This window comes from Streptomyces sp. NPDC030809, assembly GCF_055572195.1.
The window spans coordinates 87,375-143,010 of record NZ_JBVIDV010000012.1; the positions used below are offsets into that span (position 1 = coordinate 87,375).

53 protein-coding genes (1 of these 53 running past the window's edge) are annotated in these 55,636 nt (G+C 72.7%); 26 read left to right on the top strand and 27 right to left on the bottom strand.

Annotated elements, in window-relative coordinates; translation table 11 throughout:
* Positions 1-134 precede the first annotated feature (134 nt).
* Entirely contained in the window at positions 135-650 is a 516-nt protein-coding gene (locus ACZ407_RS17750; protein WP_468129076.1) for a hypothetical protein, read from the top strand.
* 343 nt (positions 651-993) lie between these two features.
* Here the strand turns inward: ACZ407_RS17750 and ACZ407_RS17755 are convergent, their stop codons facing one another.
* Together ACZ407_RS17755 and ACZ407_RS17760 are read right to left on the bottom strand one after the other, a co-directional pair.
* Positions 994-2,175: a hypothetical protein gene (locus ACZ407_RS17755; protein WP_468129078.1), complete on the bottom strand. Its 1,182-nt coding sequence runs from the start codon at positions 2,173-2,175 to the stop codon at positions 994-996.
* A complete protein-coding gene (locus ACZ407_RS17760) occupies positions 2,172-3,092 on the bottom strand; it encodes an RNA polymerase sigma factor (protein WP_468129080.1) in 921 nt (306 codons plus the stop codon). The genes ACZ407_RS17755 and ACZ407_RS17760 overlap by 4 nt, the downstream gene beginning before the upstream one ends.
* A gap of 1,080 nt (positions 3,093-4,172) precedes the next feature.
* On the opposite strand from ACZ407_RS17760, the gene ACZ407_RS17765 reads away from it, so the two are divergent.
* The gene (locus ACZ407_RS17765; RefSeq protein ID WP_468129339.1) at positions 4,173-5,015 is read left to right on the top strand and encodes a S1 family peptidase; all 843 of its coding nucleotides are present in this window, start codon (positions 4,173-4,175) and stop codon (positions 5,013-5,015) included.
* A gap of 238 nt (positions 5,016-5,253) precedes the next feature.
* Complete coding sequence (locus tag ACZ407_RS17770; protein ID WP_468129082.1) at positions 5,254-5,835, top strand: hypothetical protein; 582 nt, start codon at positions 5,254-5,256, stop codon at positions 5,833-5,835.
* A gap of 269 nt (positions 5,836-6,104) precedes the next feature.
* Here ACZ407_RS17770 and ACZ407_RS17775 read toward each other — a convergent pair whose 3' ends face one another.
* Positions 6,105-7,631: an AMP-binding protein gene (locus tag ACZ407_RS17775; protein ID WP_468129084.1), complete on the bottom strand. Its 1,527-nt coding sequence runs from the start codon at positions 7,629-7,631 to the stop codon at positions 6,105-6,107.
* Between the two features lie 181 nt (positions 7,632-7,812).
* On the opposite strand from ACZ407_RS17775, the gene ACZ407_RS17780 reads away from it, so the two are divergent.
* The gene (locus ACZ407_RS17780) at positions 7,813-8,352 is read left to right on the top strand and encodes a GNAT family N-acetyltransferase (protein ID WP_468129086.1); all 540 of its coding nucleotides are present in this window, start codon (positions 7,813-7,815) and stop codon (positions 8,350-8,352) included.
* Here the strand turns inward: ACZ407_RS17780 and ACZ407_RS17785 are convergent.
* Positions 8,342-8,539, bottom strand: coding sequence for a hypothetical protein (locus ACZ407_RS17785; protein WP_468129088.1), 198 nt, complete (start codon positions 8,537-8,539; stop codon positions 8,342-8,344). The two genes, ACZ407_RS17780 and ACZ407_RS17785, sit on opposite strands and share 11 nt — an antisense overlap.
* Positions 8,540-8,549: 10 nt before the next feature.
* The gene (locus ACZ407_RS17790) at positions 8,550-9,398 is read right to left on the bottom strand and encodes a helix-turn-helix domain-containing protein (protein WP_468129090.1); all 849 of its coding nucleotides are present in this window, start codon (positions 9,396-9,398) and stop codon (positions 8,550-8,552) included.
* Between the two features lie 226 nt (positions 9,399-9,624).
* Here ACZ407_RS17790 and ACZ407_RS17795 point away from each other — a divergent pair, with 226 nt between their 5' ends.
* Positions 9,625-10,146, top strand: coding sequence for an ATP-binding protein (locus tag ACZ407_RS17795; protein ID WP_468129092.1), 522 nt, complete (start codon positions 9,625-9,627; stop codon positions 10,144-10,146).
* Between the two features lie 38 nt (positions 10,147-10,184).
* On the opposite strand, the gene ACZ407_RS17800 is transcribed toward ACZ407_RS17795, so the two are convergent.
* Positions 10,185-10,967 (bottom strand): hypothetical protein, encoded by a 783-nt coding sequence (locus tag ACZ407_RS17800; protein ID WP_468129094.1) that lies wholly within the window; start codon positions 10,965-10,967, stop codon positions 10,185-10,187.
* 609 nt (positions 10,968-11,576) lie between these two features.
* Here ACZ407_RS17800 and ACZ407_RS17805 point away from each other — a divergent pair.
* From ACZ407_RS17805 to ACZ407_RS17825, 5 genes are all read left to right on the top strand, one after another.
* Complete coding sequence (locus ACZ407_RS17805) at positions 11,577-12,134, top strand: hypothetical protein (protein ID WP_468129095.1); 558 nt, start codon at positions 11,577-11,579, stop codon at positions 12,132-12,134.
* Positions 12,135-12,190: 56 nt separating this feature from the next.
* The gene (locus ACZ407_RS17810; protein WP_468129097.1) at positions 12,191-12,517 is read left to right on the top strand and encodes a hypothetical protein; all 327 of its coding nucleotides are present in this window, start codon (positions 12,191-12,193) and stop codon (positions 12,515-12,517) included.
* A gap of 303 nt (positions 12,518-12,820) precedes the next feature.
* On the top strand, positions 12,821-13,246 hold the full coding sequence (locus ACZ407_RS17815; protein ID WP_468129099.1) for a hypothetical protein: 426 nt from the start codon (positions 12,821-12,823) through the stop codon (positions 13,244-13,246).
* Positions 13,247-13,490: 244 nt separating this feature from the next.
* Positions 13,491-14,318, top strand: coding sequence for a polysaccharide deacetylase family protein (locus ACZ407_RS17820; protein WP_468129101.1), 828 nt, complete (start codon positions 13,491-13,493; stop codon positions 14,316-14,318).
* 173 nt (positions 14,319-14,491) lie between these two features.
* Positions 14,492-14,821, top strand: coding sequence for a nuclear transport factor 2 family protein (locus ACZ407_RS17825; RefSeq protein ID WP_468129103.1), 330 nt, complete (start codon positions 14,492-14,494; stop codon positions 14,819-14,821).
* Between the two features lie 133 nt (positions 14,822-14,954).
* Here ACZ407_RS17825 and ACZ407_RS17830 read toward each other — a convergent pair whose 3' ends face one another.
* Positions 14,955-16,091 (bottom strand): serine hydrolase domain-containing protein, encoded by a 1,137-nt coding sequence (locus tag ACZ407_RS17830; protein WP_468129105.1) that lies wholly within the window; start codon positions 16,089-16,091, stop codon positions 14,955-14,957.
* A 158-nt stretch (positions 16,092-16,249) separates the two neighbouring features.
* Here ACZ407_RS17830 and ACZ407_RS17835 point away from each other — a divergent pair, with 158 nt between their 5' ends.
* The gene (locus tag ACZ407_RS17835) at positions 16,250-16,876 is read left to right on the top strand and encodes a hypothetical protein (RefSeq protein WP_468129107.1); all 627 of its coding nucleotides are present in this window, start codon (positions 16,250-16,252) and stop codon (positions 16,874-16,876) included.
* A 231-nt stretch (positions 16,877-17,107) separates the two neighbouring features.
* Here ACZ407_RS17835 and ACZ407_RS17840 read toward each other — a convergent pair whose 3' ends face one another.
* The 3 genes from ACZ407_RS17840 to ACZ407_RS17850 all read right to left on the bottom strand — a co-directional run bounded on the left by ACZ407_RS17840 (position 17,108) and on the right by ACZ407_RS17850 (position 19,726).
* Positions 17,108-18,388 carry an extracellular solute-binding protein gene (locus ACZ407_RS17840; RefSeq protein ID WP_468129109.1) on the bottom strand — a complete coding sequence of 427 codons (1,281 nt, stop codon included), beginning with the start codon at positions 18,386-18,388 and terminating at the stop codon, positions 17,108-17,110.
* Positions 18,389-18,657: 269 nt separating this feature from the next.
* Positions 18,658-19,275, bottom strand: coding sequence for an SMI1/KNR4 family protein (locus tag ACZ407_RS17845; protein WP_468129111.1), 618 nt, complete (start codon positions 19,273-19,275; stop codon positions 18,658-18,660).
* Positions 19,276-19,351: 76 nt separating this feature from the next.
* Positions 19,352-19,726 carry a DUF192 domain-containing protein gene (locus tag ACZ407_RS17850; RefSeq protein ID WP_468129113.1) on the bottom strand — a complete coding sequence of 125 codons (375 nt, stop codon included), beginning with the start codon at positions 19,724-19,726 and terminating at the stop codon, positions 19,352-19,354.
* Positions 19,727-19,818: 92 nt separating this feature from the next.
* On the opposite strand from ACZ407_RS17850, the gene ACZ407_RS17855 reads away from it, so the two are divergent.
* The gene (locus ACZ407_RS17855; protein ID WP_468129115.1) at positions 19,819-20,565 is read left to right on the top strand and encodes a prepilin peptidase; all 747 of its coding nucleotides are present in this window, start codon (positions 19,819-19,821) and stop codon (positions 20,563-20,565) included.
* A gap of 143 nt (positions 20,566-20,708) precedes the next feature.
* Here ACZ407_RS17855 and mgrA read toward each other — a convergent pair whose 3' ends face one another.
* Entirely contained in the window at positions 20,709-21,746 is a 1,038-nt protein-coding gene (mgrA, locus tag ACZ407_RS17860) for an L-glyceraldehyde 3-phosphate reductase (RefSeq protein ID WP_468129117.1), read from the bottom strand.
* A 128-nt stretch (positions 21,747-21,874) separates the two neighbouring features.
* Here mgrA and ACZ407_RS17865 point away from each other — a divergent pair, with 128 nt between their 5' ends.
* The 6 genes from ACZ407_RS17865 (at position 21,875) to ACZ407_RS17890 (ending at position 28,423) form a co-directional block, all read left to right on the top strand.
* On the top strand, positions 21,875-22,636 hold the full coding sequence (locus ACZ407_RS17865) for an isoprenyl transferase (protein ID WP_468129341.1): 762 nt from the start codon (positions 21,875-21,877) through the stop codon (positions 22,634-22,636).
* 351 nt (positions 22,637-22,987) lie between these two features.
* Positions 22,988-24,304: a PhoH family protein gene (locus tag ACZ407_RS17870; protein ID WP_468129119.1), complete on the top strand. Its 1,317-nt coding sequence runs from the start codon at positions 22,988-22,990 to the stop codon at positions 24,302-24,304.
* A gap of 432 nt (positions 24,305-24,736) precedes the next feature.
* On the top strand, positions 24,737-25,426 hold the full coding sequence (locus ACZ407_RS17875; RefSeq protein WP_468129121.1) for an aggregation-promoting factor C-terminal-like domain-containing protein: 690 nt from the start codon (positions 24,737-24,739) through the stop codon (positions 25,424-25,426).
* A 137-nt stretch (positions 25,427-25,563) separates the two neighbouring features.
* The gene (locus ACZ407_RS17880; RefSeq protein ID WP_468129123.1) at positions 25,564-26,898 is read left to right on the top strand and encodes an AI-2E family transporter; all 1,335 of its coding nucleotides are present in this window, start codon (positions 25,564-25,566) and stop codon (positions 26,896-26,898) included.
* A gap of 49 nt (positions 26,899-26,947) precedes the next feature.
* Positions 26,948-27,631 carry a hypothetical protein gene (locus ACZ407_RS17885; RefSeq protein ID WP_468129125.1) on the top strand — a complete coding sequence of 228 codons (684 nt, stop codon included), beginning with the start codon at positions 26,948-26,950 and terminating at the stop codon, positions 27,629-27,631.
* A gap of 24 nt (positions 27,632-27,655) precedes the next feature.
* A complete protein-coding gene (locus tag ACZ407_RS17890) occupies positions 27,656-28,423 on the top strand; it encodes a hypothetical protein (RefSeq protein ID WP_468129127.1) in 768 nt (255 codons plus the stop codon).
* A gap of 125 nt (positions 28,424-28,548) precedes the next feature.
* Here the strand turns inward: ACZ407_RS17890 and ACZ407_RS17895 are convergent, their stop codons facing one another.
* Together ACZ407_RS17895 and ACZ407_RS17900 are read right to left on the bottom strand one after the other, a co-directional pair.
* Positions 28,549-29,082, bottom strand: coding sequence for an alkyl hydroperoxide reductase (locus ACZ407_RS17895; protein ID WP_468129129.1), 534 nt, complete (start codon positions 29,080-29,082; stop codon positions 28,549-28,551).
* A gap of 3 nt (positions 29,083-29,085) precedes the next feature.
* A complete protein-coding gene (locus ACZ407_RS17900; protein WP_468129131.1) occupies positions 29,086-29,640 on the bottom strand; it encodes a peroxiredoxin in 555 nt (184 codons plus the stop codon).
* Between the two features lie 114 nt (positions 29,641-29,754).
* On the opposite strand from ACZ407_RS17900, the gene ACZ407_RS17905 reads away from it, so the two are divergent.
* Entirely contained in the window at positions 29,755-30,732 is a 978-nt protein-coding gene (locus ACZ407_RS17905; protein WP_468129133.1) for a LysR substrate-binding domain-containing protein, read from the top strand.
* A 36-nt stretch (positions 30,733-30,768) separates the two neighbouring features.
* On the opposite strand, the gene ACZ407_RS17910 is transcribed toward ACZ407_RS17905, so the two are convergent.
* The 5 genes from ACZ407_RS17910 to ACZ407_RS17930 all read right to left on the bottom strand — a co-directional run bounded on the left by ACZ407_RS17910 (position 30,769) and on the right by ACZ407_RS17930 (position 36,402).
* Entirely contained in the window at positions 30,769-33,117 is a 2,349-nt protein-coding gene (locus tag ACZ407_RS17910; RefSeq protein ID WP_468129135.1) for an ABC transporter permease, read from the bottom strand.
* On the bottom strand, positions 33,114-33,812 hold the full coding sequence (locus tag ACZ407_RS17915) for an ABC transporter ATP-binding protein (RefSeq protein ID WP_468129137.1): 699 nt from the start codon (positions 33,810-33,812) through the stop codon (positions 33,114-33,116). Before ACZ407_RS17915 ends, ACZ407_RS17910 begins: the two co-directional genes overlap by 4 nt.
* The gene (locus ACZ407_RS17920; RefSeq protein ID WP_468129139.1) at positions 33,809-34,333 is read right to left on the bottom strand and encodes a PadR family transcriptional regulator; all 525 of its coding nucleotides are present in this window, start codon (positions 34,331-34,333) and stop codon (positions 33,809-33,811) included. Before ACZ407_RS17920 ends, ACZ407_RS17915 begins: the two co-directional genes overlap by 4 nt.
* Positions 34,334-35,221: 888 nt before the next feature.
* Positions 35,222-35,443: a type II toxin-antitoxin system antitoxin gene (locus ACZ407_RS17925; protein ID WP_468129141.1), complete on the bottom strand. Its 222-nt coding sequence runs from the start codon at positions 35,441-35,443 to the stop codon at positions 35,222-35,224.
* A complete protein-coding gene (locus tag ACZ407_RS17930) occupies positions 35,440-36,402 on the bottom strand; it encodes an SPFH domain-containing protein (RefSeq protein ID WP_468129143.1) in 963 nt (320 codons plus the stop codon). The genes ACZ407_RS17925 and ACZ407_RS17930 overlap by 4 nt, the downstream gene beginning before the upstream one ends.
* A 241-nt stretch (positions 36,403-36,643) precedes the next feature.
* Between ACZ407_RS17930 and ACZ407_RS17935 the strand changes: the two genes are divergently transcribed.
* Entirely contained in the window at positions 36,644-38,878 is a 2,235-nt protein-coding gene (locus ACZ407_RS17935) for a transglycosylase domain-containing protein (RefSeq protein WP_468129145.1), read from the top strand.
* A 104-nt stretch (positions 38,879-38,982) separates the two neighbouring features.
* On the opposite strand, the gene ACZ407_RS17940 is transcribed toward ACZ407_RS17935, so the two are convergent.
* From ACZ407_RS17940 to ACZ407_RS17950, 3 genes are all read right to left on the bottom strand, one after another.
* Positions 38,983-40,938 (bottom strand): SpoIIE family protein phosphatase, encoded by a 1,956-nt coding sequence (locus ACZ407_RS17940; protein ID WP_468129343.1) that lies wholly within the window; start codon positions 40,936-40,938, stop codon positions 38,983-38,985.
* A gap of 759 nt (positions 40,939-41,697) precedes the next feature.
* Complete coding sequence (gene fomD / locus ACZ407_RS17945; protein WP_468129147.1) at positions 41,698-42,381, bottom strand: cytidylyl-2-hydroxypropylphosphonate hydrolase; 684 nt, start codon at positions 42,379-42,381, stop codon at positions 41,698-41,700.
* 100 nt (positions 42,382-42,481) lie between these two features.
* A complete protein-coding gene (locus ACZ407_RS17950) occupies positions 42,482-43,885 on the bottom strand; it encodes a class II fumarate hydratase (RefSeq protein ID WP_468129149.1) in 1,404 nt (467 codons plus the stop codon).
* Positions 43,886-44,001: 116 nt separating this feature from the next.
* Between ACZ407_RS17950 and ACZ407_RS17955 the strand changes: the two genes are divergently transcribed.
* On the top strand, positions 44,002-45,576 hold the full coding sequence (locus tag ACZ407_RS17955) for a ricin-type beta-trefoil lectin domain protein (RefSeq protein ID WP_468129151.1): 1,575 nt from the start codon (positions 44,002-44,004) through the stop codon (positions 45,574-45,576).
* Positions 45,577-46,073: 497 nt separating this feature from the next.
* A complete protein-coding gene (locus ACZ407_RS17960) occupies positions 46,074-46,406 on the top strand; it encodes an Imm53 family immunity protein (protein ID WP_468129153.1) in 333 nt (110 codons plus the stop codon).
* A gap of 136 nt (positions 46,407-46,542) precedes the next feature.
* Here ACZ407_RS17960 and ACZ407_RS17965 read toward each other — a convergent pair whose 3' ends face one another.
* Complete coding sequence (locus tag ACZ407_RS17965) at positions 46,543-47,337, bottom strand: arylamine N-acetyltransferase family protein (RefSeq protein ID WP_468129155.1); 795 nt, start codon at positions 47,335-47,337, stop codon at positions 46,543-46,545.
* Positions 47,338-47,658: 321 nt separating this feature from the next.
* Here ACZ407_RS17965 and ACZ407_RS17970 point away from each other — a divergent pair, with 321 nt between their 5' ends.
* Entirely contained in the window at positions 47,659-48,162 is a 504-nt protein-coding gene (locus ACZ407_RS17970; protein WP_468129157.1) for an allene oxide cyclase barrel-like domain-containing protein, read from the top strand.
* A 135-nt stretch (positions 48,163-48,297) separates the two neighbouring features.
* Here the strand turns inward: ACZ407_RS17970 and ACZ407_RS17975 are convergent, their stop codons facing one another.
* Positions 48,298-49,965, bottom strand: a complete 1,668-nt coding sequence (locus ACZ407_RS17975) for a fumarate hydratase (RefSeq protein ID WP_468129159.1) — start codon at positions 49,963-49,965, stop codon at positions 48,298-48,300.
* Positions 49,966-50,124: 159 nt separating this feature from the next.
* Between ACZ407_RS17975 and ACZ407_RS17980 the strand changes: the two genes are divergently transcribed.
* Together ACZ407_RS17980 and ACZ407_RS17985 are read left to right on the top strand one after the other, a co-directional pair.
* Positions 50,125-50,886, top strand: coding sequence for a DUF1707 SHOCT-like domain-containing protein (locus tag ACZ407_RS17980; protein ID WP_468129161.1), 762 nt, complete (start codon positions 50,125-50,127; stop codon positions 50,884-50,886).
* A gap of 182 nt (positions 50,887-51,068) precedes the next feature.
* Positions 51,069-51,455 carry a WhiB family transcriptional regulator gene (locus ACZ407_RS17985; protein WP_468129163.1) on the top strand — a complete coding sequence of 129 codons (387 nt, stop codon included), beginning with the start codon at positions 51,069-51,071 and terminating at the stop codon, positions 51,453-51,455.
* A gap of 201 nt (positions 51,456-51,656) precedes the next feature.
* Here the strand turns inward: ACZ407_RS17985 and glpX are convergent, their stop codons facing one another.
* The gene (gene glpX / locus ACZ407_RS17990; RefSeq protein WP_468129165.1) at positions 51,657-52,688 is read right to left on the bottom strand and encodes a class II fructose-bisphosphatase; all 1,032 of its coding nucleotides are present in this window, start codon (positions 52,686-52,688) and stop codon (positions 51,657-51,659) included.
* A 207-nt stretch (positions 52,689-52,895) separates the two neighbouring features.
* Here glpX and ACZ407_RS17995 point away from each other — a divergent pair, with 207 nt between their 5' ends.
* Entirely contained in the window at positions 52,896-53,450 is a 555-nt protein-coding gene (locus ACZ407_RS17995; RefSeq protein ID WP_468129167.1) for a DUF4245 domain-containing protein, read from the top strand.
* Between the two features lie 216 nt (positions 53,451-53,666).
* Here ACZ407_RS17995 and ACZ407_RS18000 read toward each other — a convergent pair whose 3' ends face one another.
* The 3 genes from ACZ407_RS18000 to xseA all read right to left on the bottom strand — a co-directional run.
* Positions 53,667-54,257, bottom strand: a complete 591-nt coding sequence (locus ACZ407_RS18000; RefSeq protein ID WP_468129169.1) for a malonic semialdehyde reductase — start codon at positions 54,255-54,257, stop codon at positions 53,667-53,669.
* Between the two features lie 147 nt (positions 54,258-54,404).
* Positions 54,405-54,677 (bottom strand): exodeoxyribonuclease VII small subunit, encoded by a 273-nt coding sequence (locus ACZ407_RS18005; protein ID WP_468129171.1) that lies wholly within the window; start codon positions 54,675-54,677, stop codon positions 54,405-54,407.
* A 78-nt stretch (positions 54,678-54,755) separates the two neighbouring features.
* Positions 54,756-55,636, bottom strand: the 3' portion of a protein-coding gene (gene xseA, locus ACZ407_RS18010; RefSeq protein WP_468129173.1) for an exodeoxyribonuclease VII large subunit. It continues 388 nt past the right edge of the window; only the last 881 of its 1,269 coding nucleotides appear in the window; its start codon lies beyond the right edge, outside the window; it ends in the stop codon at positions 54,756-54,758.

Genomic DNA, 55,636 nt, shown 5'->3' on the forward strand with positions numbered 1-55,636 from the left:
GCCGGATGGGTCCGGCGATTCCGAGCCCCGCCGGCGTTTGAGGCGCGGGGGTCGGGGGCGGAGCCCCGGGGGGCTAAGGGTGTGGTGTCGGCTTGCGGGCCTGCCCCGGCGGGGTCGCCGTACCCCGCCCCGGCTTGGTGGGACCGGCACTGGCGCTGGGGGAGGGCCGCACGCTGGGAGACGCACTCGCCGAGGGCCCCGCCGAAGCAGAAGCAGAAGCCGAGGCGGAGGCAGAAGCCGAGGCAGAGGCCGACGCGGTCGCGGAGGCGGTCACCACCCCCGCCGGACCGGGAACCCCGGGACCGCCACCCCGCTCCGCCCCCACCGGCTCCGCCACCGGCCGCACCCGCCCGGCCGGGGCACCGCCGCTCGGAGACGCCGTCGCGGCCGGCGTGTCCGGCCCGCCCGCGGGCACGGCGGCCTGCCCGTTCGCCTCCTTGGGCGCCGGCAGGAACGGCGCGTCGAAGCTGGGCCCGCCCAGCAGCGTGCTGACGAGTACGACGACGTACGCCGCGGCAGGCAGCACGAGCAGCCGCCCGATCCGCCGCGCAGCCCGCTGCCGCCGCCCGGACGCGTCCACGAACACCGGGCTCGCATCCGCCCCGCCCGCCGCAACCCGCCCCGACTCGCCGAAGGCCGTCAGCGCGTAGTCCGGGGCCGCCCCGCCCGAAGGCGGCGCGTACACCGGGGAGTCCACGGCCTGCGGCGGTACGGGGGAGGCGGCGGGGGGCGTGTCCGGTCCGGCGGGGACCCCCGGTATCGGCTGGGTGTCCGTGTCCGTGTCCGTGGCCGTCTCCGGGCGCGTGTGCGTGTGCGTGTCCGGATCCGGGTCGGCTAGGCGTGGCTGCATGGGTGGAGGCCTCTGCGTTCGTGGGCCGCGGCCGCGAGGCGGCCGGACCGGGGACCGGACCTCCCCTCAGGGATGGTCCGGACGTGTCGGGGATGCGGTACGGGGATCCGGCCGGGGGTGAGCGGTGCACCCGCGGCCGGTCCTCATCGGGCCGGGACCGGTAGGGGAACCGGTGCGCGGCCCTGGGCGGGAGGGCCGCCGGCCCGGCCGGGCGGTCCGGCCGGGGGCTCGGCCCCCGGCGCGACCGCCCGCGGGACGGGAGGGGTGGGTTTCGGACGTGCGGACCGGGCGTGTCCGGGCTGCGGATGCGCCGGCTTCAGGTGCCCGGGCTTGGGCGCCGACTGCCCGGGACGGGCGGGCTTCGCCTGTCCGGGCTTCGGCTCCGACCGCCCGGGACGGGCGGGCTTCGGTTGCACCGGCGTGCGGTGCTCCGGCGTGCGGTGCTCCGGCTTGCGGCGCTCCGGCTTGGGGTGCTCCGGCCGGGGATGCGACGGCTTCGGCTTCGGATGGACCGGCTTCGTGCGCTCCGGCCGCTCGCCCTTGCCGCGGTTCCCCGGGGTCGGGTGACCGTCCGGCTTGCCGGGCAGGTGCCCCCGCCGGTGGTCGGGCCGGTGGTCGGGCCCTCCCGGGGAGGCACCCGGGTGGGGCCTTCCGGTCCCGCCCGGGGACGGGCTCGCGCCCGGCCCGGTGCCCTTGCCGAGCACCGGCGCGCAGTACGCCGGCACCCGCTCGGCGCCACCCGCCGCGGCGACCAGCGCGGAGAAACGTTCCCGCGTCGGCGCTGCGGCGGCTTCGGCCCGCGTGAGCCGTCCGTACCCGCGGCACAGCTCGTCCAGTTCGGCGGAGCGTTCCGCCCCGGCCGGCGGCAGCAGCCCCTGCGGGGCGTGCGTGGCCGGGCCGGAGGTGGGCGAGGGGCGTCCGGAACCGCCGGGGCCGGTCGCCGGACCGAGCACCCCGGGCAGGCTGCCGGTGCCGGCCGCAAGGGCGAAGCCGCCGAGCGCGGTGCCGGCGGCGATCGCCACCGCCGCCTTCGCGCTCAGGAGCTGCGCCAGCGCTGCCACCAGCATCGGCCGCCTCCGGGTTTTCGTCGCTGCTGTTACGGGTAGGGGGATTCCGGACTTTTCCTGCCCGGAGCCCGAGACGGACGCCCGGAACGCGGCCAGGGCCGCCGCTTTGCCGACCGGCTCCCCGTCGGCCGCGGGTGCGGCTGCGGCGGCGAGCAGTCCGGCGAGGGCTTCGTGGCCGGCCGCCGCGCCGACCCCGCGCCCGTCGAGCAGCTGCTCGGCCGTGTCGTGGTCGATCCGACGGGATCGGTTGGTGCTCATCTCAAGCCCTTCAGCGTCGCCGCGTTCTTGCGTGTCACTGCTTTGGCGGATTTTTTTTCTGACGAATTCGCAGACCGGGTGACGGGCCCGGCCCCTGAGCCGCCGTCCGGACCGGCGGCCGCGCCGTCCTGCGCCCGGGGCTCTGTCCCGGAGCCGCGCCCGGAGCCGCGCCCGGAGCCGCGCCCGGAGCCGGGTCCGGATCCCCTCCCGGACGCGTCACCGGATCCCGTCCCGGCGCCGTGCCCGGCCCCGCCTCCGGAGCCCGTACCGCCCCCCGCGCCCGGCAGCGGATGCTTCTCGACCAGGCGGGCCAGTTTGCGCAGGCCCCGGTGGGCGGCCATCCGTACGGCTCCCGCGCGCTTGCCGAGCACCTGGGCCGCCGACTGGGCGTCCAGGTCCATGACCACCCGCAGCAGGACGGCCTCCGCCTGGTCCTGCGGGAGTTTCGCGATCAGTGCGAGTGCGGCGGCCGTGCCCGCCCGGGCCAGGGCCGAGCCCTCGGTGTCGTCGGGCGAGGCCCGGTCGAGCAGTTCCTCCACCGGCACGCTGCCGGTCGGCCGGCGCCGTTTGGACCGCAGCAGGTCCATGGCCCGGTTGCGCGCGATGGTCGCGGCCCACCCCCGGAAACCGTCGAAATCCCCCCGGAAACCGGCCAGATCGCGCGCGATCTGGAGCCACGCCTCGGAGGCCACGTCCTCCGCATCGGCCCCCACCAGGACCGTCAGGTAGCGCAGCAAACCCGGCTGCACCGCCCGGAATATCTCCTCGAACGCCCCCTCATCGCCCTGCTGGGCGGCTGTCAACTGCCCGGACATGTCCTGCGGAGTGCGCTGCTGCGGCACTCCCGGACCGTCCGGCTCCCCCATGTCGGCCTCGCCGAACTCCTCCGCGTACTGCACCGGGACATGATGCGTCATTGCGACCCACACCCCGCCAGAGCGCCGGAGAGAAAGGGAGTCCGGCGTTCCAGCCCCCCGCCCCCGCCCCTCGGCCGCTGCCGCCTCCCGCTGGCGGCCGCCCGGCGGCTCGGCAGCCGCCCGCCGCCCGCGCCTCGCCCGCCGCCCGCGCCTCGCCCGCCGCCCGCGCCTCGCCCGCCGCCCGCGCCCGCCACGCGCCTCTCGCCCGCTGCCTGCTTCTCGCTGACCGCCGCCCGCCGCTCGGCCGCCGCCCCGCCGCCCCGTCTCCCGTCAGCCCGGCGGTCGGGGGTCGGCGGTCGGCCGGGGCCGTCGGCAGGGCGCTGTCGGCCGACCCCGCCCGGGCCGCCGCTTGGCCCCTGCCCCGGCGGCCCCCGCCCGGCCGCTCGGCGGCCTGCCCGGCGGTCGGTGCTCACGTCGCCGGACCCGCCGCCGAAGTCCGCTCGCCCGCCTGCGGGCCGCCGCCCGGGTCGCCGGGCCGGCCGCCGAGCGTGTGGTCTGCCCACCGACCCGCGGGCCGCCGCTTGGCCCCTGCCCCGGCGGCCCCCGCCCGGCCGCTCGGCGGCCTGCCCGGCGGTCGGCGCTCACGTCGCCGGACCCGCCGCCGAAGTCCGCTCGCCCGCCTGCGGGCCGCCGCCCGGCCGCTTGGCGGCCCGCTCGGCGTCGGCGCCCGCGTCGCCGGGCCAGCCGCCGAACGTGGGGATCCGCGCGTGGGGATCCGCCCGCCCGTCCGCCCGCGGTCGGACCCCCAGCCCCCACGCCCTCTGCCGGCCCGTCCCCGCCCGCCCTCTTGTCCGCGTGGGTGGGCCGCGGACATACTCCTGCGGCAGCGCGCTCGCCGGGATTGCTTTGTCAGGGGCATGCCAGGCAAGAAGAAGTCGGACCAGGCCCTCCCGGCCGCGCCTCACAGGTCCCGGCCACCCACCGGGTCCCGACGCTCCGAGGAGGAGATTCGTGAGGATCACGCGCACCGCCGCCACCCGCACCGGCACCCCCACCCCCGCCCGCACCCCGGCGCCCACCCCCTCCCGCACCGGCACCCGCACCGGCACCCGCACCGGCACCCGCAGGGCCCGCGCCGCCGTGGTGGCCGCCGCCGCGGCCGGCCTCGCCGCGGTCACCGCCCTCGCCCTGCCCGCCGCCCAGGCGGCCCCGGCCCCGGCCCCCCGTGCGTACGGCGCGGCCGAGCTGGCCAAGGTGGACCGCGCCGTCCTCTCCGCCGATGTCGGCGGCACCGCCTGGCGGGTGGACCGCGCCACCGGCACGGTCCACGTGACGGCCGACAGCACCGTCACCGAGGCCGGGATCGCCAAGATCCGCAAGGCCGCCGGCGCCTCCGCCGGCGCCCTCCGCATCGAGCGCACCCCCGGTACCTTCACCCAGCTCCTCGGTCCCGGCGACGCGATCTACGGCGGCGGCTACCGCTGCTCGGTCGCCTTCAACGTGGCCAGCGGAAACACGTACTCCTTCCTGACCGCCGGGCACTGCGGGAACGTCGTCAAGACCTGGTACACCAACTCCGCGCAGAGCACCCTCATCGGCCCCACCACGGGTTCCAGTTTCCCCGGCAACGACTACGCCCTCGTCCGCTACGACAACCCCGCCCTCAGCCACCCCGGCGGCTTCACCGCGGCCGACGCGTACGTGGGCGAACCGGTCAAGCGCAGCGGTTCCACCACCGGCACCAAGAGCGGCACCGTCACCGGTCTCGACGTCACCGTCCACTACAGCGGCGGCGGCACGGTCCGCGGCATGATCCAGACCAACGTCTGCGCCGAGCCCGGCGATTCGGGCGGCGCCCTCTACGACGGCACGAAGGCGCTCGGCATCACCTCGGGCGGCAGCGGCAACTGCACCTCCGGCGGTACGACGTTCTACCAGCCGGTCCCCGAGGCCCTGGCCAAGTACCGCGTCTCCCTCCTCTGACCCCTCCGGCCCACTCGCCCGGGCGGCCCCGCCGCCGCACAGCGGCGGGGCCGCCCGGGCGACCTTCCGAAGTCGTCGCGAGCGGCCTGCTCCGGCCCGTCGGCGCACGCGAACCGCTGGTTCCCCTCGCGCCGCCTCTGCCACGATGCCTGACGAGATGAACGTGCGAAAACCGTCCATTCATCTCATCTGACACCAAAGTGGCCGTGAAGCAACAAGCGAACCGGAGGCTGGGGCCTTGAAGAACCTGCGGAACCACATCTCGCGCCTGATGGCGGTCGGCTTACTGCTGCTGGGCGTGACGACCGTCGCCACCGCGCAGGCCCAGGCGGCCGAGTTGCAGGCCACCGACATGTACGTCTGCTCCGACTCGCCCATCCCGGCCGGATGGGTGATCACGAGCTCCGCCCGCACCAGCAGCTGCGTGACGGGCGTCAGGAACCTCATCGCGGACGCGAGCGGGTACACCACCCTGTTCGTGTGCTCGGACTCGCCGATCCCGTCCGGTTGGGTCGTGTCGAGCTCGGCGCAGAACAGCAGCTGTGTGACGGGCGTCCGCAACTTCATCACGAAGGTGACCGGCGAGACGACTCTGTACGTGTGCTCCAACTCCCCGATCCCGTCCGGGTGGGTCATTTCGAGTTCCGCGCAGAACAGCAGCTGCGTCACCGGCGTCCGCAACTTCATCACGAAGGTGACGGGTGAGACGTCCATGTTCGTGTGCTCCAACTCCCCGATCCCGTCCGGGTGGGTCATTTCGAGCTCTGCCCAGAACAGCAGCTGCGTCACCGGCGTCCGGTACTTCATCACCAAGCTCTGACGCCCCCGGCCGGGTCCCGCCGCCTCCGGACGGGACCCGCACCGGTCACGGAAGCGCCACACCGCACATCTGCGCCCCGGTCCGGATCCGGATCACCGGCGTCTCCACGGACTACGCGACCGGCGGCGGTTCCGCGGAAAGCACCTCCGGAGACATCACGGTGCCGGCTGTGGTCCTGCTCCTCGCCGGCGCAGGCGCCGTCGGGCTCCGGGCCCGGCGCCGTCGACGAAACGCGGACCGCTGACAGGACAGGGGGAGCACCCCGCCGCTCAGGCCCGGCTCGCCGCGCGCCGCCCCGTCACCACCAGGCTGCCGTCCGCGGCGAAGCGGGCGAGGACGCCGGTGCGGAACCAGCCGTCCGGGGTGAAGGCGCGGGTGTTGCGCTCCGGGGCCCGGTAGTAGCCGCGTACGGTGTGCGGGCCGCGCGCGAGCAGCTCGCCGGACTCCCCGCCCGGCACGTCCTTCCCGTCGGCGCCGACGATGCGCAGCCGGGCATCCGGCGAGAGCGGAAGCCCGTGCGCGGGCGGCGCGCCCGCGTCCTCGGCACCGGCGTCCCTCCGGTTGTCGGCGCCGGTGCCCGTGCCGGTGCTCGTGCCGGTGCCGGTGCCGGTGCCGGTCCCGGTGCCCGTGCCCGTGCCTGTGCCCGTGAGGGTGAGCACCCCCTCCGGCAGGCTGAAGACCCGCTGCACCGGGCAGCCCAGCCCGCGGCCGATCCGTCCGGCGGCCTCCGCGTCCGCCTCCGCCCCCTCGTCCGCGACCTGCACGAGCCGCAGGCTCCCCCACTCGGCCCGCCCGGAGGCCCGTACGGACTCCAGTACGCCCAGCCAGGCTTCGCCCGCCCCGGCCGTCAGCGAGGTCACGGTGACCCGCTCCCGCCCGATCGCGGCGAGGCATTCCGCGGCCTCGGCAGCCTCCGCAGGACCCGCGGCATCCGCAGCCGTCGCACCCTTCGCAGGATCCCCCGGACCGGGATCCCCGGCCAGCACCACCGTCGCGCCCACCGACAGCGTCCCGAGCACCCCCGGTCCGCCGAGCCCGAGGTCGGAGTCGGCCGCCGCCGCGGCCAGGTACACGTCCTCGCCGGTCAGCGGCACCGCACCGGCGGCCGCCTGCGCCTGGTGGGCGTAGTCGTTGTGGGTGCGCGGCACGAGCCGCAGTTCCTCCCCGGCCCGCGGCACCCCGGCGAGCAGGAAGAAGGCCACCTGCCCCGCGCTCTGCGCCAGCGCCGGCTGCGGCGCCGCGTCCACCGACTCCAGCGCCGAGTACTGGCACCCCAGCGGATCCGTCGTCAGACCGCCGTACGGGGAGGCCGCCTCGGCGCTGAACACCCGCCGCAGAAACGGCTCGCGGGCCGCGATCGCCGCCGCCATCGCCGTGTGGTCACGGCCCCGGCGCGCCCCGGGACCGACGTACCCGCGGGCCTGGGTGACGTGCACGACCTCGGCCACTTCGGCCTCCGGCAGCCCGACCGGGCACAGTACGGGCACCACCCCCGCGCGCATCAGCGCGAACAGGCTCAGGACGAACTCCGGTACGTTCGGCAGCTGTACGACCACCCGCTGCCCGGGCCGCAGCCCGCGCAGCCGGAACCCCGCGGCCATCCGGTCCACCCGCCGGTTCAGGGCCGCGTACGTCAGCCTCGTCCCGCCGTGCACGAGCGCGGTCCGCGGCCCGTACTGGAGGGCCCAGCCGCGCAGCAGGTTGTCGAGCGTGTTGCCGCGCCAGTGCCCGGCCGCCCAGTAGCGGTCGACGAACTCCTCGGGCCAGGGCGTACAGCCGTCGAGCATGGGTGCCATCTGCTTCCCCCGTTGCCGGTCTCCCCATCACGTGATCTTGACGATCCGGCTCCCGCCTCCGGCTGCGCAATGCGCGGTCCCGCCCATGGACCCCCCGGCCTCTCGGCGGAACGTCCAAAGACGCCGGGGACGTACGCAAATTCGTTTGTCGCCGGCCACCCCCGCCGGATAGGAAGTCCGCATGCTTAAAGGCAGCAAGATCGGGCTCCGCGCCCGCTACGACGAGGACATCCCGGTCCTGCGCACCGAGCTCTACGACGACGTCGTCAACTCCGCGCGCGCCGAGGGCGGCCCGTGGCGCCCGATGCCGCCCAGCGCGGACTCGCGCCTCGTGGTGGACGGCACGGAGCAGGACCGCGTCCCGTTCTCCGTCGTGGAGCTGGAAGGCGGCACGCTGATCGGCAGCGCGAACCTGTGGGGCATCGACACCCACAACCGCACCGCCCACATCGGCCTCGGCCTCCTGCCCGCCGCCCGCGGCAAGGGCTACGGAACCGACGTGGTCGCCACCCTCTGCCACTACGGCTTCGTGGTCCGCAGCCTGCACCGCCTCCAGATCGAAACCCTCGCGGACAACACCGCCATGCTCCGCGCCGCAGAACAGAACGGCTTCACCCGCGAGGGCACCCTCCGGGCCTCGGCCTGGGTCCTGGGCGAATACCTGGACGAGGTCATCCTCGGCCTCCTGGCCGAGGACTGGAAGCGCACGGCTACTCGCTGAGCAGGTGGTCCGCCTTGCCCGCCTTGATGTCCCGGATCAACTGGCGCAGGGCTTCGGTGGAATCCGTCAGAGGACGGTCCTCCTGTCCGGCGACGGCGATGTAGCTGTTGCCGGCGTTGTCCACCCCGATGCGGTAGCAGTTGTTGCCCTCGCCGCAGAACGCGTCTTCCCACTGGATGTCTGCCATGGCTGGTTCCTCAGAGTTGTCGGGCGATGGTCAGGATGCAGTCTCGGGATGCCGCCTCGGAGAGGCTGTGCTCGACCATCCATTTCAAGTGTGCCTGGTACTTGATGAGCTGGGCCTCGGCGTGGCTGAACTCCGGCCCGTGGGCTGAGTCGAGCTGCACCGTGTCGAGTTGGGGAGTGGTCCCCTCGGCGTAGAGCATGGCGTGCCCCGCTCCCGGGAAGGCTCCCGCGGCGATGCTCAGTACGCGGACGGTGATGTTCTCGTGCTCGGACATCTCGCACACGTGCTCAAGCTGCTCCCGAGCAACCCGACGCCCTCCGAACTGCATCATCAGTGCTGCTTCGTGGATGTAGCACGTGAATTCCCGGGCTTCGCCGCCCTCCAGCACCTGCCGCCGCTGCATGCGGTGAGCCACCCGCAGCTCCACCTCTGAAGCGGGCAGTGCCGGCAGTACCGAACCGAAAACAGCGCGGGCGTAGCCGCTGAGCTGCAACAGGCCCGGCATATGTGTGCTCTGCACGGTGTGCAGGCGGGTGGAATGCCACTCCAGCTCCGCAATGTCACTGAGTCCCTGCGGCAGCGCGGATCTGTATTGCTCCCACCATCCCCGCTGGCTCGGGTGGGCCAGCGCGATCAGGCTCTCCAGGTAACGGGTGTCCACCTGGCAGTGGGCAGCCAGAGCACGCATCCGCTCCTCGCTCACGGCTCGGAAGCCCTGCTCGATTGCGGACAGCTGTGAGCGGCTGACGTTCAGCAGTGCAGCCGTCGATTCCGCTGACACGTCGGCGGCCATGCGCATCTTGCGCAACTCCGCGCCCACGCGCCGCTGTCGCTGCGTGGGAGAGGTCCTTGCTGTCATGCGTGAAGTCTCCCGGATCGGCGGGCACCTTGGCGATTGAGGGTGAACTTTCCTGTTTCAGGGGCGCAATTGCGCCCCTGTTGCCCTACGGTTGGTAACGCACCGCTCACGCAAGGGAGTTGAAGTGCATCGCCGCAGCATGCCTCGGCCTCCGGCGACGAGCCACGCTCCCTGACCTCCGCGTAAGCCACTCGTGCGCGTCGAACTCACTGCGCTGTCACCGACCATGACCACGTACGAGGAGTCCGCGATGCTCAGCCTCTCCGCCCTGCCCTGCCCTCCCTTCACCCTCCCGGGTTCCGTTTCCGACGGGCCGCCCGTGCCCGAGAACCTGTTCCTCAGCCTGACCCTGCCCGGGTCCCCGCATGCCGCGCGGATCGCCCGTACCGCCGTGGCCGCCGCCCTGCACGTCCACGGGCTCGGTGCCTGCGCCGCCGCGGCCGTGCAGGTGGTAGCCGAACTGGTGGCCGTGGCAACGAAGTTGAGCCCGGGGGAGGACGTCTACCTCTCGCTGCGCTACCGCTGGGACGACGTACGGCTGATCCTGTTCGACGGCCAGTCCGGGCAGCGGTCCGCACACCCCCGCCTCGCCGCCGCCCAGGACACCCGCCGCCGGTCCGCACTCCGCTTCATGGCGTGTGTCGTACGGGAGTGCCGCGGCACGTGGGGCTTCGAGGAATCCCGCGAGCCGGGCGGCGGCACCCGTACGTGGGTTTGCCTGCCCCGAACCGGTGCCGCCGCCTATTGAGCCGACGGCGACGGCGGACGGCCGACGGCGGACGGCGGTCAGCGGTCCAGGTGCACGCGGGAGATCTCCCACCAGATCGCCTCCGGGCAGCGCCCCTGCGGCCGGGTCGTGAGGAAGTTCGCGTACGGGACCCGGCGCGGCGGGGGCAGGAGCTCCAGCCAGTGGGGGGTGCCGGTGTGGTCCCAGCCGTCGTTCGGCATGCGGATGTGGTCCCGGCGGCTGTCCTTGTCCTGCGTGGTGATCTGGACGACCTCCGCGTGCCCCGCGTACGCCTCCACGATCACGCAGTAGTGCCGCAGGGTCCGGGCGGCGTCCTCGCGCAGCGGAACCATCGCGAGCCAGATCTCGCCCGGCCGGGGCATCGTGCGGAAGCGGGGCCCCTGCGGTGTGCGGGGTGCGCGCGGTCCGCGGCCGACGGCGACCGGGCCGCCGGGTGGGGCAGGGGGCGCGTACCGGCGGCGGAGGCCCTGGAACACGAGCAGGGCCACGGCTCCGGCCGACAGGATCTCCAGCAGGCCGGTGGCGAAGGAGACGAGGAAGTCGGCGCTCTCCGCGTCCAACCCGGTCCGCAGCCTGTGCTCCAGGAGGCCGCCGAGCAGGGCCCCGAGCGCGGTGCCGGCCGCGCCGGCGGCCCCGAACAGGGCGGTGTGCACGGCCAGGAGCCGCGGCTTCAGCGGGCCGCGGCCGGCCGCCATCCAGGCCAGCAGCACCGCTGTGAGCAGGGAGAACACCCACACCCACGGATTGAGCAGCAGCAACGGGCGGGGGCCGTGCGCGGGCGGCTTCGTGAGCAGTGGCAGCACGGCCGGCAGCCCGAGCATGTACCCGGCGAAGGCGAACCCGAAGACACCAAGACACCCGACTCCGCCGCCGGCCGCGGGACTGCCGGGGCCGCGGACGCCGCCCCCGCTGCCGCCAGGGCTGCGTCCCGCCGTCCCCGGCCCGTAGCCCTCGGGGCCGGGACGGCCGCGCCCGCCGGACCTGCTGCCGTTGGCGCCCCTGCCCGCGCGGCCGGCGCTGCCGCCAGCGCCGGGCCTGCCGCCGGTGGCGCCCTTGCCCGCGCCCCCGCCCCGCTTCTGCGGCCGAACCGGTCCCCCCGCCATGCGTCCCCACCCCCAGGCTCGTGCAGCGGGCCGCGCCCGCCCTTTCCGGTGCCGGTTGCCGGTGCCGGTTCCTGTGCCGACGCCTGTGCCGACGCCTGTGCCACGCCGACGGCCATGACGACTCCGACTCCGACTTCGGTACCGATCCGACTCCTGTACCGATCCGACTCCGGTACCGATCCGACTCCGGTACCGATTCCGCAGACCCTAGCGACGGGACCCGCAGGCCACGCCGGTTTCGGGAAGGACGGAACCCAAGCTCAGATCCACCTCAGAAGATCACCGCCGCTCTCCCGAAGGGCGGGTTCCGCTCCTACCTTTCGCTGCATGACCACGCACCGCGCCCGTCGCGCCGCCGCCACCCTGGGCGCACTGGCCCTCCTCACCGCCCTCCCCGCGTGCTCGTCCGCGCACTCCGACGCGAGCGCCTCGTCCCCGAAGGCCCAGGGCCACCAGCCGTCCGCCGCACCGAAGGCCGCGCAGCCCGCGAAGCCCGCCACGCCCGCGAAGGTTCCCGCCGCCTCGGCCGCGGCGCAGCGGGCCGCAATCGAGCGCCTCGTCGGCTACGGCGCCGACGGCGGTCTGATCGGCCCGGGTGGCGAGTCCGACCGCTCGACCGTGAACGGGATCGGCGACCTGGAGACCGGCGACAGCATGGTGGTCGAGTCCTGGCGCCCGGGCGCGTACCAGCTCTCCGTGGCGTGCCAGGGCGGCGGGCGGGTCCGCGTCGAGGTCAAGGCCCACGCCGACACCGGCTGGACCGAGCCCTGCGACGGCCGCCTCCACCCCCGCATCGTCGAGAACGTCCCGGATGTCCTCAACATGTCCCTGACCGGCGAGGCCGGCGCCTCCGGCCCGGTCGGCTACCGCCTGGACCGCGCCTGACCGGCCCGCCGGACCTATCCTGGAGGAGATGGGGGCAGGCTCCCGGCAGGTGTCAGATGAGCAGCAGCATCCACTTCGGTGACGAGATCACCCACTACGGTGACCACAGCGTCGGCGAGATCACACACCCGGGCCCGCTCGACCCCGAGCTCGCGCTCCGCGAGCTCGCCGCCGCGGCCGAACTCATGCGCCCGTCCCTCCCGGCGCCCGACAGGGCCGCCCTGGACGCCTGCCTGACCGCCCTCCGCCCCGGCAGCACCCTGGAATCCCCGACCACCCAGGACGCCCTCACCCGCCTCGCCGGCCTCTCCACCAAGGCCGCCCTCCCAGGCACCCACGTCCAACAACTCCTCCGCCCCCTCCGCACCCCCATCCCAGCCTGACCGCCACCCCGAATCCGGCCAGACCCACTCCCGGCCCCGTTTCGCCTCGCCTACTCGCTGATGCGGGGTTCTGCTCCGCGGTCGTCCAAGGCGGCACCGCCACCCGGACGATCAACGAGGCGTCGGGACGCACCGTCGAGACCGGCCGGACGACAAGAGGCAACGGCGCCGAGTTTTCGGGTGATATCAGAGGTCCCCATGCCGGAGGGCATTCGGCAGACTCTGGCCAAGAAGGGCTACGAATGGGATGTCATACCGAAGGGGTGACGTGGGTGAACGTCACTCGAGGGGGGAACGGTCGGCGTGAGCAGGGAAGTCGACATTACGTTTGAACTGGCGGAAGCAAGCACCCTTGCTGAAGTGATGCGCGAGCTTACTTCTGCTGGATGGGTGGCAGCCGAGGACTCGTCGATTCAGTACCTCGTCGACCCTGACCTGTGCGACTGGGATTCGGCTCCCGTGGAGGAACTGCCGCGCGTGGTCGCGGAAATGTCGGCGCGCCGATCTGCGGGACAGCATTCGGCGATCGTTCTGCTGTGGCAGGACACAGAGGTGGGTGGGAGCTTCTTGTTCTTGGCTGATGGGCGGGTGACGTTCAGTCCGACGCGAGGCTTCGCCGGCCTCGATGGCATCCCCTGGCTGCTCGATCCGACGTGGTATCTCAATCGAATAGTGCAGCCGCTCTCGCGGGTCGGCTTGCTGGGGTATGAGGTCCGGGACATGCCGTAACGCCTGCCGAGGACGCTGCCTCTGGTCGAGGCAGCGTCCTGGCGGCGGTCGCTTTGGAGCGTCGGCGCCACGTGTCAGGCGCCGCCGTAGGCGCCTGCCTCGGCGCGCACCGAGGCGGGCGCACCGAGCGCGCTCACCCCCGCATGTGGTTCGTGTCAAGTCCGAATTGGGTGAAACCGTCCCTCCGTGCATACCGTCCTCTCATCTGGGAGATGGTCAGGAAGCTACGGGGACGGGGTGTTCGATGGGACTCAAGGGCGGGTTCAAGGGCAAGTACACGGCGCACATAGCCGTGGCGGCCTCGGCGGTGGGGCTGAGTCTCGCGGTGTGGGGGGCCGCCGTGCTGACCGACACCGAGGCCGCCGCGCGGGATGCGGCGGCGCACGGGACGAAGGGGCCCGCCGCGCGGGTCGAGGAGCCGGCGCAGGTGCCGGTCAAGGTCCCGCTGGGGATCGCGCACGACGCGGAGGCCGGCGGGCGGGCCGTGAACATCACCATCGACGACGGGCCCGACCCGCGGTGGACCCCGCAGATGCTCGACATCCTCAAGGAGAACGAGGTCAAGGCCGTCTTCTGCATGATCGGGCCGCAGGCGAAGCAGTTCCCCGACCTGGTCAAGAAGGTCGTCGCGGACGGGCACCGGCTCTGCGACCACACCATCTCCCACGACACCTCCATGGACAAGAAGTCCGTCGAGTACCAGAAGCAGCAGATCCTCGAAGCGAAGAAGATGATCGAGGACGCGGCCGGGGGCGCGAAGGTGGAGTACTACCGGGCGCCGGGCGGGGCCTTCACCCCGGACAGCCGGAAGATCGCCGCCGGGGTGGGCATGCGGCCGCTCGGGTGGAACGTGGACACCAAGGACTTCGAGCGGCCGGGCACCGGCGCGATCGTGCAGACCGTCAAGAACGAGGTCTCCAACGGCCCGACCATCCTGTTCCACGACGGTGGCGGCGACCGCACCCAGAGCGTCGCGGCGCTGCGCCAGGTGCTGCCGTGGCTCAAGGGCCAGGGGCACACCTTCAGCTTCCCGGTGCGGACCGTCCCCGACAAGGCCCCGGCCGCCCGCTAGCCGCCACCGCGGTACCGCAGTACGCCTCGGCACCCCGCCCCGGGGACACGCGGCGAACGGGTGAGGGTCGCCCACCGGAGGCGGCCCCGGGTGTTCCCTGGTCCACGAACACCCGTTCCGCAGCCTGTTCCGCAGCCCGTACGCACCTGTGTGCGCGTCCCCAGGGAGCCCCCGTGACCATCGCCCCCAGCCACCTCTCCGACGAGACCGTCGCCGCCTTCGTCAAGGCCGTGAACAGCCACGACGAGGAGGCCTTCTACGGGCTGCTGACGGACGACGCCACCATGTCCGACGACGGCTCGGACCGGGACGTGCGCCAGTGGGCGGACCGGGAGATCTTCTCCTCCAACGGCCACATGGACGTGCAGCAGGAGGCGGACGGCGGCCGGTCCCTCGTCGTCGGCTACCGCAACGACACCTGGGGCGAGATGCGCACCGCCTGGAAGTTCACGGTGACGGCCGACGGCAGCCGCATCAGCCGCTTCGAAACCGGCCAGGCGTAGCCGACCAAGAGGCCAAGAGGCCAAGAGGCCAAAAGGCCAAGAGGCCAACAGGCCAACAGGCGAAGGGGCCGGCCCGCACCGGACCGGCCCCCGCCCTCACACCCCTACGTCCCCACGGACCACGGCCTGCGGCCTACGCCACGGCCGCCAGCACCGCCGCCGTCAGCGCAGCGTTCTCGGGGCCCATGCCGCCCGGGAAGTAGAACCGGCGCCGGGTGTACGCGTACGCCAGGCCGGTCGCCGGGTCCGCCCAGGAGTTGCCGCCCGAGGCCCCCTGGTGGCCGAACGCCTGCGGACCCACCTGCGGCTGGTTCTCGAAGCCGATCCCGAAGTGGTCCTCCTCGCCCGTCACCAGGTCCGCCCCGGTCGTGTAGGAGCGGCCGAACAGCTCCGCCGTCTCCGGCTTCAGCAGCGGGGCCAGCCCGTCCACCCCGCTGATCGCCGCCGCGTACATCCGCGCCACCCCGCGGGCCGTCGCCACGCCGCCGGCCGAGGCCGGGCCGAGCTCCAGCACCCGCGGGTGGTTGCCGTACTCCACCAGGTCCATCGGCGGCTGCCGGTGCCAGTTGAAGGCCACCCCCATCAGCTCCGAGGGCGCGGGCTGCCCCGCCAGCGCCGCCAGCTGCTCCTCGGTCGGCAGCTGCGGCAGCACCGGCGCCCAGCGCTCCCGGTCCGCGTCCTTGAGCCCCAGGTGGAAGTCCAGGCCGTACGGGGCCCGGACGCGCTCCTCGAACAGCTCCTGCACCGACTTCCCGGTGGCCCGCCGGACCACCTCGCCGGTCAGCGCGCCGATCACGAACCCGTGGTAGCCGTACGCCGTCCCCGGCTCCCAGTACGGCTCGGCGTCCGCCAGCCGCGCGGCGATCAGCGCGTCGTCGGCCACCTCGTCCAGCGAGAAGCCCTCCGGCACGTTCAGCAGGCCCGCCTTGTGCGCGATCAGGTCGCGCAGCACCAGCCGCTCCTTGCCGTGCCCGGTGAACTCCGGCCAGTAGGCCGATACTTCGCGGTCCAGGTCGAGTACGCCGTCCTGGACGAGCAGGGCGGTCACGAGGTGCGCCGCCGCCTTCGTGATCGAGTACACCGGGCCCAGGGTGTCCGCCCCGGTGTTCGGCCCGGCCCACAGGTCAACGACCTGCCGCCCGTCCCGGTAGACCGCCAATTGCGCCTCGGGGTGGTGCGGTTCGGCCGCCACGACCGCCTCGAACTCCGCCCGTACGGACTCCCAGCCCGGCTCCGTCGTGCCCTGTACCGCGCCTGCGTGCTCCGTCATGTCCAACCCCCGTCGTACCGGATCACTTCTCAACGAACTGCCGTGCGAACGCGCACGAGATCGCCAACAGGCCCCGAGATCAAGCTATTCCGGGCTCGTACGGGTGAATGCGCAGGACGGCTCGTTCCGGCCCGCCGGACGGCCGCGTTGACCCGGGCATGAAGCGCTTCCACACTGCCGCGCTCGCCGCCGCGGCCGCCCTGTCCGTGCTCGGTGCCGCCGCTCTCGCCCAGGCCGACGGGCCGGGCCGCACGACCGGCTCCGGCACGGCGTTCCTCCAGGACCCGGCCGGCGGCGGGGACACCGGCATGAAGACCGCGTGGACCAAGAACGACAAGCACAAGCTCGGCGGGCAGTTCCGCTTCCACCCGGGGCTGGACTACAAGCTCAAGGACAAGCCGGGCGCCCCCGCCGAGTGGGGGGCCAAGGTCCCGGACCTGAACACGCTCGCCTACCTGCCGAAGTTCGAGTTCAAGTACGAGATCGCCACGCAGGTCATCCTCAAGAAGGGGCTGAGCGAGAAGAAGGGGAAGCACCCGGTGACGCTGCACGCGGTGCTGCGCAACGCCAAGGGGGTGCAGATCGCCGCCGTGCACGAGGCGCAGGCCGACCGCCCGGCCACGCTCACCAAGGCCTTCCCGACGGGGAAGAAGGTCGCCTGCGATTCGGGGGCGTACACCGTCACGTGGTCGATCGCGCGCACGGGCGCGGAGTCCGCGGAGGTCGGCGGGAAGCTGAAGTGGGATTCGAGCTGCAAGCAGTTCAGGGACGCGCTCAGCCACTGAGCCGATCCGGCCACTGAGCCGATCCGGTCCCTGAGTAGATCCGGCCCCTGAGCCGATCCGGTCCCTGAGCGGATCCGGCCGCCGGGTGGATGCCGCGGGCCGCCGCCCCGGGCACCTTGTGGGTGCGTTCCGGGCGGCCGGCCGGGCACCGGTTGCGGCGCGTACGGCCATGCTGCCGCATGACGGGTGGGATGCGGCACGGACGGAGGTCCCGCGCGGGCGGGCCTTCGGTCAGCTCTTCGCGGCCAGGCTGCGGGCCTGCTCCGCGATCTCCTCCAGGACCGTCTTCGGGTCCCCGCCGGGCTCCACGGCCCGGCCGATGTTGCGCTTGATGGTGTCGCTGACCTGGAGCCAGGACGGCTTGCTCACCGGATAGAGCTGGGCGGTGCGCAGTGCGGCGAGGAACTCCTCGTCGCTGTCCTCGAGGCCGCCGCCCGCCGGGGTGCGGGCCGCGGTGACGGTGGACGGCAGCAGGTGGTAGCGGCCGGCGAAGTCGCTCAGGTTCTTGTCCTGGTAGACGAACTCGAGGAACTTCCCGACGTTCTCCCGGTTGCCGTTCTCCTTGAACGCCATCATCCAGTCGGCTACCCCCATGGTGGGCGGCTCCGAGCCGTCCTCCATCCAGTCGGCCGTGGGCATGGCCACCGTGCCGACCCGGATGCCGCGCTCCTTGGCCTCGTGGGCCAGCGAGGGGTAGCCGTTGAGCATGCCGACCTCGCCGCGCAGGAAGGCGGCGAAGGCGTCCTGGCGGTTCAGCTTCGCGGGCGGGACCGGGCCGGTCAGGCCGTTGCCGACCAGCTTGTCCTTGATCCAGCGGAAGGTCTGGATGTTCTGCTCCGACGCGATGCTGTAGCCGCCGCTGCCGTCGGCGTACCCTCCGTGGTTGCTCAGCTCCCAGATCATGGCCTCCGCGTGCGCCTCCTCCGGGCCGAGCGGGAGCGCGTACGGGGTCTTCACACCGTCCGCCTTGAGGGCCTCGGCGGCCCGCTTGAGCTCGGACCAGGTCTTCGGGGCGGTGACCCCGGCCTTCTCGAACAGCGCTTCGTTGTAGAAGAGCAGCCGGGTGCTGGCGACGAAGGGCAGGCCGTACAGCTTGTTGCCCACCGAGCCGGCCTCCGCGAGCGGGGCCAGGAAGTTCGCCTCGGCGGCGACGGTGAGCAGCTCGGAGGCCTCGTACAGGCGGTCTTCGGCGGCGAAGTCGGAGTACGCGCCCATCAGGGCCATGTCGGGCGCCTCGCCCGCCTTGACCATGCGGGTGACCTCGCGGTCCACGTCGGCCCAGGGGTAGAGGGTGACCTCGACCTTCAGGCCCGGGTTGGCGGCGCTGAAGGCCGCGGTGACCTTGTCCCAGTAGGCCTTGGAACTGGTGGCGGGGGAGTCGCCGTACTCGGCGGCGACCAGGCGGAGGGTGGAGCCGTCGCCGGAGCCGAGGGAGGTGCCGCAGCCGGAGAGGGTGCCGAGAAGGGCGAGCGCGGCCACGGAGGCGACGGCGCCGGAGTGTCTTCGTCGCACGGATCTTTCCTCTTGATCTTGTTTCGGACAGTGCGTCCGGAATTCTCTCCTTCTTTCAGGCGAATAGGGCCATGTGAACCCCAGTTATGGCCCTTGCTCCAACTGCGGCTTTTCCGGCTGGTGTTTTCCGATATGACTTCGGCATTCCGGACGCGCGTAGATCCGCGCCCGGTGCCCGTACGACGCCGGACCGGCGCGCGTACGGCCGCGGAAGGGGGGCTGGAATCAGCCGGTGAACCCGCCCGCCTCAGCCGGTGAACCCGCCCGCCTCAGCCGGTGAACTCGCCCGCGTACGGGTCGGGCTCGCCGGTCTCCGGATTGCGGCCGGCCTGCCAGCGGCGCTGGGCCTCGCGCCAGTGCACGAAGTTGAGCGGGCCGCCGTCCCAGAAGGTCAGGCTCACCGGATTCACGTCGAACTCGTCCGAGAACAGCCGGTGCAGGAATTCGGCCATGCCGTACGGGTAGAGGGTGAACGGCTCGGCCGTGTGCCGCCCGCACACCAGGACCGGCCAGCGGTCCGGGTCGGGGTCGCTGGTGTGCCAGCACAGTATGTCGTCGCCCGCGGTGACCCCCCAGGCGAGGATGTGCTCGGGGTCGGTGGCGAAGACCGCCGGTCCGCCCTCCTGCTCCCAGGCCGTCCGGGCGTTCCCGGTCTCCTCCACCATGTCGGCCGGGTCCCAGCGCGGACCGGCGGTGGGCAGCGGTACGAGGATGCTGGCCTCGGCGTTGATCCGGCCGGCCCCGTACCGGGCCATGAAGGCGACGAAGTCGGCGGGGAAGCGGGTGCCCCAGGTGGCCTCGGCGACCGCCCAGTCGACCTGCTCGTCCGCCCCGTGCAGCGCGGGCATGATGCGTTCGAGCGCGGTGATCCCGGTGTGTTCCGTCATGCCCGCTCCCCTGGCCGCCCGTGCCCAACCGCCCCAACTTACCGTGCGCAGGGGGGCTCGCCCAGCGCCCGTTCCGTCAGTCGGACGACACCGCCAGCCGGGTGCCCGGACGCACCCCCCAGCCGGCCAGCGCCCCCGCCCCGGCCTCCAGGACGTGCCGCGAGCGCAGCCGCGGGCGGCCCAGCCGGCCCGGCGCCATGGTGCGCACGGCCAGCACCCTCAACTCCCGGTCCAGGTAGGCCACATCGATGGCGAAGCGCATCCGGAAGGTGTGCACGCTGCCCGCCGGGGTCAGCAGCATCGCGCCCTCGACGCCCTCGCGGCCCAGCAAGCCGCGGGTCCGGGCGCGGTAGGAGGCGGCGATCTCCAGGGGGACCCGGACCTCCGTCCCGCAGTCCCCTGCGCCGGGCACCACGAGCGTCGCGGTCCGGTCCCGCCAGCGTCGTCCCATGGCGGCCAGGGTAGGGGGCCGGGCCGTCCCACGGAGCCCGAATGGGCCCACGGGCCCATGACCGCGCCCGCAGCGCTGCCTAGGGTCGGGGCGTGGCCCTCCTCGTGATCGTCCTGGCCGCCGCCGGCTACGGCGCGGCGGCCGGGCTGCTCATGCCCCGGGCCCTCTACCGGCTGGCGGTGGACCCGGCGGAGCCGTGGCGCTCCGCCTGCCCGTCCGGCCACCCGCTGACCGGCCCGGCCGCCGGCTGGCTCGGCCCGGCCCGGTGCCGCTCCTGCACCGTGGAGCAGCTCCGTTTCGGGGTGCCCCCCGCCCCCGCCGCCCTGCTCACCGCCCTGCCGTGCGCGGGGCTCGCTGCGGCCGCCGGGCCCGTGCCCGAGACGGCCGTGTGGGTGCTGCTCGCGCCCTTCGCCGTGCTGCTCGCCCGGGTGGACCGGGCCGTGCACCGGCTGCCCGACGTACTGACCCTCCCGCTGGCCCTCGCCTGCGCCGCCCTGCTCGGCCTGGCCGCGCTCACCGGCCGGGCCGGCGGGGACTGGACCCGGGCGCTCCTGGGCGGGCTCGCCCTCGGTGCGGGCTATCTGGTCCTGTTCCTGATCAGCCCGCAGGGCATGGGCTTCGGCGACGTCAAGCTGGCGCTCGCGCTGGGGGTCCCTCTTGGGTGGTACGGGTGGGGGGTATGGATGGCCGGGGCCTTCCTGGGCTTCCTCTACGGGGCCCTCTACGGCCTCGTCCTGGTGCTGGCCGGGCGTGCAGGGCGCCGTACGGCCCTCGCCTTCGGGCCGTTCATGGCCGCGGGCGCGCTCACCGGAGTGCTGCTGGGCGGATTCGGAGCGTAATCGTCGCGCGCCGATGCACGCAGCACGCTTTACGAAGGGTTATGGTGGAACCCCCCCCTCGGGCCGGTCCGTATCCCCCCCACGGACCGGCCCGTTTTTCGTGTCGCGGGCGGCGGGGCCGCCCGCGGGCACGAACCGGCAGGTCAGCCGCGCTGGGCCCAGATGTTGGTGCCGGGGGTGGAGACCGCGAAGGAGTCGATCTCCTCCAGCTCCTCCGCCGACAGCGGCGCACCGGTCAGGGCCGCCACGTTCTCCTCCAGCTGCGCCACGCTCGACGCACCGATCAGGGCCGAGGTCATCCGCGGGTCCCGCAGCACCCAGCTCAGCGCGAGCTGGGCCAGGGACTGGCCGCGGCGGGCCGCGATGTCGTTCAGCCCGTTCAGGCGGCGCAGGACCTCGTCCGAGAGCAGGTCGGGGTCCAGGGACTTGCCCTGGGTGGCGCGCGAGCCCTCCGGGATGCCCTTCAGGTACTTGCCGGTGAGCAGGCCCTGGGCCAGCGGCACGAAGGAGATGCAGCCCATGCCCGCCTCCTCCAGGGTGTCGAGCAGCCCGTCCTCCTCCGTCCAGCGGTTGATCATGGAGTACGAGGGCTGGTGGATCAGCGGCCGCACGCCCATGTCCGTGAGGATCCGCACCGCCTCGGCCGTCTGCTCCGCCGTGTAGGAGGAGACGCCCACGTACAGCGCCTTGCCCTGCTGGACCGCGGACGCGAGGGCGCCCATGGTCTCCTCCAGCGGGGTGTCCGGGTCGAAGCGGTGGGAGTAGAAGATGTCGACGTAGTCGAGGCCCATCCGCTCCAGCGAGGCGTCGAGGGAGCCGAGCAGGTACTTGCGGCTGCCCCACTCGCCGTACGGGCCGGGGTGCATGAGGTACCCGGCCTTGGTGGAGACCACCAGCTCGTGGCGGTACGCCGCGAAGTCCTGCGCAAAGATCTTGCCGAAGTTCAGCTCGGCGGAGCCGGCCGGGGGGCCGTAGTTGTTGGCCAGGTCGAAGTGGGTCACGCCGAGGTCGAAGGCGCGGCGCAGGATGGCGCGCTGGGACTCCAGCGACTTGTCGTCGCCGAAGTTGTGCCAGAGGCCCAGGGAGACCGCGGGGAGCTTGAGCCCGCTGCGGCCCGTGCGGCGGTACTCCATGGAGTCGTAGCGGGCGGAGTCTGCCCGATAGGGATTGTTATCAGTCACGTTGTCCTCCCTATCACGTACTTGTGACAGACCGAGTTGGGTCAGGTCTCCCGGCGCGCAGTAATGTTTGGACCAGTCGGGGGGCTCGCAATTCGCACGGGGGCATGGCACGGAGGGGCTGGAAGATCGTGAAGCTGCGCGACCTGGTGTACAAGCTGTACGCGCGCCGGGTGGAAGGCCGACTCGACCACGATGCGGTGCCCAAGCACATCGGCGTCATCCTGGACGGCAACCGGCGCTGGGCGAAGGCCTCCGGCGGCACCACCGAACAGGGCCACCAGGCCGGTGCCGACAAGATCACCGAGCTGCTGGGCTGGTGCGAGGAGACCGACGTCGAGGTCGTCACCCTGTGGATGCTCTCCACGGACAACCTGGACCGCCCCGAGGTCGAACTCCGCCCGCTCCTGAACATCATCGAGAACACCGTGCGGGGCCTCGCCGCGAACGGCCGCTGGCGCGTCCACCACGTCGGCAACCTCGACATCCTGCCCGCGCAGACGCAGACCGTGCTCAAGGAGGCCGAGCAGGCCACCGACGGGCACGGCGGAATACTCGTCAACGTCGCCGTGGGCTACGGCGGCCGCCAGGAGATCGCGGACGCCGTCCGCTCCCTGCTGCTGGAGCACCACGAGAAGGGCACCTCCATCGAGGAGCTCGCCGAGATCCTCGACATCGACCACATCTCGGAGCACCTCTACACGCGCGGCCAGCCCGACCCCGACCTGGTCATCCGCACCAGCGGCGAGCAGCGGCTCTCCGGGTTCATGCTGTGGCAGAGCGCGCACTCGGAGTACTACTTCTGCGAGGTGTTCTGGCCGGCGTTCCGCAAGGTGGACTTCCTGCGGGCACTGCGCGACTACGCGGCCCGGCACCGGCGCTACGGCGTCTGACCGACGCGCGGAGGGCTTCCGGCCGGGGTTCCCGGCCGGCTTCCGGAACGTCCGCGTCAGTGAACTCGTACCCCCTCGGGCCCTTCACCAGGGATTCACCGAGCGTCCGTCATATGCCATGGCATGCCGGTGCATGTTCGAGGGAATACCCCATGCAGGTCGACTCCCGATCCACGGGCGTCGCATCTCAGCGGACGGCACAGGCGCCGTCCGTCCGGGAGGCCCTTTGCAGCCAGGACGCACGTGCGGTTCGCACGGACGGAGTGGAGGGCCGGACCACGGCCCAGGCATGGGGCCGATGACCGGTCCGGTCTTCATGGCCCGACCTCTTCCGAGGGGGTACGTCCTTCCGTGGTGACCAGCACAAAGCGCCGCCTGCCCGACAGGCGGACCTACGTCCTCGACACCAGCGTCCTGCTGGCAGACCCCAACGCCTTCCGGCGCTTCGACGAGCACGAGGTCGTGCTCCCGATCGTCGTGATCACCGAGCTGGAGGCCAAGCGGCACCATCCCGAACTCGGCTACTTCGCCCGGCAGGCCCTGCGCCTGCTCGACGACTTCCGGGTCCGGTACGGCCGCCTCGACGCCCCCATCCCGCTGGGCGACCTGGGCGGGACCCTCCGCGTCGAGCTCAACCACTCCGATCCGGGCGTGCTGCCCGCCGGCTTCCGGCTGGGGGACAACGACTCGCGGATCCTCGCCGTCGCCCGCAACCTGCAGGCCGAGGGCTACGACGTCACGGTCGTTTCGAAGGATCTCCCGCTGCGCATCAAAGCCTCCTCCGTGGGGCTGCTCGCCGAGGAGTACCGCGCCGAGCTCGCGATCACCGACGCCGGCTGGACGGGCATGGGCGAGCTGTCCCTGTCCGGCGAGCAGGTGGACCTCCTCTACTCCGAGGAGCGGCTCCACGTGCCGGAGGCCGCCGAACTGCCCGTGCACACCGGACTGGTCATCACCTCCGAGCGCGGCCGCGCGCTCGGCCGGGTCACGGCCGACGGGAACGTACGGCTGGTCCGCGGGGACCGCGAGGCCTTCGGCATCCACGGCCGCAGCGCGGAACAGCGCATCGCGCTGGACCTGCTGCTGGACCCCGAGGTCGGGATCGTCTCGATGGGCGGCCGGGCCGGCACCGGCAAGTCGGCGCTCGCCCTGTGCGCCGGGCTGGAAGCGGTGCTGGAGCGGAGGCAGCACCAGAAGGTGATGGTCTTCCGGCCGCTGTACGCCGTTGGCGGGCAGGAGCTCGGCTACCTGCCGGGCACCGAGGCCGAGAAGATGAGCCCCTGGGCGCAGGCCGTGTTCGACACGCTGTCGGCGGTCGCCGGGCGCGAGGTCATCGAGGAGGTGCTGGGCCGCGGCATGCTGGAAGTGCTGCCGCTCACCCACATCCGGGGCCGCTCGCTGCACGACGCCTTCGTCATCGTGGACGAGGCCCAGTCGCTGGAACGGAACGTCCTGCTGACCGTTCTGTCCCGTATCGGGCCCAATTCCCGGGTTGTTCTGACGCATGACGTGGCCCAGCGCGACAATCTGCGCGTGGGCCGGTACGACGGAGTGGTCGCCGTCGTTGAGAAACTGAAGGGCCATCCGCTCTTCGCCCACGTCACGCTGAACCGCTCGGAGCGGTCCCCGATCGCGGCGCTGGTGACCGAGATGCTCGAAACGGTCTAACCGGCGGAATCGGGGCAACCGGTCCCAACTTCCCGAAAGCGGCAGTGCCTTGGGCGCCGCCCGGCAAAGGCGAAGAGCCTAGCCGGGCGGCGCCTTGCCGCACAGGGATTTCCTCAAACCTCCTGCTGTATGCGAGGTGTGAGCTTTCCCACGCGGCGGAGGTTTGCCTCCGGGCATCCGCGTCCGGCAGAGTCTTGCTTCCGTCAGGCCCCGCATACGGCACACCTGTATCTCCTGGACCCCCAGGCGGTGCAGACGCACGACAACAACTCCACAGACGAAGCCGTATGCCGCCCGAGAGCACCACGAGGCACTCCTCGCAAGGGAGTTGCCGACGGGCCAGCGCCTCCAGTGACCGTTGTGAGCGGAGGACAGTGCCAGGGGCACTCTTGCGTCCGTGAGGTCATGCGGACGTCGCTGGAAGGAAACCGTGTGAGCCGGATCTCGGTTCGGGGCTTCGCAGTGGCCTCTGCCACCGCCGTCACCACCGTCGGCGCCGTCGTGGGAGTCGCCGCGGGCGACACCCAGCCCACGAACGACCTTGAGACGACCGCTGCCGGTATGACGCTCCTCACCGACATCCCGGTCACCGAGCAGGCGCAGGTCCAGACCGCGTCCCTGACGCAGCAGGCCGACGCCTTCGCGTTCCAGGCCGACGCCGACGCCAAGAAGGCCGCCGAGGAGTCCGCGCGCCTCCAGGCCGCCAAGGACGCCAAGTCCAAGAAGGCCGAGGCCGAGGCGAAGGCCAAGAAGGAGCGCGAGGCCAAGGAGGAGGCGGCGAGCCGCTCGTCCGTCCGCTCGGCCGGCGACTTCGCCCCGCAGGCCTCCTACACGGTCGCCCAGGTCAAGGCCATCGCCCGCCAGATGGTCCCGGCCGGCCAGTTCCAGTGCTTCAGCAACATCGTGAACCACGAGTCCACGTGGAACTACCGCGCCGTCAACTCCTCCTCCGGCGCCTACGGCCTGGTCCAGGCCCTGCCGGGCTCGAAGATGTCCTCGGCCGGTGCCGACTGGCGCACCAACCCCGCCACGCAGATCAAGTGGGGCCTCAACTACATGAACGGCCGCTACGGCAGCCCCTGCGGCGCCTGGTCCTTCTGGCAGGCCAACCACTGGTACTAGGCCGCCGTCCGGCCGCTCCCCTGGAGACGGCCCACAGGCTGACCTGATGAAGCCCCCTGCCGTACTTCGGCGGGGGGCTTCTCGCGTGTACGGTCGGGCCTGTCGTGCAGGCCGGGGGGCGGGGGAAAGGGATCCAGATGTCGAAGGAGCCGGGACACACGCCGGCGGGCTGGCTCGGCCGGCTCGGCAAGGCGCTGCCCGCGCGCGAACCGGACGGGCCCGGGGACGGACCCGGGGACGGGCCCGGCGCCGGCGAGGGGCCCACGGAGGAGCCCCCCGCGCGCCCGCCCGCGGACCCCGCCGCCACCCGGCCCCGCGCCAAGCTGCCCGACCCGGTGAGCGTGGTGCCCTGGGGCATCCGCGTGGCCGCCGAGGCCAGCTGGCGGCTGCTGCTCGTCGCCGCTCTGCTCTGGGTGCTCATGCGGGTGATCAGCGAGGTCCGCCTGGTCGTGCTCGCGTTCGCCGCCGCCCTGCTCGTCACCGCCCTGCTCCAGCCCTTCGTGGTCCGGCTGCGGCGGCTCGGGCTGCCCCGGGGGCTGGCCACCGCCGTCACCGCCATCACGGGATTCGTGATCATCGGCCTGGTCGGCTGGTTCGTGGTCTGGCAGGTCATGGAGAACCTCGACGACCTGTCCGACCGGCTCCGCGACGGCATCGACGAGCTCAAGCGCGCCGCGCTGAACAGCCCGTTCCACGTCACCGAGAAGCAGATCAACGACATCGCGAAGAACCTGAGCGAGACCATCGGGACCAACACCAACGAGATCACCTCGGCAGGCCTCCAGGGGGTCACTGTGATGGTCGAGGTGCTGACCGGGATCCTGCTCGCGATGTTCTCCACGCTCTTCCTGCTGTACGACGGCAAGCGCATCTGGCAGTGGACCCTCGGCCTGGTCCCGGCCATCGCCCGCAGCGGGGTGGCCGGCGCGGGCCCGCGGGCCTGGCGCACCCTCACCGCGTACGTGCGCGGCACGGTGATCGTCGCCCTCATCGACGCCATCTTCATCGGCCTCGGCATCTACTTCCTCGACGTGCCGATGGCGGTGCCGCTCGCCGTCTTCATCTTCCTGTTCGCGTTCATCCCGCTCGTGGGAGCGGTGGTCTCGGGCGCCCTCGCCGTGGTGGTGGCCCTGGTGACGCAGGGTCTGGTGACCGCGCTGCTGGTGCTGCTCGTCGTCCTCGCCGTCCAGCAGATCGAGGGGCACGTGCTCCAGCCGTTCATCCTGGGGCGGGCCGTACGGGTGCACCCGCTCGCGGTGGTGCTCTCCGTGGCGGCAGGTGGGATGATCGCGGGGATCGGGGGCGCGGTGGTCGCGGTCCCGCTGGTCGCCGTCACCAACACGGTGGTCGGCTACCTGCGGGCTTACTCCCGTGAAGAGGAGCTTCGGATCGGCCCGGGGCCGCACGGCGCCACGGCCGTCTCCGCCGCTCCCGCAGACCAGGGGGACACCAGAGGTGATATCCGAGCCTGAGCTCGACGGAGAGTACGAGCCCGCGCCGCCGGGGAGCGGCGCGGCACACATGGACGAGGAACCGGACGGGGTCCGGCACGGGGGCCGGCGCCGGCCCTGGGCCTGGGCCCTCGGCGGGATCCTGCTCGCCTCGGCGGTCTGGGCGGGCGTGCTCGCGTACGCCACGGCCCCCGAGCCGGGGCCGGAGATCCGCTACCAGGCCGGCGACAAGCTGTGCGACCTGTTCAAAGGGGCGGCCCTGACCCGGCTGCTGGGGGAATCGTTGGCACAGGGGGACGGCTTCCGGCAGCGCGACGAGGTGTACGACCGCAGCACCTGCGCCCAGGAGTCGAACGGCGGGACGGAGACCCGGGAAAACCCCGGATTCACCCGCCGGCACTGGATCATGCTGGACCTGACCCGGCACAAGAAGGTGGATCCGGAGACCGAGTTCGAGTCCGAGAGCCGCGGCGGCCAGGCGTGGGCCTCCCACAGCGCCGAGCCGCAGGAGGTGCCGGGCCTGGGGGAACGGGCCCTGCTCATCCAGGACGAGGCCGCCGACAGCTGGAAGCTGCGGGTGCTGGACGGCGGGGTGGTCTTCAGCCTCTCGGTGCAGGTGTTCCAGGACTACACCGGCGAGCCCAAGGACGGGGCCGAGCCCCCGGAGCTCCCCGAGATGGACTCCGGTGCCGTGCTCGCGGCCCTGATCGCAGACATGCGCGCGCTGATGACCGCGGCCGCGCTGGAGAAGTGAGAACGATGAACGGGGGAACAGCGGGTGATCACCGAGCCTGAGCTCGACAGTCCGTACCAGCCGCCGGAGCGGCGCCGCGAACAGCCGGACCTGGTGGAGGAGGTGGCCCGGCGCGGCCCCGGCGGCCCGCGCGGCCCGCGCCGGGCCTGGGTCTGGACCCTCGCCGGCGCCCTCGCGGCCTCGGCGGCCTGGGGCGGGGCCCTGTACGCGGTGGGCGGCCGGGACGACTCCCCGGTGCTGCGCTACCGCAAGCCCGCCAGCCTCTGCGACGAGGTACGCGCCCGGGCGCTGAGCAAGGTGCTGGGGAACCTGCGCGGATCGACCACCCGCGCGGAGTCCGAGCACCCGGCGGTGGACTGGTTCAGCTGCGTGCTGCGCGCCGAGGAGATGCCGAAGACGGACCGGAACGGGCAGCCGGTGAACGGCTGGACGCGGGTCAACGAGGTGACCTTCACGCTCGCCCTGCATCACGAGACCGACCCCGGGCCGGAGTTCGACGCCGACCTCGACCACTCGCGCTGGCAGACCGGCGAGGGGGACGTGAAGCGGGAGCGGGTGCCGGGGCTGGGGGAGCAGGCGGTGCTGGCCACCGCGGACTTCCTCGAAGGGCCGCAGCTGCGGGTGGTGGACGGGGGTGCGGTGTTCACCGTGTCGGCCACGCAGGGCTGGGCCTACTCGGGGACCGGGGACGGGCCGACGGAGCCCGAGCCGGAGGACAGGGCCGAGGACACGGCGGTGCACGCCGCGATGATCCAGGACATGCGGACGCTGATCACCACGCTGGAGAAGTGACGGCCGGCGCCCGCCCGGGAACGCAGGAGCCCCCGGCGCACACGACGTGCGCCGGGGGCCCTGCTCGTACGGAAACCTCGTACGGACTGCGCCTACGGGACTGCTCTCGTGCGAGGGCGGGCCGCCTACTCGGCGAGCACGGCCTCCGCGTCGAGGGTCACGCCCACGGCCTGGATCACCGAGGCGATCTTGACGGCTTCCTGGACGGTCTCGCGGTCCACGCCGGCCTTGCGGAGCACCTGCTCGTGCGAGTCGAGGCACTGGCCGCAGCCGTTGATCGCGGAGACCGCGAGGGACCACAGCTCGAAGTCGATCTTCTCCACGCCCGGGTTGCCGATGACGTTCATCCGCAGACCGGCCCGCATGGTGCCGTACTCCGGGTCGGAGAGCAGGTGGCGGGTGCGGTAGAAGACGTTGTTCATCGCCATGATCGCGGCGGCGGACTTGGCGGCGGTGTACGCCTCGGGGGAGAGGTTCACCTTCGCCTCCGGCTCCAGCTCACGCAGCACCTTCGGGGAGCGCGAGGCGATCGCGCACGCCAGGACGGTGCCCCACAGCTGCTGCTGCGGCAGGTCGCTGTTGCCGATGACCGAGCCGAGGTTGAGCTTCAGGTCCTTGGCGAAGTCCGGTATGGCGGCCTTCAGCTGGTCGAGGGCCATGGGTCACTCACCGGCCAGCAGGGCGCCCGCGTCCAGGGTGCTCTCGCCCTTGTTCCAGTTGCAGGGGCACAGCTCGTCGGTCTGCAGGGCGTCGAGGACCCGCAGGACCTCCTTGGGGTTACGGCCCACGGAACCGGCGGTCACCATCGTGAACTGGATCTCGTTGTTCTGGTCGACGATGAAGACGGCGCGCTGCGCGAAGCCGTCCTCGCCCTGCACGCCACAGGCCTGCATGAGCTCGTGCTTCGAGTCGGCCAGCATCGGGAAGGGCAGGTCGCGCAGGTCGGCGTGGTCCTTGCGCCAGGCGTGGTGCACGAACTCGGAGTCGCCGGAGACGCCCAGGATCTGCGCGTCGCGGTCGGCGAACTCGTCGTTCAGCTTGCCGAAGGCGGCGATCTCGGTCGGGCAGACGAAGGTGAAGTCCTTCGGCCAGAAGAACACCACGCGCCACTTGCCCTCGTAGGTCTTGTGGTCGATCTGAGCGAACTCCTTGCCGGCCTCGAGCGAGACGCAAGCGGTCAGATCGTACGCGGGGAACTTGTCACCGACAGTGAGCACGTGCACTCCTTGCGGAACGGAACGGCCGCCCTTTTGGGGCATTTGGCGGTTCCTGAGGGGGTTGGACTGGTCTCACATGCTGGCACAGCTCGATTGATTACAGAAATAGCTAGCATGGAAGGACGTGATCGGAGGTACCTATCAGTGGCTGTCGGTAATAGGGGAGCGAAGCAACCCACCCTCGCGCAGCTCCGCGCCTTCGCGGCCGTGGCCGAGCACCTGCACTTCCGGGACGCCGCGGCCGCCATCGGCATGAGCCAGCCCGCGCTGTCCGGAGCCGTCTCCGCCCTGGAGGAGGCCCTCGGCGTGCAGCTGCTGGAGCGGACCACCCGCAAGGTGCTGCTGTCGCCCGCCGGGGAGAAGATCGCCGCGCGGGCCCGGACCGTGCTCGACGCGGTGGGCTCGCTCCTGGAGGAGGCCGAGGCGGTACGCGCCCCCTTCACCGGGGTGCTGCGCCTGGGGGTGATCCCCACCGTCGCCCCGTACCTGCTGCCGACCGTGCTCTCGCTGTTCCACCGGCGCTACCCGCGCCTCGAGCTCCAGGTGCACGAGGAGCAGACCCACTCGCTGCTCGACGGGCTGGCCGCCGGGCGGCTGGACCTGCTGCTCCTCGCGGTGCCGCTCGGGGTCCCCGGGGTCACCGAACTCCCGCTCTTCGACGAGGACTTCGTGCTCGTCGCGCCACGGGACCACCCGCTCGCCGGACGCCGGGACATCCCCCGCGAGGCGCTGCGGGACCTGCACCTGCTGCTGCTCGACGAGGGGCACTGCCTGCGCGACCAGGCCCTCGACATCTGCCGGGAGGCAGGCCGCACGGAGGGCGCGGCCGTCACCACCACCGCGGCCGGGCTCTCCACCCTGGTCCAGCTGGTGGCCGGCGGTCTCGGGGTGACTCTGCTGCCGCGCACCGCACTGCGGCTGGAGACCACCCGCAACGAGTACCTGGCCACGGGCTGGTTCCAGGAGCCCGCACCGGCCCGGCGGATCGCGCTCGCGATGCGCACCGGCACCGCCCGCCAGGAGGAGTTCGTCCAGTTCGCCGCCGCCCTGCGGGAAGCCGTACGGCCGCTGCCGGTGTGGCCCGCGGAGTAGTCCCACGGGCCGCACCGGCAGCGGCGGCGGGCCGGATCACTCGGTGCGCAGGCCGTCCGGGCGCATCAGGCGCAGCAGGGGCGGCATGCTGAGCGCGGTCACCAGCAGGACGACCGCCCCGCCGATGCCCGCCATCCAGGCCACCGAGGCCCAGTCCACGGTCACCGGCACGTTCGTCATGCGCATCAGGACGGCGCCCAGCGCCAGGCCGGTGGCGGTGGCGAGGGCCAGGCCGAGGCCGATGGGCAGGGCCGTCTGCCAGAACACCGACAGGCTGAGCGTGCTGCGCCGGGTGCCGAAGGCCACCAGGGCCGACAGCAGCTTCTTGCGCTCGCGCAGCTGCTCCAGCTGCGAGACCAGCATGCTCGCGCCGATCAGCAGGAGCACCAGGACCGCGCCGATGTAGAGACCGGTCCGGATGCTCGCGAAGCGGTGGCTCTGGTCGGTGGTCCGCAGGGTCATGGCCGTCGCCAGCGGATCGGCCCGGAAGGCCGTCGTCCGGGCCCGCTCCAGGGCGTCGGGCACCGCCGGGTCGAGCTGCACGTACACGGAGGAGTACCCGGTGACCCCCCGGCCCTTGGGGGCGGCCCCCGGGGTGGCCAGGATGCCCGCGCGCTCGGTGCCGGCCGGGTCCGGCCGGGCGGCCACGGCGCGGATGCCCTTCGGCACGCGCCAGGCGACCGGCCTGGCCTCGTCGCCGGAGCCGCCGACGAGCAGCCTGCCGCCCGGCTTCGCCAGCGCGGCCGCGTTGGCGTCGTCGTACCCGCCCTGCAGGAGGAAGGTGTCGCCGTCCTTGCAGGAGGGCAGGTCCGCGATCTCCCGCAGGGAGGAGCAGGTGGCGATGGTCAGCTCCGTCATCCGGTCCGCGTCCTTCGCCGAGGCGGCGGTGACCGTGCTCAGCGGGGTGACCCGGGAGACGCCCTGCGTCTGCCGCAGCTTCCGGGCGACGGTCTCGACCTGGGTGAGGATGCTCGTGTCCGGGTCCTGGCCGCCCCGGACCCACACCGACATCGCGGCGCGGGACGGGTCCTGGCCGGTGCGCGTGGTGTAGTCGCCCTCGACGCCCGCGAACAGCATGTGGAGGGCGATGGCCCCGGCCACCGCCACCGCGATGCCGTTGACCAGGCGCGCCGCGGTGCCGCTGCTCATCTGGAGCCGCCGTACGGCGAGCTGCCAGGAGACGCCGCCGCCGGAGAGCCGGGCCACGACCGTCTCGACCAGCCAGGGCAGGATCGCGGTGATGCCGACGAGCAGCAGCACCACCCCGCCGATGACCTGGTACTGGTTGAAGTCCCCGCTCTCCCGGCCGCGGCCCATCAGCGGGGCCAGCAGGCCGAGTCCGGCCACCGGGAGCAGTAGCCGCCACCAGATCCGGCGGCGGGAGGGCTTCGAGGTGCGCACGACGCCGAGCGGTTCGACGACCACGCCCCGCATCGCGAACAGGGTGACCCCCGCGGCCGCCGCGGGCACGGCGACGGCGACCAGGGCCGCCAGCCAGAGGCTCGGGGTGAGGTCGGCCGCGAACACGCTGCGGTCCATGAGCGTGACGTGGTCCGCGAACTGCCGTACGGCGAAGAAGACCACGGTGCCCAGGGCGAGGCCCGCCACCGACCCGGCGAGGGCCTCGCCCGCCGCGATCCGGCGCGTCATCCTGCCGTCGGCGCCCACCAGGCGCAGGGCGGCCAGCCGCCGGTCGCGGGCCTCCCCGCCGAAGCGGACGGCCGCGGCGACGAACACGGCGACGGGCATCAGCAGGGCCACGAAGACCGTGACCAGCAGCAGGGTCAGCACCGGATCGAGGCGTTCGGGCTCGATGTCGTTCGAGAAGCCGGTGATGCGCTTGACGGTGCTGTCGTCCCGCAGGGTGTCGGAGCCCATGTAGAAGGCGAGCTCGCCGGGGCCGAGCAGTCCCTCGTCGCCGATGGTCTGGGTGACCCTGCCGTCGAGGCGCTCGCGCAGCAGCTTGCCCTCGGGGGAGGCGAGCAGCTCCTTCAGGGCGGGGGAGACGGCGAGTTCGCCGGGTCCCGGGAACCGCTTCAGGCCGGGCGGCAGCGGGGCGTCCGGGCCCTCGGGGCGGAGCTGGCCGCCGTACAGGTCCGTGTTGCCGAAGGTGGTCTGCACCTCGGCGAAGAGCAGGGTGTTGCGGCCGGGCTGCGAGGCGGTGGGGGCGGTCCAGGTGCTGCGGGCGTCGGAGCGCTGGTCCCTGGCGGCCAGGGCGCCGGGGAGGGCGGTGGTGAGCAGCAGCAGGGCGACGCCCAGACCCACCCCGACACCGGTGAGGAGGGTGCGGGTCCAGCCCTCGCGGCCGCCGCCGACGGCGAACTTCGCGCCCATGCGCAGGTCCTGGGCCCAGGTCCGCAGGCGGCTCGGGGCGGGGGTGCTCATATGGCGTGCTCCATGTCGCGGGAGCGGCCGTCCCGTACGACGATCTCGCGGTCGGAGTAGGCGGCCACGCGGGTCTCGTGGGTGACCAGGACCACGGCCGCGTTGGTGGACCGGGCGGCCTCCGTGAGCAGCTGCATCACGCGCTCGCCGTTGAGGGAGTCGAGGGCGCCGGTCGGCTCGTCGGCGAAGACCACGCGGGGGCCGGTGACCAGGGAGCGGGCCACGGCCACGCGCTGGCCCTGGCCGCCGGAGACCTCGCCGGGGCGCTTGTCCTTGAGGTCGTCCACCTCCAGCTTCCGCATCCAGTCGAGTGCGGTGCGCTCGGCGGCCTTCCGCTTGAGACCGCTCAGGCGCAGGGGGAGGGCCACGTTCTCCACGCAGGTCAGCTCGGGGACGAGCTGGCCGAACTGGAAGACGAAGCCGAACTCGCTGCGGCGCAGGGCGCTGCGCTCGGCGTCGGACATGCCGGTCAGCTCGCGGCCGGCGTACGTGATGCTGCCGGAGTCGGGCGTGACGATCCCCGCCAGGCAGTGGAGCAGGGTGGACTTGCCGGAGCCGGAGGGCCCCATGATGGCGACGACCTCGCCGGGGTGGATGGAGAACCCGGCCCCGTCGAGGGCGTTGGTGGGCCCGTACGCCTTGCGGAGGTCGGTGGCGGTGAGCAGGGAGCCGGCGGGAGCGGCGGGGGCCGTCATCGGCGTACCTCCTGGGCGAGCTGGTCGAGGCGGGCGGCGGTGAGTTCCAGCCACCGCAGATCCGCTTCGAGATGGAACAGGGCGTGGTCGCAGACGAGCTGGTCGGCGAGGTCGCCCTTGCGCTTGCGGGTGGTCAGGATGCGCATGAGGCGCAGGTGCTCGGAGCGCTGGGTGTCGAGCAGGTCCTGGGCGCTGCGGCCGGTGAGCAGCGCGAGGACGACCTTCGTGTAGAGGGTCGACTGGAGGTACGGCTCCGGCTTCTCCGGCTGGGCCAGCCAGGACTCGACGTCGGTGATGCCGGCGTCGGTGATCGCGTACCGCTTGCGGTCGGGGCCGCCGCCGCTCTCTATGCCGTCGACCTCGACGAGGCCGTTCTTGAGGAGGCGGGACATGGTCGAGTAGACCTGCCCGTAGGCGAGGGGGCGGTCGTGGCCGAACTTCTCGTCGAAGGTGCGTTTGAGGTCGTAGCCGTGGCGGGGGCCGGATTCCAGCAGGGCCAGGAGAGTGTGACCGATGGACATGCCGCCGACTCTACACCCGGTGTATACCTCCGGTGTATACCCGGGGCGTATACCGCCCCACACCCCACCCCTGGCCCCGGGGATTCCGCCCTCGGACCCCTGCGCCTCAAGCGCCGGCGGGGCTGGAGGATTCGGGGCTCTGCCCCGGACCCCGCGCCTCAATCGCCGGCGGGGCTGGAACTGCCTCGGGGGCTCCGGTCCGGGGGCCCCTGCGCCTCGATCGCGGGTGCGGCTGAAAGATTCGGGGCTCCGCCCCGGACCCCGCGCCTCAATCGCCGGCGGGGCTGGAACTGCCTCGGGGGCTCCGCCCCCGGACCCCCGCGCCTCAAACGCCGGCGAGGCTGGAGGTTTCCGGGGTGCGCGCCTCAAGCGCGGGTGGGGCTGGAGGGTTCCGGGGTGCGTGCCTCAAGCGCGGGTGGGGCTGGAGGGTTCCGGGGTGCGCGCCTCAAACGCCGGCGGGGCTGGAGGGTTCCGGGGTGCGCGCCTCAAACGCCGGCGGGGCTGGAGGGTTCCGGGATGCGCGCCTTAAGCGCGGGCGAGGCCGGAGGGTTCCGGGATGTGCGCCTTAAGCGCGGGCGAGGCTGGAGGGTTCCGGGGTGCGTGGCTCCAGCGCCGGTGGGGCTGGATTTTGGGGTGCAGCGTTCGGGTTGCTGAGCCGAGCCGCAGGTTTCGTGCCGGCTCGGGGGCAAAATGCAGCCCGTCCGGCGTTTGAGGACCGGGGTCCGGGGCGGAGCCCCGGGGGGCCTGCCGCGGACGGGTGCGGGTTCGGGGACGCGGCCCGGGAAATCGAGCCCCGCCGGCGATTGAGGCGCAGGGGTCCGGGGCGGAGCCCCGAATCCGTCAGCCCCGCCGGCGATCGACGCGCGCGGGTCCGCGGCGGAGGGCCGGTCAGGGGGTCGGTGGTTTGCGGGGGCGGCCCCGTGAGGGGATGGGCGGCGGGTCCGCGGGCAGGCGGCCCGCGTCGGAGAGGGCCCGCCGCAGGAGGAACTCGATCTGCGCGTTCGCCGAGCGCAGCTCATCCGCCGCCCACCGCGCCAACGCCTCGTGCACCCGCGGATCCAGCCGCAGCAGCACCTGCTTCCGCTCGCTCCCCTTCCCCGCGGAGCTCACTGGTACAGCGTGCCCGTGTTGACGACCGGCTGCGCCGCCCGGTCACTGCACAGGACCACCATCAGGTTGGAGACCATGGCGGCCTTCCGCTCCGGGTCCAGGTCCACGATGTCCTCCTCCGCCAGGCGCGAGAGCGCCAGTTCCACCATCCCGACCGCCCCGTCGACGATCTCGCGGCGCGCCGCCACGACCGCCCCCGCCTGCTGCCGCTGGAGCATCGCCGAGGCGATCTCCGGAGCGTACGCGAGGTGCGTGAAGCGGGACTCGATGATCCGGACCCCGGCCGCCTCCACCCGCTCGTGGAGTTCGGCGGCGAGCTTCTCGGTGATCTCCTCGGCGTTCTGGCGCAGCGACAGCCCGGCCTCGTCGTGGGAGTCGTACGGGTACTCGATCGCGATCTGCCGGACGGCCGCCTCGGTCTGGGTCTCCACGAACTCGGTGAAGTCGTCCACCTCGAAGGTGGCCAGGGCGGTGTCCTCGACCTTCCACACCACGACCGCGGCCAGCTCGATCGGGTTGCCGTAGGCGTCGTTGACCTTCAGGACGGCGGTCTCGTGGTTGCGGACCCGGGTGGAGATCTTCTCCCGCGAGGTCAGCGGGTTCACCCAGCGCAGGCCGTCGGTGCGGATGGTGCCGCGGTAGCGGCCGAAGAGCTGGACCACCCGGGCCTCGCCCGGAGCCACCGTGTTCAGCCCGCACATCATGAGGAAGGAGCCGATGAAGACGAGCACCCCGAGCGGGATCAGGGCGGCCTTCAGGGCCGTGGCGGCCGCGACCGCGCCCGCCGCCACCAGCCCGCCGCCCGCGATCAGGCCCAGCAGCCCGCACAGCAGGGCCAGGCCCCCGCCGACGCTGTGCGCGGGGAACTCCCGTACCCGCTCCTCGCGGTCCTCCACCGGCCCCGATCCCGAGCCCGAGCCCGATTCCCGCGCCGTCGCCGCGGCCGTGCTGCCGTCCATCGTCCGTCCCCCGCTTCCGTCGGTCGGCCCGGCGGGCGCTGCTCGCCGCCGTTTGCCTAGCAAAGTGATATCAGTTTTTTGGCGCGGGGCAACCCTCCTGGGAGATGATGCGTCGGTTCCACGGGGGTGGGTGCTCATTCTCACGTCCGGAAAAGACCGGATTGGCCGACCTTTGTCCTTTCCCGCGGTGTTAGTTTTCTGAGCTGACGTCGGGGGGTACACGAGCGGAGCAGTGGGAGCGATGGGCCGAGCAGAAGCGCGACGCGCTCAGAAGCGCGGGTCGCGGCGGGCGCCGCGCGCCCGCAAGAACAAGCCGGCGGGCATACGCCGGTTCTTCACCTGGAAGAAGATCCTCGGCACCTTCCTCGGCGCGATCCTGCTCGGGATGGCCGCGCTGATCGGCCTCTACTTCTACGTGGACACGCCGAAGGGCAACGAGCAGGCCAAGCTGCAGAGCAACGTCTACGAGTGGTCCGACGGATCGGTCATGACCCGCACCGGTGAGGTCAACCGGGTCATCCTGCCGATCGACAAGATCCCCGCCGACGTCCAGAACGCCTTCGTGGCCCTGGAGAACAAGACCTTCTACGACGACAACGGCGTGGACGTGAAGGGTGTCGCCCGCGGCATCTTCAACACCCTCAGCGGCCGCGGCAAGCAGGGTGGTTCCACGATCACCCAGCAGTACGTCAAGAACTACTACCTGACCCAGGACCAGACGGTCACCCGCAAGCTCAAGGAGCTGGTGATCTCCCTCAAGGTCGACCAGGACATGAAGAAGCCCGAGATCCTCGCGGGCTACCTCAACACCAGCTACTTCGGCCGCAACGCGTACGGCATCCAGGCCGCCGCCCAGGCGTACTACGGCGTGGACGCCGAGAAGCTGACCCTGGCCCAGGGCGCCTACCTCGCCGCCCTCCTCCAGGCCCCCAGCACCTACGACTGGGCCGTCGCCGGCCCCGTCTCCAAGCAGCTCGTCCTGGGGCGCTTCGACAAGGCCCTCAACAACATGGTCGAGATCGGCGCCCTCACCCCCGCCAAGCGGGCCCAGGTGAAGTTCCAGAAGCCCATCGCGCCCAAGCCGGCCCCCGGCCGCGAGGGCCAGAAGGGCTACCTGGTCCAGGCCGCCGAGGCCGAACTGCGCGAGCAGGGCGTCTCCGAGGCCCAGCTCAACGCCGGCGGCTGGACCATCAAGCTCAGCATCGACAAGAAGAAGCAGGCGGACCTGGAGAAGGCCGTCGCGGACGAGCTGGAGTCCAAGCTCGACCGCAAGGGCCGCAAGACCGACGCCGCGGTCCAGGCCGGCGCCACCTCCGTGGACCCGAAGACCGGCCGCATCGTCGCCATGTACGGCGGCACCGGCATGAAGGACAAGTGGGCCAGCAACGCGCTGCGCACCGACTTCCAGCCGGGCTCCACGTACAAGCCGGTGGTGCTCGCCTCCGCCCTGGAGAACGACGCCGAGACCCAGGACGGCCGCAAGATCACCCCGCGCACCATCTACGACGGCACCAGCGGCCGCCCGGTGGAGGGCAGCGACACCCCCTTCTCCCCGGAGAACCAGGACCAGCAGGACTACGGCCCGATCACCGTCCAGAAGGCCACCAACTCCTCGGTGAACTCCGTCTACGCGCAGATGATCGTGGACGTCACCCCCCAGGCGGCCAAGAAGACCGCCCTGGAGCTCGGCATGAAGGACCGGCCGGGCTGGCCCGACGACCGGCCCGCCACCGCGCTCGGCACGATGAGCGCCAACACCGTGGAGATGGCGGCCGTCTACGCCACCCTCGACCACCACGGCAAGCGGGTCCGGCCCTCGATCGTCGAGTCCGCCACCCACGCGAACCGTACGTACAACCCGCTGGAGCCGGTCGGCGGACAGGCCATCAGCCGCGAGACCGCCGACACCGTCACCAAGGTGCTCACCGGCGTGGTCGAGGACGGCTCCGGCAAGAAGGTCCGCAGCAGCGCCTACGAGGCCGCCGGCAAGACCGGCACCACCGAGTCCAACGTCGCCGCCTGGTTCACGGGGTACACGCCCGAGCTGGTCACCGTGGTCGCGATGTTCGGCGAGGAGCCCGGCACGGGCAAGCAGGTCACCCTGACCGGCACCGCCGGCGGCGGCCGCGCGGGCGGCTCCTCCTTCCCCGCCGAGATCTGGCGGGCGTACACCCTGGCCGCCCTCGACGGCGCGGACACCGGGAAGTTCGACCTGGACGACGCCGACATGGGTGCACCGGACCCGGCGGACACGCCCAGCCGGACCCCGAGCCGCTCGGCGAGCCCGGAGTCCCCGTCGGCGACCCCGAGCCGGTCCCGCAGCCCGAAGCCGACGCCGAGCGCCTCCCGCAGCTCCGAGGCCCCGGATCCGACGCCCTCGCGGACCACGAAGAAGCCCAAGCCGCCGACGCCGACCCCGACGGTCTCCCCGTCGACGGATCCGGAGCAGCCGGACGGGGACCGGGCCGAGCAGTAGTCCGCCCGGACCCCGTCGCCGTCCGTGGGACGGCAGGAGGGGCGGCCACCGTGACGCGGTGGCCGCCCCTCCTGCGTTGCGCGGTGCAGTCCGCTGCGGCGCCCTCAGCCGCCGGGCCGCGGGGCCGCCGGGGCGGGCGCGGGCAGCGGCAGGTCGAACCAGACCACCTTGCCGCTGCTCAGCCGCGTCGCACCCCAGCGCCGGGCCAGCCGGTTGACGAGGAACAGGCCGCGGCCGCCCTCGTCGGTTTCCCGGGCCCGCCGCTGCCGGGGCAGCTGCGGGGAGTCGTCCCCGACCTCGCAGCGCAGTACGTCGGTGCGCAGCAGCCGCAGGGTCACCGGCCGCTCGGCGTACCGCACCGCATTGGTCACCACCTCGCTGACGAGGAGCTCCAGGCAGTCGCCGAGCTCCTCTTCCAGCCCCCAGCGGGCCAGTGCGCGGCGCGCGAACCGGCGGGCCCGGCCCGGAGCCGTCTCCTCCGGGTCCAGGAACCAGTACGCGACGTCGCTGGGCGCGATGCCGTCGAAGCGGGCGGCGAGCAGGGCGATGTCGTCGTCCCGGTCCCCGGGGCCGAGCATGTCCAGCACGTCGTCGCAGAGGGCCTCCAGGGGCGGCGGGTGGTCCAGGCCGGTGAGCTGCGCCGTGGTCGCCAGGCGCTCGCGCAGCAGCTCGATGCCGGTCCACACGTCCCGCAGCCGGCTCTCGACCAGCCCGTCCGTGTACAGCAGCAGGGTGGCGCCGGCGGGCGCGTCGAGCTCCACGGCCTCGAAGTCCACCCCGCCCACCCCGATGGGTGCGCCGGGCGGCACCCGGAGCACCTCGGCACGGCCGCCCAGGTGCAGCAGCACCGGCGGCGGGTGCCCGGCGTTGGCGATGGTGATCCGGTGCGAGACCGGGTCGTAGACCGCGTACAGGCAGGTGGCCATGCGGTCGGAGCCGAGCCGCTGGGCCTGCTCGTCGAGGTGGTGCAGGACCTCGGCGGGCGGCAGGTCGAGCTGGGCCAGGGTCTGCGCGGTGGTGCGCAGCTGGCCCATGATCGCGGCGGAGGTCATGGAGTGGCCCATGACGTCGCCGACGACGAGCGCGACCCGGCTGCCGGGCAGGGGTATGGCGTCGTACCAGTCGCCGCCGACCCGGGCGGTCTCGGCCGCGGGCAGGTAGCGGGAGGCCAGCCGGACCCCGGTGGGCTGCGGCAGGCCCTCGGGCAGCATGGTGCGCTGGAGCTCGTCGGCGATGTACGCCTCGCGGCCGTAGAGCACGGCCTTGTCGATGCCCAGAGCCGTGTGGGTGGCCAGCTGGGCGGCGACGAGCAGGTCGTTGGCCTCGAAGGCGGGCCGCTCCGGGCTGCGCAGGAACACCGCCGCGCCGATGACCCGGCGGCGGCCGCGCAGCGGGGCGAGGATCGCCCGCTGGCCCCGCGGCACGGGGTGCTCGGCGCCCAGCAGTTCGGGCAGCGCGGCGCGGGCCGCGGCGGAGGAGCCGAAGACGGGGCGGACCCCGCGCAGCACCTCGGCGAGGGCGCCGCCGGGGCGGATCTCGCACAGCTCGGCCGCGGGGAGGTCGCCCTGCGGGCCGACCAGGGGCAGCTGGCTGAAGTCGAGGATGTCCGGGGTGTCGTCGGCGGCGGGGGAGCCGGGGGCGGGTGCGGCCGTGCCGGTGCCGGTGCCGGTGCCGGTGCCGGTGCCGGCGGCGGGGGCCGTGCCGGGTGCGGACGGGGAGCCCGTACCGGGGGCGGTCGCGGTGCCCGAGCCGGTGCCGGACCCGGACGCGGATCCGGATCCGGACGCGGATCCGTTCCCGTTCCCGTTCCCGTTCCCGTTTCCGGTTCCGGACACGGCGGGGTCGCCGAGGTCTTCGAGGGGGCGGAGCCGGTCCGTCCGGCGCAGCCTTAAGACGACGGGGCCGGCCGGGCGCTCGTCGCCGACCGGGAGCGGGTCGCGCAGGTAGACGAGGATGGCGTCGGAGAAGGTGGGCACGGTCGCCCGGCACAGGCCGAGGACGATCTCGTCGAGGTCGATGCCGCGGGCGATCCGGCGGGTGGCGGCGCCCACGAAGCGCAGCCGGTCCCCCTCGCGGCGGGCCGCGGTGACCGGGTCGCCGACCGGGCCGACCGCACCGGCCGCACCGATCGCGCCGGTCAGGCCCGTACCCGTACCCGTACCCGTACCGGATCCCGGGGCGGCCGAGGCGGACGCCGGTCCCGGTCCGGGTCCTGGGGTCCCGGCCGAGGCGGCGGAGCGTGCCGCGCCCTCGTCGCGGGAGCGGGCGGCGGCCGAGCCGTGTTCGCGGCGGGCGCCCGGGATCTTCTCGCCGGGGCCGCCGCCCGGGCCGGCTCCCGGCGCCTGGTTCTGTCCCCGGGTGGCCTGCCCGGAGGCCGGCGGGGTCTTGCCGTGGCCCTCGGAGTCGGAAGCGGATCCTCCGGCACGGGGCACCCGAAGGCCGCGCTCGGCGGCCTTCGGCTGCGGCGGCACGTCGGAGCCGCCCGGCGCCGGGGCGGCCGCGGCACTCGCCGCGGCCCCGGCTCCCGGCTGCGGGCCCTCGTGGGAGGTGGGGTACTCCGTCACGCGTGGAATTCCATCCGTTTGCGCTCGATGTGCGCTGCACTCAACTCGGTCAGTCGCGGTATACCCGCTCAGGGCCGGGGGCACCTTCGCCCCGGCCGTACCTTCCCCGGAACTTCGTCCGGGAGACCCCCTGATCCTCGGTCCTGTTCCTCGGTCCTGATCCTCAGTCAAGTCTCGCGCACGGCATCAGAATTACGGATTGCAGCCTTGCGGAGGACGATCCTACGTTTGGACCCCGGGGGCGCATCAAGGGTCTCATGAGGTCATATGCGCCGGAGTGCGGTCCCAGTCCTCGGGCAGAACCGGAATCTCCCAGCTCGGATCGGGCCGCCAGTCCTGCCAGCCCGAGGAGAAGGGCGGCTCCCAGGCCCTGATCAGCTCCAGCGCCGCCGACCCGGCCGAGCGGACCCGGCCCGCCTGTGCGGCGTCCATCAGGCCGGAGCGCTGGGCCTGTGCGAACTCGTCCTCGTCGCGCCACTTCCAGCTGCGGTCCGGGTAGACGGAGATGTCGAGGAAGTGGTCCTCGGAGTCCACCCCGCCCGCCCAGCGCCGGCGCGGCTCCTCCAGGTTCACGTACCAGCTGCGGAACTGCCAGCCCCGCTCCCAGAAGAGCCAGACCGAAAACGGGTCCCCGGGCCGGGCCAGCTTGAGCACGCCGGTGCCCCACCAGCGGGCCCGGACGGTGGTGCGCGGGGCGGTGTAGCGGGTGGCCAGCGGCTCGTCCTGGACGGGGGTGCCGTCGGCGAGCACCGGCTTGACGCATTCGGTGCCCGGGGCCATCCACACCGCCAGCAACTCCGGCGTGTCCTGCACCACCGTCACCGGCCGGCAGATGTGGACGTGGCCCTTCAGGTCGGGGGCGTTGTCGAGGTAGCGCCAGAGGATGTGGTCCCCGGGCGCCCAGTGGCTCCCCTGCTCGCTGCCTTCCGCACCTGTCATGCGCAGATCTTAGGGCTGGGGCCCCCGGGGTCGCTGCGGTGCAGGTCACGGAGTGGATTCGGCTGAATTCCGACCCCCCGTGCGGGGCGGTCGGAACCGTTCAGGGGCGGGTCATCCTCAGGACGTCGAGGGCCGCGTCGAGCTGCTCCACGGTCAGGTCGCCGCGCTCGACGTACCCGGACTCCAGCACCACCTGGCGGATCGTCTTGCGCTCCGCGAGGGACTTCTTGGCGACCTTGGCGGCCTCCTCGTAGCCGATGTACTTGTTGAGCGGGGTGACCACGGAGGGGGAGGACTCGGCGTACTCCCTGGCCCGCTCCACGTTGGCGGTGATGCCGGCCACCGTGCGGTCGGCCAGCAGCCGGGAGGCGTTGGACAGCAGGCGCACGGACTCCAGCAGGTTCTTCGCGATCACCGGCAGCATGACGTTGAGCTCGAAGTTGCCCGCGGCCCCCGCCACGGCGACCGCCGTGTCGTTGCCGGTCACCTGTGCGGCGACCATGAGCACGGCCTCCGGGATGACCGGATTCACCTTGCCGGGCATGATCGACGAGCCCGGCTGGAGGTCCGGCAGATTGATTTCGGCCAATCCTGTGCGCGGACCGGAGGACATCCATCGCAAATCATTCGAAATCTTCGTCAGGGAGACCGCGATCGTACGGAGCTGCCCGGAGGTTTCGACGAGTGCGTCCCGGGCGCCCTGCGCCTCGAAGTGGTCCCGGGCCTCGGTGAGGGGCAGTCCGGTGGCCTCCGCGACCTCCGCGATCACGGCGGCGGAGAACCCGGGCGGGGTGTTGATGCCCGTGCCCACGGCGGTGCCGCCCAGCGGGAGCTCCGCCAGGCGCGGCAGCACCGCGCGCAGCCGCTCGATCCCGTACCGGGCCTGGGCCGCGTACCCGCCGAACTCCTGGCCCAGGGTGACGGGGGTGGCGTCCATCAGGTGCGTCCGGCCGGCCTTCACGACCTGTGCGAACTCGGCGGACTTGGCCTCCAGTGCGGCCGCCAGGTGCTCCAGGGCCGGGATCAGGTCCCGGGTGACGGCGGCGGTCGCGGCGATGTGGATGGAGGACGGGAACACGTCGTTGGAGCTCTGCGAGGCGTTGACGTGGTCGTTGGGGTGCACCTCGCGGCCCAGCCGCTCGCCCGCCAGCGTGGCCAGCACCTCGTTCATGTTCATGTTGGAGGAGGTGCCGGAGCCGGTCTGGAAGACGTCCACCGGGAAGTGGTCGTCCCAGCGGCCCTCCGCAACCTCCGCGGCGGCGCTGCGGATCGCGTCCGCGATGTCCGGATCCACCACCCCCAGGCGGGCGTTCACGGCCGCCGCCGCCCGCTTGATCCCGGCCAGTGCCTCGATGTGCGCGCGCTCCAGGCGCTGTCCCGAGACGGGGAAGTTCTCCACCGCCCGCTGGGTCTGCGCACGCCACTTGGCCTGCGCCGGGACCCGCACCTCGCCCATCGAGTCGTGCTCGGTCCGGTACGCGCCGTCCTGCTGGTCGTCGGTCATCTGTGCAGCCTCCTCAAAATCCCTGAAAACTTGAGCAATTGTCTTGTTCGAAGTGTTCCCAAGACTGCTACCGGCCAGTAAATACCGGGGGTAACACCAACCCCCGGGAGGCGTCCATGCCCCGCACGACACCCCGATTCAGATCTTCCTTGGCAGCCCTCGCGGCCGTCGCGGCCGCCCTCGGCGGCGTCACCGCGATCACCCCGACGGCCCAGGCCGCACCCGCCCGAGCTGCCGGAGCCGCGGCCGGAGCAGCAGCTGCCGCCCCGGCCGCGGCCGCCGCTCCGGCCGCCACGCCCCTGTCGCCGGAGCTGGAGGCCATCCGCGCCGCCGAAGCCGTCCGGATCTACGGCGACTCCGCCATCCGCCCCATGGCCGAGCGCAAGACCGGGCTCATCTCCCTCGGCGACAGCGAGATCTCCGGCGAGGGCGTGGGCAACTACGACCCCGCCACCAACACCTCGTCCAACCAGTGCCACCGCTCGCCCGACACCGCCATCCACCGCACCGGCATCCCCGCCGACCTCACCTTCAACGCGGCCTGCTCCGGCGCGTACACCGGCAACATCCGCATCGGCGGCAGCAAGCAGTACGCCGACGAGCTGGTCCAGAGCGACAGCCTCGCCATCAAGGCCCGCAACACCCGCATCAAGATGGTCCTGCTGGTCGCCGGCGCCAACGACGACCTCCAGTTCGGCCCGGTCATGACCGACTGCGTCACCCGCTGGGTGCTCAGCCAGGGCGTCTGCGAGCCCAAGTACGCGCCCGGCTGGCAGGCCCGCGTGGACGGGCTGCGCCCCAAGGTCGAGGCCACCCTCACCGACCTCAAGACCGTCATGCGGGACGCCGGCTACGCGGACTCCGACTACAAGCTCGTCGTCATGGGCTACCCGAGCCCGATCGGCCCGGACTTCTACGACAACCCGAACTTCCCCGGCAAGCTGCCCGGCGGCTGCGCCGGCTACGACTCCGACGCCACCTGGGGCCGCAACCAGGCCGTCCCCGCCTTCGAGAAGGGCATGCGCGCCGCCGCCCGCAACGCCGGCGCCCTCTACCTCGACAACTCGCGCCTCTTCCACGGCCACGAGGTCTGCATGGAGGACACCTGGGCCCGCGGGCTCTACCTGGACCTCGGCGACCACTTCCCGTGGGACGAGAACACCGCCCGCCAGTCCTTCCACCCCAACTACAAGGGCCACGGCGCCTTCGCCTCCTGCCTCACCCAGTTCTACGCCTCCGGCCTCACCGAGGCGAGCTGCGCCGACCCGGCGAGCACCGGCACCCCCGTCCTCCAGCCCGGTGCCTGGGACGACCTCTTCAAGCCCCTGAAGAACGAGGCCACCGGCAACTGCCTCGACGCCAACGGCGGCGCCAGCGCCAACAACACCGCCGTCATCGGCTGGGACTGCCACGGCGGCCGCAACCAGGGCTGGTGGTACGACTCCGCCCGCAAGTCCCTGAAGACCGAACTCACCCACGACCGCTGCCTGGACGCCCCCGGCGGCAACTACGGCGCCGGCACCGCCCTGATCCTGTGGAACTGCCACGGCGGCGCCAACCAGCAGTTCGTCCGCGACGGCGCCACGATCCGCCCCGCCGCCGCCCCCGCCATGTGCCTCACCGTCACCACCCCCAACTCCCCCCTCCGCCTCCAGCCCTGCACCACCACCCCCACCCAGCGCTTCGCCTGACCCCCACCCCCGCCCGAACCCCCACACCCCCCACAGCCCCGGCCGACGACGTCGGCCGGGTGCGGTGTTTCCAGGCACCCTCAAGCCGGGCCAGTGGCTCCGTGTCGCTATGGTCCCGGACCATCAGCCGCCGCTTGTTTTGGAAGATTCGCTGAGCGATGGTGACGTATCCGACTGGGATCCGGAGTCGAGTAGCTGGTACCAGGCGGGGGGCTCGCTCATTTTCGCAGTTCAGGCCGCTGTTGATGGCCCTGTCGAGTGCCAGGTGTGGAAGTCGGACCCTCGGGAAGTTCTCCCGTCAATCCTCTTCGAGGCGGCGCTCCCCTGTTCATCGGGGTGGCTTGTCCTGCACGATCCGAACGAGTGCGCCCGAATGCGATTTCCCGCCGTTCGTGGAGTGGTTTCCTGCTCGGTGCGGGTTGACGACGTGCAATTCCCTTCGCGAGTTCAGATCCTGCTGAAGTCAGGGGAACGGAAAGACCGGTGAGGAGGTCGTCGTGGGGTCGGGGCGGCGGATGAGCGGGCTGCGCTACGTGCCGGAGTGGTACGCCGCTCAGTGCGATGGGGAGTGGGAGCACGAGTACGGGGTCCAGGTGGTGACGACGGACAACCCCGGGTGGCACGTCCGGATCGACGTGGTGGACACGGGGTTGGAGGGGGTCGTCCTGCCCCGGGAGCGGCGGGACCTGCCCGGCGGTGGCTGGGTGATCGCCTGGAGCGACGGCCGGGCCTTCGAGGCGGCCTGCGGTGCGGACTCGCTCGGTGCCGTGGACGCGCTGTTCGAGGAAATGGCTCAGAGGGCAGGGCCGTTGACGGCGGATATGGATTGACTGACCCGGCTGCCGGGCCGTTTCGGGCCCGGCGGCCCCCCGGGCCCGGTCTGTGTCGTGCGGGAGTGCGGCTGGTCGCCGGGATTCGGGGAGTCGGGCGAGGGTGGCGGGGGCGCCCGTGCCTGGGTCGGAGGGTTCAGTCCCGCGGCAGCAGGGGGACCGGGGCCCGGTCCAAGGTGATGCCGAAGAGGTCGCGGTAGGTCTGGAGGAGGGGCTCGTCGCCTTCCACGTGCTGCCGGGTGCGGCCCGATGCCGTGGTGGTGATGAGGGTGCGGTCCGTGAGGGTGGTGCGGCCTTCGGGGGTGAGGCGGGTGCAGACCGGGCCGCGGGTGAAGTGGGAGTCCGGGGAGGTGCGGTGCCACCAGGCGCCCGCGCGGAAGTGGGCCAGGTCGCGCGGGCGGCGCTCCAGCAGGTACTGGGCCACGCCGTCCTGGAAGACCTCGATGTCGCCGCCGGGGGCCTCCGCGAGGCGGAACACGCCGCCCGGGTCCTGCTGTTCGCCGCGGTCGTCGAAGGCCAGCGGGAAGTGGCTGTGGTCCCCGAAGCCCACGTCCGCCAGCCAGGCCCGTCCCTCGCACGACTCCACCCGCAGGGCCAGGTGCCCCGCCGGGATGCCCGTACCGCCGCCGGCCGGGTGGACCTGGGCCGAGAGCAGGTCCACGCCGTAGCCCAGGGTGCGCAGCAACAGGGCGAAGGCGCCGTTGAGTTCGAAGCAGAAGCCGCCGCGCCCGGCGCCCAGGATCTTGCCGAGGAGGGCCTCGGGCTCCAGGGAGATGTCCTCGCCGAGGTGGATGGACAGGTTCTCGAAGGGCACCGCGTGCAGGTGCTTCAGGTGCAGCTCGCGCAGGGCCCCGGCGGTCGGCCGCCCGGGCCGCTCGGCGCCGAGGCGGGCCAGGTACGCGTCCAGGAGTTCGGGAGACAGGAGTTCCATCGGCCCAGTCTTGCCGATCACGGCCCGGAACGGCCGTCCCCGCGGGGATGATCTCCCCGGCTCCGCCTGGCTCCGCCCGGCCCGGCCCGGCCCGGCCCGGCCCGGCCCCGCCCGGCCCGGCCCCGCCCGGCCCCGCCCGGCCCGGACCCCGGCCCGGACCCCGGCCCCGCCCCGCCCCTGGCCGGGCCCCCGGCCGGGGCCCCTTGCCCGCGCGCCCCTCGCCGGGCGCCCCGCGTCCCGCCGTCGGACAATGGAGGAGGTCCGGACCGGGGGCCGGGAGGGGAGGGCGAGGGGGAGTCCGTCACGCCCAGGAGGCAGGACATGTCCCGCAGCTTCAGGAGAATCGGTCTGTTCGGTGCCTGCGCCGCCGCGACCCTCGCGTTCGGCGCGTCCGCCGCGCCGGCATGGGCCGCCGACCCCCCGAGCGACTTCACGCTGTACGCCAAGGAGGTCCCGGCCGGCGACGAGAGCAGCCCGGGGGACGAGCAGCCGAAGGTCGGCGACACCTTCACCTTCGCCGACGACATCTACCGCACCAAGGGCGGACCGGTCGTCGGCCGGGACGGGGTCACCTGCGCCGTGGTCCGGTCGACCGACTCGGGTACGGACATGCAGTGCGTCGGCACCATCGTGCTGAACGGCGGCCCCGGCGGGCAGATCGCCGCCCAGGGCCTCACCTCGGTGGACACCTCCGGCCAGGAGTCGTCCGACTTCGACATCGCCGTCACCGGCGGCAGCGGGGACTTCAAGGACGCCCGCGGCTACATCCGCATCAGCGACGAGGGCGACGGCTACCAGAAGATGGAGTTCCACCTCGGCGGCTGACACCCGCCCGGGGGACGAGCACCGAGGGGCCCCCGGCAGACGCCGGGGGCCCCTCGTTCACTTCATCCGCCGGTCGGGCGCCGCCGGGCGCGCCGCCGCGCCGCGCCGCGTCCGGTCAGGACAGGCGGCGTCCGGTCAGGACAGGCCGGGGCCGCGGACCGGGATGTGCGTGAACGTCGGCTCCGGGGCCGGGTTCTGGAAGAAGTCGTTGCCCTTGTCGTCGACGACGATGAAGGCCGGGAAGTCCTCGACCTCGATCTTCCAGACCGCCTCCATGCCGAGCTCCTCGTACTCGACGACCTCGACCTTCTTGATGCAGTCCTGCGCGAGGCGGGCCGCCGGGCCGCCGATCGAGCCGAGGTAGAAGCCGCCGTGGCTGCCGCACGCGTCCGTGACCTGCTGGGAGCGGTTGCCCTTGGCCAGCATGACCTTGGAGCCGCCCGCCGCCTGGAACTGCTCGACGTACGAGTCCATCCGGCCGGCCGTGGTCGGGCCGAAGGAGCCGGAGGCGTAGCCCTCGGGGGTCTTCGCCGGGCCCGCGTAGTACACCGGGTGGTCCTTCAGGTACTGGGGCATGCCCTCGCCCGCGTCCAGCCGCTCCTTGATCTTGGCGTGCGCGATGTCGCGCGCGACGACCAGCGGGCCGGTCAGGGACAGGCGGGTCTTGACCGGGTGCTTGGTCAGCTCGGCCAGGATCTCGTCCATCGGCCGGTTGAGGTCGATCTTCACCACGTCCGACGAGGCGTCCAGGTGCTCGTCCGTGGTCTCCGGCAGGAAGCGGGCCGGGTCCTTCTCCAGCTGCTCCAGGAAGACGCCCTCGGCGGTGATCTTCGCGACCGCCTGGCGGTCGGCCGAGCAGGAGACGGCGATGGCCACCGGCAGGGAGGCCCCGTGCCGCGGCAGCCGGACCACGCGCACGTCGTGGCAGAAGTACTTGCCGCCGAACTGCGCGCCGATGCCGATCTTCTGGGTCAGCTCGAAGACCTTCTCCTCCAGCTCCTTGTCCCGGAAGCCGTGGCCCAGGGCCGAACCCTCGGTCGGCAGCTCGTCCAGGTAGTGGGCGGAGGCGTACTTCGCGGTCTTCAGCGCGTGCTCGGCGGAGGTGCCGCCGACCACGATCGCCAGGTGGTACGGCGGGCAGGCCGCGGTGCCCAGCGAGCGGATCTTCTCCTCCAGGAACTTCATCATCGAGCCCTCGTTGAGGACCGCCTTCGTCTCCTGGTAGAGGAAGGACTTGTTGGCCGAGCCACCGCCCTTGGCCATGAAGAGGAACTTGTACGCGCCGCCGTCGGTCGCGTACAGCTCGATCTGCGCGGGCAGGTTCGAGCCGGTGTTCTTCTCCTCCCACATGGTCAGCGGGGCCATCTGCGAGTAGCGCAGGTTGAGCTTGGTGTAGGCGTCGTAGATGCCGCGGGAGAGGGCCGCCTCGTCGCCGCCCTCGGTGAGCACGTTCTGGCCGCGCTTGCCCATGACGATCGCGGTGCCGGTGTCCTGGCACATCGGGAGCACGCCGGCGGCCGCGATGTTCGCGTTCTTCAGCAGGTCGAGGGCCACGAACTTGTCGTTCGAGGAGGCCTCGGGGTCGTCGATGATGCGGCGCAGCTGCGCGAGGTGGGCCGGGCGCAGGTAGTGCTGGATGTCGTGGATCGCCTCGGCGGCCAGCTTGCGCAGGGCCTCCGGCTCGACCTTGAGGAACGTACGGCCGTCGGCCTCGAAGGTCGAGACGCCCTCGGAGGTCACCAGCCGGTACGGGGTGGTGTCCTCGCCCAGGGGCAGCAGGTCGGTGTACGCGAACTCCGGCATTTGGGTAGCCATTCCTCACTCGGCAGACAGCGCTGGCGACCATTTGGCAGCGCAATGCACCAGCGTAGGACCTCGCCCCGGGGTCCTGTCTGTGAGGTAAGGCTCACTCGCCCCGAATCGGCACTATCGCGATCTATCGCGTCTCGCTATGCTGGCCGGGTGGACCTCGAAAAGCACCCCGCCCAGCCGGGGCAGGACCCCGCCGGTCCCGCCGCGGCCGCCGCCGCGATCCGGGCCTCCGACGCCGACCGCGACCGCACCGCCCGCGTCCTCGGGGACGCCCTCGCCGAGGGGCGGCTGACCGCGGAAGAGCACGCCGAGCGCCTCGATGCGCTCTTCACCGCCAGGACCGTGGGCGAGCTGGACCGGCTCGTACGGGACCTCCCCGCGGGCGCAGCCGGAAGCGGAGCCCCGCGCGACTCCGGGGCGCCGCAGCCGCCGCAGCAGCAGCCGTACGCCGCGCCGTACGCCTCCGCGGCGCAGCAGCAGCCGTACGGCCCGTACGGGTCCCGGGGCGCCGAGCCGTACGCCGGGGAGCCGGACACCGTGGTCGCGGTGTTCGGCAGCACCAGCCGCGGGGGCCGGTGGCGGCCCGCCCGGCGCACCCGGGCGTTCGCCGTCATGGGCGACGTCACCATCGACCTGACCCAGGCCTTCTTCGAGCAGCAGCTCACCGAGATCAATGTGACCTGCATGCTCGGCAATGTCGAAATCCTGGTGCCGGAAAACGTCACGCTCCGCGGATTCGGCAACGGCGTACTCGGCAATTTCGAAGTCCGCGCGAACGGCCCCGCGCATGTCGATCCGCAGGCCCCCGTCGTGGTCGTCCGCGGCATTTCGGTGCTCGGCAATATCGAGGCCCGCAACAAGTCCGGAGCCAGACTGGTGGACCTCGGGGCCCGCATGCGGAAGCAGGGTTGAGCCCGCGTCCGCCGGGGAAGGGGGCGGGCCGCGGGCGGCCGGGAGGCCGGTCCGCAGCTTCCTTCCGGGGGCGGAATTCGGTCTAACTTTCCTGAAGCGGAACACAGTGCATACGGCTGCGCGCAGCGGGTAGAGACAGACGCATCGTCTCTCGCTCGCGAATACGTCGTCAGGAGTAGACCGTGCAGCAACCGCCGCATCAGTCCCTGCAGGCAGCCGCCGTGAAGTGCGTTCCGAGTATCCCGAACCCACGGCTGCCGGTCAGGGAAGAGGACGGCCCGTGGCATTCCGAGGCGGTGTGCCGCCGGGACGAGGCGGGACTCTTCTTCGCCCCCTCCAAGGAGCCGACGGCCGCCCGGCTGTCGCGCGAGGAGGCCGCCAAGCGCGTCTGTGCCCGCTGCCCGGTGATGGTGGCCTGCCGCGAGCACGCCCTGCTCCAGCCCGAGCCGTACGGGGTCTGGGGCGGCCTGACGGCCGCCGAGCGCCGCGTGGTGCTGGCCCGGCGCCGCCGCCGGGCGGCGGAACTCCGCCAGGGCCGGGCCGCCGGACCGGTGGCCGCCGCGGGCTGATCCGGCGTACCCGGATACGCGAAGGGCGCTCCCGCCGCACAACGGGAGCGCCCTTCGCGTACTGCGGATCAGTGGCCTGCTGATCCCGGGAGCGGCGACCGACCGCCCCGGAGGGCGGGTCCGGCCGCCGGAGGCCGGACCGCTGCGCGCGGACGGGCGCCGCGCGCAGCGGACTGGGTGCAGGGGACCGCGTACCGCGGACTACTGCGCGCGGTCGAAGTCGATGGCGCTGTAGGCGCGCAGCTTCGACAGGCGGTGGGTCGACTCGATCCGGCGGATCGTGCCCGACTTCGAGCGCATGACCAGCGAGGACGTGGTCGCGGTCTCGGAGCGGTAGTGCACGCCGCGCAGCAGCTCGCCGTCGGTGATGCCGGTCGCGACGAAGAAGACGTTCTCGCCGGAGACCAGGTCGTTCGTGTGCAGGACGCGGTCCAGGTCGTGCCCGGCGTCCAGCGCCTTCTGGCGCTCCGCCTCGTCCTTGGGCCACAGCTTGCCCTGGATCGTGCCGCCCAGGCACTTTATGGCGCAGGCCGAGATGATGCCCTCGGGGGTGCCGCCGATGCCGAGGAGCAGGTCCACACCGGTGCCCTCGCGGGCCGCCATGATCGAGCCGGCCACGTCGCCGTCCGAGATGAACTTGATGCGCGCGCCCGTCTCGCGGATCTCCTTGACGATGCCCTCGTGGCGGGGGCGGTCCAGGATGACCACGGTGACGTCCTCGACGGCCATGCTCTTGGCCTTGGCCACCCGGCGGATGTTGACCGAGACCGGCGCGGTGATGTCCACGAAGTCCGCGGCCTCGGGGCCGGTGACCAGCTTGTCCATGTAGAAGACCGCGGACGGGTCGAACATGGTGCCGCGGTCGGCGGCGGCGAGCACGGCGATCGCGTTCGGCATGCCCTTGGCGTTGAGGGTGGTGCCGTCGATCGGGTCCACGGCGATGTCCACCTCGGCGCCGGTGCCGTCGCCGACCCGCTCGCCGTTGAAGAGCATCGGGGCCTCGTCCTTCTCGCCCTCGCCGATGACGACGACGCCGTTCATCGAGACGGTGGAGACGAGGGTGCGCATCGCGCGTACGGCCGCGCCGTCGGCGCCGATCTTGTCGCCGCGCCCGACCCAGCGGCCGGCGGCCATGGCGGCGGCCTCCGTGACGCGGACGAGCTCCAGGGCGAGGTTGCGGTCGGGGGCCTCGGGAGACACCTCGAGCTGAGGCGGCAGGCTGTGCTCGGTCATCGGAGCGCACCTTTCTGTACGACGACGGCGCGACACGGCCGTAAAAAAGAGGGTGCTGGAACTCTATCGGTAGGTCGACATATTGAGCAGTGGGGGTCACGTATGAGCGGCGCACGGGTGTCCTGAAGGGGGCGCAGCGCGCGCCGGGCGCCCCTCACCCGCGCGCCCGGCGACCCTGGCGATGATCGCTTCCGGCCATAGGGGACGATGGGTCCCGTGGCAGGTATGAAAGGCAAGCAGACGGTCCAGGACATGGTGCGGTCACTGGCGGTGATCGGCGTCCTCGTCGCGCTCATTTACGTGTTCATCCCGCACGACGAGAAGGCGGACCCGACCCGGGTCGTGGACTACCGCGTCGAGCTCCTCACCGCCCGGCGCGCGGCCCCGTACCCGGTGGCGGCGCCCGTGGGCCTGCCCGAGGGGTGGCGCGCCACCTCGGTCACGTACGAGCGCAAGAACTCGAACGCCTGGCACCTGGGCTTCCTGGACCCGTTCGACCAGTACGTGGCCGTCGAGCAGTCCACCGATCCGGCCGCGGACAAGTACGTGCGCAGGGTGTCGCGCGACGCCGCCGACACCGGGGGGCTCCACAAGGCCGGGGGGCTGATCTGGCAGCGCTGGGAGGGGCCGAAGTACCGGGCGCTCGTCCGCAAGGAGCAGGGCGTGACCACGGTGGTGACCGGCACGGGCTCCTTCGGGGAGCTCGCCGAGATGGCGGGGGCCCTGGAGATGAAGAAGGGCCCGCAGGCGACGCAGGGCTGACACGCGGCGCGCGGGCGGGGCCGACGCCCCCGGCGCCCGCGCGTGCGCGGGCCCCAGGCAACGCGGCCAGGGCTGGCGGCCAGGCGGCCTCCGGCGCCCGCGCGTGCGCGGGCCCCGGACGCAGACCCAGATGCACACGCACACGCACACGCGAAAGAGGCCGGTCCCGGGATTCCGGGGCCGGCCTCTCGTCGCTGTGCGCCTCGGGCGCAGTGATCAGACCGTGGTGACGACGTCGTCGTAGGCCAGGCGCGGGGAGCGCGGGAACCAGGCGTCCTCGCCCGGCTTGCCGATGTTGACCACCATCAGCGGGGTGTGGTCGGCGTCCAGGAACTCCTTCTGCACGCCGGCGAAGTCCAGGCCGGTCATCGGGCCGGCGGCCAGGCCGGCGGCGCGCACGCCGACGATGAAGTACGCGGCCTGCAGGGCGGCGTTCAGCAGGGCGGAGCCCTCGCGGACCGGGCGCTCGCTGAAGAACATGTCCTTCGCCTGCGGGAAGTGCGGCAGCAGCTGCGGGAGCTCCTCGTGGAACTCGTTGTCCGCGGAGAGGATCGCGACCAGCGGGGCGGCCGAGGTCTTGGCCTGGTTGCCCTCGGCCATGTGCTTGACCAGGCGCTCGCGGGCCTCGGGGGAGCGGACCAGCGTGATGCGCAGCGGGGTCTGGTTGAAGGCCGTGGGGCCGAACTTCACCAGGTCGTAGATGGCCTGAACCTGCTCGTCGGTCACCGGCTCGTCCGAGAAGGTGTTGGCGGTGCGGGCCTCGCGGAAGAGGAGGTCCTGAGCGGCGGAGTCGAGAACGAGGGACATCGGGAGGGCCTTTCGTACGTGCTGGTCGAAGCGACGTGAACGACCTTAGGGCGAGATAGTCGAAAATTCAACTAAATCTGCCGCCGGGTGCTGCGCGTCACAGTCGTTGACTGCTCAACGACCCCCTCAACCTGCCCAGGCAGGCACCTATTCCCCGTCTTCGGAAGCCGCTCCGTCGCCCGTGCCGGGGCGCCCGTCCGCGGCCCCGTCCCGGGCGTCCCGGCCGGCGAGCGCCGAGTCCAGCCGGGCCCGGGCCCCCTCCAGCCAGTGCCGGCACACCTTCGCCAGCTCCTCGCCGCGCTCCCACAGCGCGAGCGACTCCTCCAGGCTCGTGCCGCCGGCCTCCAGGCGGCGCACCACCTCGATGAGCTCGTCCCGCGCCTGCTCGTAGCCCAGCGCCGAAGCGTCCGTCCCGGCCATCAGATCCACCCTAGGTGTGTAGTCCTGCGTAAACATTGCGCGCGCGTGAAACCTGCCGCCGCACGCACCCGGCGGCTCTCAGCAGCCGGATGCTCCTTCTGCCGCATCCCCGGCGGGCCCGTCCTCGCCCCGCTCCTCGCCCGCCGCCACCCGGACCGTGAACTCGCCCTCCGCGACCCGGGCGCGCAGCCGGTCCCCGGCCGCGACCTCCGCCGGGGAGCGCACCACGTGCCCGTCCGCCCGCTGGAGCACCGCGTACCCGCGCTCCAGCGTGGCCGCCGGGGAGAGCGCCACCACCCGGGCCCTGGTGTGCGAAAGCTCCGAGTCGGCCCGGTCCAGCAGGTGGCCGAGGGTCCGCCGGCTGCGCGCCAGCAGGGCCTCGACCTGCTCCTCCCGGTCCTCGACCATCCGCTGCGGATGGACGAACACGGGCCGGCCGAGCGCGTGCGCCAGCCCCCGCTCCTCCCGGTCCAGCAGCCCGCGCACCGAGCGCAGCGCCCGGTCCCGCAGCAGCCGGACCCGGTCCAGCTCCTCGCCCACGTCCGGGACCACCTTCTTGGCCGCGTCCGTCGGGGTGGAGGCGCGCAGGTCCGCGACCAGGTCGAGGAGCGGGGTGTCCGGCTCGTGCCCGATGGCCGAGACCACCGGGGTCCGGGCCGCGGCCACCGCCCGTACGACCTGCTCGTCCGAGAACGGCAGCAGGTCCTCCACGCTGCCGCCGCCGCGGGCCACGATGATCACGTCCACTTCGCCCAGGGCGTCCAGCTCCTGCACCGCCCGCACCACCTGCGGTACGGCGTGCACCCCCTGGACGGCCACGTTCCGCACCTCGAAGCGGACCGCGGGCCAGCGCCGGCGGGCGTTCTCCAGCACGTCCCGCTCCGCCGCCGAGGCCCGGCCGCAGACCAGGCCCACCAGCTGGGGCAGGAAGGGCAGCGGCTTCTTGCGGTCCAGTGCGA

Excerpts from the sequence above, each read along its gene's own strand:
- ACZ407_RS17755 (WP_468129078.1), bottom strand. The coding sequence starts at position 2,175 with ATGAGCACCAACCGATCCCGTCGGATCGACCACGACACGGCCGAGCAG.
- ACZ407_RS17760 (WP_468129080.1), bottom strand. The coding sequence starts at position 3,092 with ATGACGCATCATGTCCCGGTGCAGTACGCGGAGGAGTTCGGCGAGGCC.
- ACZ407_RS17775 (WP_468129084.1), bottom strand. The coding sequence starts at position 7,631 with ATGGCACCCATGCTCGACGGCTGTACGCCCTGGCCCGAGGAGTTCGTC.
- ACZ407_RS17780 (WP_468129086.1), top strand. The coding sequence starts at position 7,813 with ATGCTTAAAGGCAGCAAGATCGGGCTCCGCGCCCGCTACGACGAGGAC.
- ACZ407_RS17785 (WP_468129088.1), bottom strand. The coding sequence starts at position 8,539 with ATGGCAGACATCCAGTGGGAAGACGCGTTCTGCGGCGAGGGCAACAAC.
- ACZ407_RS17790 (WP_468129090.1), bottom strand. The coding sequence starts at position 9,398 with ATGACAGCAAGGACCTCTCCCACGCAGCGACAGCGGCGCGTGGGCGCG.
- ACZ407_RS17795 (WP_468129092.1), top strand. The coding sequence starts at position 9,625 with ATGACCACGTACGAGGAGTCCGCGATGCTCAGCCTCTCCGCCCTGCCC.
- ACZ407_RS17800 (WP_468129094.1), bottom strand. The coding sequence starts at position 10,967 with ATGCTCGGGCTGCCGGCCGTGCTGCCACTGCTCACGAAGCCGCCCGCG.
- ACZ407_RS17805 (WP_468129095.1), top strand. The coding sequence starts at position 11,577 with ATGACCACGCACCGCGCCCGTCGCGCCGCCGCCACCCTGGGCGCACTG.
- ACZ407_RS17810 (WP_468129097.1), top strand. The coding sequence starts at position 12,191 with ATGAGCAGCAGCATCCACTTCGGTGACGAGATCACCCACTACGGTGAC.
- ACZ407_RS17820 (WP_468129101.1), top strand. The coding sequence starts at position 13,491 with ATGGGACTCAAGGGCGGGTTCAAGGGCAAGTACACGGCGCACATAGCC.
- ACZ407_RS17830 (WP_468129105.1), bottom strand. The coding sequence starts at position 16,091 with ATGACGGAGCACGCAGGCGCGGTACAGGGCACGACGGAGCCGGGCTGG.
- ACZ407_RS17835 (WP_468129107.1), top strand. The coding sequence starts at position 16,250 with ATGAAGCGCTTCCACACTGCCGCGCTCGCCGCCGCGGCCGCCCTGTCC.
- ACZ407_RS17845 (WP_468129111.1), bottom strand. The coding sequence starts at position 19,275 with ATGACGGAACACACCGGGATCACCGCGCTCGAACGCATCATGCCCGCG.
- ACZ407_RS17850 (WP_468129113.1), bottom strand. The coding sequence starts at position 19,726 with ATGGGACGACGCTGGCGGGACCGGACCGCGACGCTCGTGGTGCCCGGC.
- ACZ407_RS17880 (WP_468129123.1), top strand. The coding sequence starts at position 25,564 with ATGTCGAAGGAGCCGGGACACACGCCGGCGGGCTGGCTCGGCCGGCTC.
- ACZ407_RS17885 (WP_468129125.1), top strand. The coding sequence starts at position 26,948 with ATGGACGAGGAACCGGACGGGGTCCGGCACGGGGGCCGGCGCCGGCCC.
- ACZ407_RS17895 (WP_468129129.1), bottom strand. The coding sequence starts at position 29,082 with ATGGCCCTCGACCAGCTGAAGGCCGCCATACCGGACTTCGCCAAGGAC.
- ACZ407_RS17905 (WP_468129133.1), top strand. The coding sequence starts at position 29,755 with ATGGAAGGACGTGATCGGAGGTACCTATCAGTGGCTGTCGGTAATAGG.
- ACZ407_RS17910 (WP_468129135.1), bottom strand. The coding sequence starts at position 33,117 with ATGAGCACCCCCGCCCCGAGCCGCCTGCGGACCTGGGCCCAGGACCTG.
- ACZ407_RS17915 (WP_468129137.1), bottom strand. The coding sequence starts at position 33,812 with ATGACGGCCCCCGCCGCTCCCGCCGGCTCCCTGCTCACCGCCACCGAC.
- ACZ407_RS17920 (WP_468129139.1), bottom strand. The coding sequence starts at position 34,333 with ATGTCCATCGGTCACACTCTCCTGGCCCTGCTGGAATCCGGCCCCCGC.
- ACZ407_RS17930 (WP_468129143.1), bottom strand. The coding sequence starts at position 36,402 with ATGGACGGCAGCACGGCCGCGGCGACGGCGCGGGAATCGGGCTCGGGC.
- ACZ407_RS17935 (WP_468129145.1), top strand. The coding sequence starts at position 36,644 with ATGGGCCGAGCAGAAGCGCGACGCGCTCAGAAGCGCGGGTCGCGGCGG.
- fomD (WP_468129147.1), bottom strand. The coding sequence starts at position 42,381 with ATGACAGGTGCGGAAGGCAGCGAGCAGGGGAGCCACTGGGCGCCCGGG.
- ACZ407_RS17950 (WP_468129149.1), bottom strand. The coding sequence starts at position 43,885 with ATGACCGACGACCAGCAGGACGGCGCGTACCGGACCGAGCACGACTCG.
- ACZ407_RS17955 (WP_468129151.1), top strand. The coding sequence starts at position 44,002 with ATGCCCCGCACGACACCCCGATTCAGATCTTCCTTGGCAGCCCTCGCG.
- ACZ407_RS17965 (WP_468129155.1), bottom strand. The coding sequence starts at position 47,337 with ATGGAACTCCTGTCTCCCGAACTCCTGGACGCGTACCTGGCCCGCCTC.
- ACZ407_RS17970 (WP_468129157.1), top strand. The coding sequence starts at position 47,659 with ATGTCCCGCAGCTTCAGGAGAATCGGTCTGTTCGGTGCCTGCGCCGCC.
- ACZ407_RS17975 (WP_468129159.1), bottom strand. The coding sequence starts at position 49,965 with ATGCCGGAGTTCGCGTACACCGACCTGCTGCCCCTGGGCGAGGACACC.
- glpX (WP_468129165.1), bottom strand. The coding sequence starts at position 52,688 with ATGACCGAGCACAGCCTGCCGCCTCAGCTCGAGGTGTCTCCCGAGGCC.
- ACZ407_RS17995 (WP_468129167.1), top strand. The coding sequence starts at position 52,896 with ATGGGTCCCGTGGCAGGTATGAAAGGCAAGCAGACGGTCCAGGACATG.
- ACZ407_RS18000 (WP_468129169.1), bottom strand. The coding sequence starts at position 54,257 with ATGTCCCTCGTTCTCGACTCCGCCGCTCAGGACCTCCTCTTCCGCGAG.
- ACZ407_RS18005 (WP_468129171.1), bottom strand. The coding sequence starts at position 54,677 with ATGGCCGGGACGGACGCTTCGGCGCTGGGCTACGAGCAGGCGCGGGAC.